Here is a 56,369-nt window from a genome sequence, read left to right as displayed (position 1 = left end):
CGAGTAATTGTTGGCCCAGGAGTTCCTTGCGCTCAAGCGGTAAGACTTTATCTCCATCCTGCCAGAAAAGGTGCAGTGCGTTGCTGTCGCTGTTAAATCCTTGTGTGGCCAGCGATACGTCGTTCGCGCAAATCAAATCGAGGTTTTTGCGGGTACGTTTTTGCCGGGCATATTCTTCCACATTATTCGTTTCTGCGGCAAACCCAACAACGTATGGACGGTGGCTTTTTAGTGCGGCGACACCGGCAACAATGTCCGGGTTTTTTACCATTTTTAGTGTTAATTCATCGCCTTGCTTTTTAATTTTAGCCTCGGCGATCGTCTCGGCACGATAGTCTGCGACGGCCGCACAGCCGATAAAAATCTGCTGGCTTTGCGCATGAGCCTGTACGGCGGCTTCCATCTCCAGCGCGGTAGTAACGTCAATTCGCTTCACAAACGCAGGGGTAGGCAGAGAGACCGGGCCGCTCACCAGCGTGACGTTCGCGCCACGCTTCGCAGCGGCGGCGGCAATCGCAAAGCCCATTTTACCGGAGCTGTGGTTGGTGATGTAGCGCACCGGATCCAGCGGCTCGCGCGTGGGGCCCGCGGTAATCATGATGTTGAGATGTTGCAGATCGTTGACAGGCGAAAAATGGGTTGCGGCCATATCAACAATCGTTAGCGGGTCAAGCATGCGACCCGGGCCAACATCGCCGCAGGCCTGGCTGCCGCTGTCCGGACCCCAGATAAGCAGGCCGCGTGAGGCCAGCGTCTCCAGATTGTGCTGGGTGGCCGCGTTACGGTACATCTGCTGGTTCATGGCAGGAACGACTGCAACAGGGGCAGGCGTGGCCAGACAAATGGTAGAGACCAGATCGTTTGCCATACCGGCCGCCACCCGGGCGATTAAATCAGCCGTGGCGGGGGCAAGGATAACCAGGTCAGCCCATTTACCCAGCTCAATATGGCCCATCGCGGCTTCGGCGGCCGGATCGAGCAGGCTGTCAGATACCGGGTATCCTGAAACGGCCTGCAGGCTCAGGGGAGTGATAAAGGCTTTACCGCCTTCGGTTATCGCGACCCGCACATCTGCCCCGCGCTCGCGCAGACGACGCACCAGCTCCGGCGCTTTGTAGGCAGCAATGCCGCCGCTCACGCCAAGAACGATTTTTTTACCGGCCAGGCTCATCATGATTCTTTCCTGTTGGGTTTCACCAGAGAGCAGGCATTTTATCACAATCCCCAAAGTGGGGTGATTTTGTCCTTCGACCACTTTGCGAGGCGCTACGCAAGAACGCAACGTGGCCGTCGAACGCCGGATTGGCGTGTGGCAGCATGCGGCTAAAAAAGGGAGAAAGAGCATGGAAGAAGAGGATGAGCAGCTGCTGCCGCGCGAAAAACTGCTGCGCTATGACGTCACCCTGTTAAAAGATGATGAACTGCTGGCGCTCTTTTTACGTACCGGAACGCCCGGAAAAACGGTATTTACGCTGGCAAAAGAGCTGATAGCACGTTTCGGTTCGCTGTACGGTTTACTGACCGCCGATCTGGCGCAGTTTACGCACGTTGAGGGGATCGGCGTGGCGAAATATGCCCAGTTGCGGGCCATTGCCGAACTTGCCCGCCGTTTTTACAATGTCCGCATGGAGAAGGACGATCCGATCCTGACGCCCGCGATGACGCGCGAATTCCTGCAAAGCCAGTTAACCGATATTGAACGCGAGATCTTTATGGTGATCTTTGTTGATAACAGAAATCGGGTGCTGAAACATAGCTGTCTCTTTGCGGGTACTTTGAGCCACGTTGAGGTGCATCCGCGTGAAATTGTGCGGGAAGCGATAAAAGTGAATGCAGCGGGCGTGATCCTCGCGCATAATCACCCCTCTGGCTGTGCAGAACCGAGCAGAGCGGACAAAGAAATCACCGAACGCATTATCAAATGCTGTCAATTCATGGACATTCGTGTGCTGGACCATCTGATAATTGGCCGCGGTGAGTACATTTCTTTCGCAGAACATGGCTGGATTTAGGCTATTTCTCGCGATCCATCGGGATCTTTGTCTGTTCGGGACTTGAGCACACCGCCGAGTCAGCGTATACTACGCCACCTTTGAGAATCTCGGGTTTGGCATTTGGGCCTGGCAATCGAGAGTTCACTTAGAACTATGCGATGACCGGGCTGTAAAGCCTGACGAGGCGCCGATACCCCATACGAAGCTCGAGCTAATTTGATTTTTGGAGAATAGACATGTCCCGAGTCTGCCAAGTTACTGGCAAGCGTCCGGTGACCGGTAACAACCGTTCCCACGCACTGAACGCGACTAAACGCCGTTTCCTGCCGAACCTGCACTCTCACCGTTTCTGGGTTGAGAGCGAGAAGCGTTTTGTCACCCTGCGCGTATCTGCTAAAGGTATGCGTGTAATCGATAAGAAAGGCATCGATACAGTTCTGTCCGAACTGCGTGCCCGTGGCGAAAAGTACTAAGTACTTAAAGAGGAAATAAATCATGGCTAAAGGTATTCGCGAGAAAATCAAGCTGGTTTCTTCTGCTGGTACAGGTCACTTCTACACCACCACGAAGAACAAACGTACTAAGCCGGAAAAACTGGAACTGAAAAAGTTCGATCCAGTTGTACGCCAGCACGTACTGTACAAAGAAGCTAAAATCAAATAATTTTAGTCTCCTTGTATCGAAAAACCCCGCAACTGCGGGGTTTTTTGCATTCTGTATCTCAACGGAGGAACCATGCCTGAATTACCTGAGGTAGAAACCAGTCGTCGCGGCATTGAGCCCCATCTGGTCGGCGCGACGATTCTTCACGCGGTGGTCCGCAACGGACGTCTGCGCTGGCCGGTGTCCGATGAGATCCATGCCCTGAGCGATCAACCCGTCCTTAGCGTGCAGCGCCGCGCGAAATACCTGCTGCTGGAACTGCCCGACGGCTGGATCATTATCCACCTGGGGATGTCCGGGAGCCTGCGCATTCTTACCGAAGAACTGCCTGCTGAAAAGCACGACCACGTCGATCTGGTGATGAGCAACGGCAAAGTGCTCCGTTACACTGACCCACGGCGCTTTGGCGCGTGGCTGTGGACGAAGGAGCTGGAAGGACATAACGTGCTGGCGCATCTGGGCCCGGAGCCGCTTTCAGACGCGTTTAACGCGGAATATCTTAAGGCGAAGTGCGCGAAGAAGAAAAGCCCGATTAAGCCCTGGCTAATGGATAACAAGCTGGTGGTCGGCGTGGGGAATATTTATGCCAGCGAATCGCTGTTTGCCGCCGGGATCCATCCCGATCGGCTGGCCTCTTCGCTGTCGGCGCAGGAGTGTGAGTTGCTGGTCCGGGTGATTAAAGCCGTATTACTTCGCTCGATTGAGCAGGGCGGGACAACGCTGAAGGACTTCCTGCAAAGTGACGGTAAGCCGGGCTATTTTGCCCAGGAGCTTCAGGTGTATGGCCGTAAGGGCGAACCGTGCAGAGTCTGCGGCACGCCAGTTATTGCCACGAAGCACGCCCAGCGCGCCACGTTCTACTGCCGTCAGTGCCAGAAGTAGAGCTACTTTAGCTTTTCCATCAACGCCTGGTGGACGTTAACCGGCAGGAAATGGGTAACGTCCCCGTGATGACGCGCCACCTCTTTCACCAGCGTGGAAGAGATAAACGACCACTCTTTGGAGGGCATCAGGAACACGCTCTCCAGCTCCGGCATCAGGTGGCGGTTCATGTGCGCCAGCTGCATTTCATACTCGAAGTCTGCCACCGCGCGTAAACCACGGATCAGAATGTTTGCCTGCTGAGCGCGGGCGAAGTTAGCCATCAGGTCGCTAAACCCGACCACCTCAACATTCGGCAGGTGCGAAATGGCATCGGTGGCGAGCTGTACGCGCTCGTTGAGGTCAAACATCGGCTTTTTGCTGGGACTGGCGGCTATGGCCAGGATCACCTTGTCGAACATGCATGCCGCACGGGTGATGATATCAAGATGACCGTTGGTGATCGGATCGAAGGTACCCGGATAAATCGCTTTTGTGCTCATGGCTCACGTTTTCTCTGAGTAGCCGCGGCAGAGCGCCCACAGCTCGGTGTATTTGTTGAAAGTATACTGGGCATTCACTACCGCGAGTAACCAGCCCTGCTTACCGTCCAGTACGCCGCCGCGCAGCAGCAGTGTTTTCAGGAACGCGCCCAGCGTGTGGGTAAAGATACCCGTCAGCGAGGCCTTCTTGCCGCGCTGGTGACGCTCCTGCGCCCATGCGGTGGCATAGTTGAGCTGTTTACGCTGGAAGCTGGCGAAATCGCGGCAGGTCAGGTGCAGCAAATCGCCCGTCAGGGGGATGATCCGGGCGTTGTCGCAGGCCAGTGATTCATGGACGAGATTGTCGTTGTACTGATAGCGCTCGCGCTCGTAGAGGCGCGTCACGCGGTCTGGATACCAGCCGCTGTGGCGCATAAATCGGCCAAGGAAGTAGTTGCGGCGGGCAATGCTGTATACGGCGCCAGGCTCAGGCGAAGAAAGCACTGCCTGAATGGCCTGCTGAAGTTCTGGCGTAATACGCTCGTCAGTATCGAGCATCAGAACATACTCACCGGTGGCATACCCCTGCGCGCGCTGGCGCTGGATGCCATAGCCTTGCCAGTCAGTGTCGATAAACACTTTTACCCCCGCTGCCCGGGCAACGTCCACCGTGTTGTCCGTACTTCCGGAGTCAAGAATGACTATCTCGTCAGCCCAGGCAACGGAGGCCAGGCAGTCCGGAAGCAGGTCGGCGGCGTTTTTGGCGATCATCACGACCGACAGACGCGTTGACATTAGTGGCTCCGCTGGGGCAGGTAAGGTTGCAGAAGCTGCAGCAGACGGGTCAGGGCACCCTGATTCTGGTGCAGCACTTCGACCGCATGGCGCCCGTACCACAGGCGATAATCTTCGTCAGTCAGAAGGGTCGATACCTCTTTGACTACTGAATCTGCATCGGTCACGGTAATCAAACCATCGGCCTGCTGTAATTTCGCGCAGATATCTTTGAAGTTAAACGTGTGCGGCCCCATCAGCACCGGAATGGCGTGGGCTGCTGGCTCCAGCGGGTTATGTCCGCCACGCTCGACCAGGCTGCCGCCGACAAACGCGAGGTCAGCAATGCCGTACAGCAGCATCAGCTCGCCCATCGTATCGCCAATCACCACCTGGGTGCTGCCGGAAGGGATCTCACCGCTGCTGCGCAACGTGAAGCTGAAACCGCCTTTCTGCACCATTTCACGGGCATCTTTGAAACGTTCCGGATGGCGGGGCACGAGGATCAGCAGTAAATCAGGGAAGCTTTCCAGCAGCTTGCGGTGAGCCTGCAGGATGATCTCTTCTTCACCGTCATGGGTACTGGTCGCAATCCAGACCTGACGACGCGGGGCCCACTGGCGACGCAGCGTGATCGCACGGGCAGCGAGCTCAGGGGTAACCGAAATATCAAATTTCAGGCTGCCCGTCACCGCGAGCTGGTTGCGTTTGAGGCCTAGAGAGACAAAGCGTGCCGCATCTTCTTCATTCTGCGCGGCGATCAGCGTGATCTTGCTCAGCAGGCGGCGCATAAATTTACCCAGCTTGCCGTAGCCTTTCGCCGAGCGCTCTGACAGGCGCGCGTTGGCAATCACCAGCGGAATTTTGCGGGCATGCAGGGCGGAAATCATGTTCGGCCACAGTTCGGTTTCCATCACAATCACCAGCTTCGGGCGCACGGTGTTGAGGAAACGATTCATGGCGCAGGGCAGATCGTAAGGAAGATAGACGTGATGGACGTCTTTGCCAAAAGCGGATAACGCGCGCTCCGAGCCGGTTGGCGTCATCGTCGTGACGGTAATTGGCAGCGACGGGTAGCGGTGACGCAGGGCGCGAACCAGCGGGATTGCCGCCAGCGTTTCACCGACAGAAACGGAATGCAGCAAAATACCGTCCGGAGCGACTTTATTGCGGCAGAAGCCATAGCGTTCAGCCCAGCGTTTACGATACGCAGGCGCTTTACGGCTACGAAGCAACAGCCTCAGCCACACCAGTGGCTGAATGATGTAGAGCAGAGCGGTATACAACAATTCCAAGCGATTATCCGTTTTTTTAGTTTCGGCGGGCAAATTCTAAGCATTTAGGCCAGGTAAAGCTATCTCTTATGCCAGATACCGTTTCAAACGGAAATAACGGCGACCCAGCCGCCAGCGCAGACGCGGACTTTTTGCACTTTTCCAGATGAGTTTCCAGATGCCTGTTTCGAAGAACTCTTTAATAATCATTGATTTCTTCTTCTCATCCTTCATGTTGTCGAAGGTGTGAATAATTCCCAGCCCCTCTTTGGCAATTTGCCAGTGGCAGGCAGGGATCCCTTTCACTTTATCCGGATAACGCTGATTAATGTCATCGAGCATCTGCAGGATTTTCATGTAGTGACGCGCAGAGCGTATCAGCGTGTCGTCATTGTCCGGCATATGGGACACCGATGCAGAGTGAATATAGTAGTCGTAATAGCGTTCACTGGTGTACTGAACCCGCTCTGCCGCGAGCAGCACTTCGGTGGTCCACGGGATATCCTGATGGCGCAGGCCGGGTTCGAAATGGAAACTGTGTTGACGGATAAAGTCGTGGCGATAAATGTTCAGCCAGGTGACGTGAAGGAATTTACGCGAATCCAGCGCCATTTTTAACCACGCTGGGCCAGCCATGACTCCTGTCGACGCCAGTTTGTCTTCCGGGAAGATCGGGCGTGAGGGTTTCTTGTTGTTCTCCCAGACGTAGTTCCCGTTACAGGTGGCGACATCCAGATCCTGCGTGACGGCCATATCCAGCAGGCGCTGGTACATGCCGGGTTTAAAGACATCATCAATATCCGGGAAAGAGAGATATTGCCCTGTCGCAACGGCCAGACCGGTATTACGCGCGATGGATACGCCCTGGTTTTGTTGTTCTATGACCTGAAGCTGCGGCAGTTTTTCTCGCCAGTTTTCGACGATCTCCATCGAGCGGTCAGTAGAGCCATCATTGACAATGATGACTTCCATGCTGTCGATGCGTTGATTCACAAGGCAGGTAAAGAACTGATCCAGGAAAGCTTCACCGTTATAAACGGCAACCACCACGCTCAACAATGGGGCTGAATTTTGCATAAGAAACCTGATTATTTTTGATTGTCGACCAGAGCAATATATTGCTGGCAAATGGCATTGATACCGAACGACGCGATGGTGGCATCGCCAACGACCGGCGGGGCGGTATAAATATCCGCCATCGTTTTTGCCAGTGACGCGTCATTTAACTCTGCCAGCCCGCGCGCTAAGGCTCCGGTAAGGATTTCGGCGGGACCACCTGGGCAATTTGTACTGACTGGTGGCGTCTGGCAGATAATGGCTTCAACCAGTACATTACCAAAACCTTCGCAGTCAGAACTTAACACTAAAAGGCGTGCCCCTTTAATCCAGGGATAGGGATTGGAATCGAACGGGCGGAAAACCGTTTTGTTTTCAATACCCAGCTCGGCAGCAAGCTGCTTGAGTTTTTGAATTTGAGCTTCAGATCCATTGCCCATCATGACCAGCGTTGTGTCAATTTTACTCAGGGCGAACGCACGTAAAAGGCGGTCGTGGCGTTTGTGCTCATGGAAGCGGCCAACATGAATGATGTAATCCTTTCCCTGCATCTCGAAGGGAGCATCTGCCAGACGCTGAATTTCAGGAATATCGAAAGGATTATGGATAACCGCTTTGCGTCGAAGATTGAGTGCCAGCGTCTCGGAAAGATCTTTCAACACGGCGCCTGAGACGGCGACAACGTTTCGGTTTTCGTAGGTATGACGAATTTTAAGATGTTTAAACCAGCGTGAAAGTCCGCTGCGATGGCGAAGATAGGAGAACGAGAACATGCCGTGCACGCAGAACCAGACTTTGTCTCGTTCCAGCGCGCGGCAGTGCGCCACAATGCGATCTGTTTTGTGCAAATGAGAGAAAACCACATCAAATTTGCCGCTGCGCTCAGCCCGCTCAATCGCCTGATCCAGCAATTGGGCACGGCGTGGGATCTCCGTCAGCTTTCGCCACGGTTTTTTACATGTGTCCTGAACAACCTGATAATCGATGCCTTCCGGGATGGCGTAATCGCACACTTTCCGCAGAGAGAAGAGCGAGACCTGATGTCCCATTTCTATCAATCCGCTGGAAAGTGTCAGAACCGTTTTTTCAGCTCCGCCACCGGGTAAACCATCAATAATCATTAGGATGCGCATTTTTAATCCAGTAATTTTTGATAAAGCGAAATAAGCTGACTTGACAGTTTTTCGGGAGTGGCGTCTTTGACACGTTCCCGTGCCGCGCGTCCCATATTGTTATTTTTTTCCAGTGAAGGGATGGTTGCTACCGCTTCCTTCAATGTACTGATATCAAGGGCATCACAATAAAATCCGTTCTGGCCTTGCTGAATAAATTCTGCTCCACCGCAACTCTCTGAAGTAATGACGGGCAAGCCACAGGCCATCGCTTCAAGAATGACGTTAGGAAAGGGATCATACAGCGTTGGCAACAGTAAACCATCGGATAGCTGATAAAAAGGCAGAGTTTCTTTTTGCACCCCCAGAAAACGGATTTGCCCCTCGCAGCCTAACGAACGGGCGAGGTCGCGATAACGACTTTCTGCTTTATCTTGTCCAACCACAATCAGCCACGCTGATGTTCCCGCGATAGCGCGTATGGCGCTGGCCAATCCTTTTCGTTCAAACCCTGAGCCGACAAAGCAGAACACAACGGCATCGGCTGGCAAACCAAATTGTTGGCGCAAAATCGCACGCTGTGCCTCCTGGGCCGGAATGAAGCGGCTGGAATCAATAGAATTATAAATCACATGAATTTTATTTGCGTCAATATCAAAGTCTTCAACGATTTCGCGTTTGATCATCTCCGCATTACAAATTACGGCTTTTAACTCAGGCGCCTGATACATTTCCCGTTCCGCACGCATCACGTAGCGGTGATAGCGGTCATACATCAGCATTTGCGCACGCCAGGCAGGTAAAATGCGCGCGCGCTGCAGCAGCCAGCGGCGATGGACCCCATCACCCGCGCGATAGATATCACAACCCGGGATGCGCTCATGGCTTTGAACAATATCAAACTGCTGTTGCTGCCACAGCGCGCGGGCGGCCTGTGCAAATCCGCGTTCACGACTGATGCGACCCCATTTTTGAGGGTTGCAAATGTGAATATGCCAGTCGTCTTGCTTCTCTCCCTGCCACTCACGCGTGATGACGTTGAGTTCAAGGTTCTGATTGCTCAGCGCGGTGAGGGCGCGCGAAACGAAGCGTTCGGCTCCGCCATCAGGGCGATACTTTTGGCGAACAATGGCCAGACGATGGTGTTTCATGACAGATATCTTCTTGCGGCGGAGACGACAGCATCAACGGGAATAGCGTCGAGATAGCGTTCTTTCGTCCTGGTATCAATGGCATCCGGATCGGGTAGCGGGCCGTAATCGCCGGCCCAGATCACTTCCCCTTTAACCTGCCACGGTGACCAGAACGTCAGTTTTGATGGACCAAACAATGCCACGCAGGGCGTTTGCAGCGCGGCGGCCATATGCATCGGCACGGAGTCGACACCAATAAACAGCGAGGCATGGTCGATAAGCGACGCCAGCTGACGCAGCGTCAACTGGCCCGCGAGCGAAACGACACCGGTCTTCGGTGCGGCAGCGAGAATGCGATCGATCATCGCCAGCTCTTTTTTATCCGGGCCCGCGGTGAGCACAACCGTATGACCATCCTGCTGCAGTGCAGTGATGGTTTGCGCCATTTTGTCTTCGCTCCAGCATTTAAAGAACCAGCGGGACGTCGGCTGGATCACGATATAGCGCTCGCCCACACCCGTCTGCGTCAGTCTTTGACGGGCATAATCCCAATCTTCTGTGGCGTAGGCCATGGTGACGGCAGGCTGCGGCGCGACCGGTAATGGCGTCAAAATGGAGAGATTCTGTTCGACCGTATGCAGGGATTTGTGGCCGTCGACAGAGACCAGATCGGTATGACAAAAACGCCAGAATGCACTTTTGCGCTTGTTAAACGCGAATCCGAGGCGAACGGGTGCACCGGTAAAACGGGTGACGATAGCGCTACGCCATTGATCGGCAAGGTTAATGACCAGATGATAATGCTGATTTCTTAACGCACACAGCAGCTGCCACTCTTTTTGAAGATGCTTCAGCGTGCCCAACTGCTTCCATTTACGATCGATTCCATAAATTGTACCGATCGCCGGATGCGCGGCGAGCATATCGCGCGTTTCTTCATACAGCAGGACATCAATCTGCGCCTGCGGCCATTTTTGACGTAACGAATCAATGACGGGAGTGGTCAGCAACATGTCGCCATGATGGCGGAGTTTGATAAGTAAAATGCGCAGATCAGGTGTGTCAGGTAAGTTATTCATCATTATCTTATTGGCGTTGTACTGATGGCAATTCTAATAGACCTGATAGCGACTTGCACTCTTTCTCCATAATCTCAGTAATTTCCCAGGAAGGGTTTACTCATGCTTTGGAGAGTGCGTAACATAGCGCTAACTTTCCTGTCTTGCGGACTCATTATGAACAAACCAGCGTTTATCATCACAATTGATACTGAGGGCGATAATCTCTGGCAAAATCACCGCGTCATTAAAACGGAAAACGCGCGCTATCTGGCTCGGTTCCAGACGCTTTGTGAGCGTTTCGGCTTTAAGCCCGTGTGGCTGACCAATTACGAGATGGCGATCGAGCCCGTTTTCATTGAATTCGCCAGGGATGCGATCGCCCGTGGTCAGGGCGAAGTGGGAATGCACCTCCACGCGTGGAATAGCCCACCGGAGCACGATCTCACGGGAGATGACTGGCGCTGGCAACCTTATCTGATTGAATTTTCAGATGAGGTGATGCGTGAAAAAGTGCTGTTCATGACCCGCCTGCTTGAAGAGACCTTCCAGACCAAAATGTTAAGCCACCGTGCCGGACGTTGGGCATTTGATAGCCGCTACGCAAAATTGCTCGTTGAACTGGGTTACCAGGTGGATTGCTCCGTGACGCCGCGGGTGAACTGGCGCAATGCGAAAGGCGCCCCGCAGGGTAATGGCGGAACGAATTATCAGCATTTCCCTGACCACGCCTATTTTATGGATTTAGATAATATTTCCCGGGCGGGCAATAGCCCATTACTCGAAGTGCCGATGAGCATTCAGTATAAACACCCGGCCTGGTTGAACACGATCAAACAGGGTTACGACAGGCTTCGCGGTAAATACCGCTCACCCTCTGTTAACTGGCTAAGACCGTCCGGTGGGAATGCGGCGCAGATGATTCAGGTCGCACAGCAATGCCTGTCTCAGGGAAGTGAGTACGTGGAGTTTATGCTTCATTCGTCGGAATTTATGCCTGGCGGAAGCCCCACATTTAAAGATGAGGCGGCGATCGAAGGGCTGTATCAGGATTTAGAAACGCTCTTTAGTTGGTTATCCGATAAGACGGTGGGGATGACGCTGGCGGAGTTTTATCAATACAAAAGAAAATAATGCCCGCGACGCGGGCATTATCACTTATTGATGTTGTCTGGTTTGCGAGAAAAGTGTGCTCAGCGCAAACACGGTGACAAAGAAGATTAAGGCTTCTGAACTCAACAGTATGACGTCCGTCAGGCCATAGAGTAATAAAAGGAGCATGGTCGTCAGCAGCAGGCCATTTCTGTTTTTAAGCGCGTAAGCTATCATCGATATATAGAAAAAGAATAATATCGCTAGCCCTGGGATCCCCTGCAGAGAATATTTTTCGATAAACTCATTGTGCAGATGTATCCTAAGAAATCCGAGTGCGGAGACCAGGTGGGGATGTCCCTCTTTAACATAATGCTGTGTCCAAACCTCGCGATCTTCAATTGACTGCCCTAGTGGGTGAGAAAGTCCGTTCTGAATACCGACTATCCACATGGAAAAACGCGCTCCGAGTGACGTGGCGTCGTAGCCTTTTTGGTATCTTTCCAGTTCCATCTGCGTTTGATCTATCTTTGGCGAGATCAAGGGTTTGTAACTAACAATAACAATACCCGCCACGATACATGAGAAAATTAGCATCGATTTAAGATGAATTCTTCTGAAGTGGTAAAGGGTGAGAACAATCGCCAGAAGCAAATATAGCCCCATTGCGGCGCGTGTTCCTGTAAAAAGGATAACAAACCAGGAAATTAAGATGGTGAGACCCGCGACAACATACAGTTTTCTGTTTTTTTGAAGATAAAGACTGTATACCAGCGCCAGTGACAGTACAGAGTAAACATAGGCCGAAACGGTAGGGCGATTTATGGCCATCTCAACACGATCCACACCCTGTGTCGCCTGCCACAAGCCATAACCGGTGGCCAGGACAAACCCCGCACTTACCGCAAACAGGAAATATTTCTGGAAAGAAGTTTTATCGACGTAACTTTTAAACCGGTCAAGGTAGAAAACGAGAATGCTTGCTAAAATCAGTTTCTTACTGGCACCAAGATAATCGCTATAAGCGTTTAAACCTTCGCTATGATATTCATACACCATATACCAGATAAGGTTGAACAACCCTACCAGCAAAATGGGTAATGCGATAGAAAAGGGACGCAGTGTGATTTTTTTATATTCGCAAGCTAAACCGATAATACTGGCATAAATTGCAATATAGAAAAATTCCCGTTGCTTACCTGAACTCAGCAGCGCCAGCGCAAGCGCAATAAGGCTCAAAACCAGCGTAAGCTGATAAAGCCGCAGTTTTACTTTTTCCATAATGCCTCAATGACCCTTTTTTTGTAGCTGAAACGTACATCTCTGGAGAAGAAGAAAGAGAAAGAATAAAGTTCTTTTACCCGCTGTTTAACCAGTTTGAGTTGCATCTCGGTCAGATGTTGCCGGTGGTTACTGTAGATATCAAACCAATGACAATTAATAAGATGTTTGAATAATATCGGGAATGCTTTTTCCATCTGTAAGGTGCATTCGATAAGCGTAGCGATTTTACTGGCATCGAGTCGGCTCGACAAACTGTCGCTACGTTTGATGTAATAATAGAGTCCCTGACGCTGATAAACTATTTTACTCGATTGCATCAGCATGCCGGGAAATACGGCGAAATCTTCATAGCAGACCATCGAAGGAATCGGGTTGCTTACGTACAATTTCCGATGAATGAATTGCCCGATGAGATGTGCCTGAAAATCTTTGTGTTGCAGGAACCGTTTTATTGCCTCATGTTGTGACAAAGCAACAGGAGCGAACCCCTGCCAGTCGGCGGTGATTTTTTTGGTGTCGCGAATTTCCAGCAGGCGCGTCAGGAGCATATCAGGGCGCTCTGTTTTGAGGAACGTCACGGCGTCCCTGATGCTGCCCGGTTTCAATCGGTCATCGCTATCCAGCATGGTGATGTATTCACCTGAGGCCAGCGAGAGGGCACTGTTTCGAACATGACCTACATTACGGTACTCAACGTATCGGGATTGCGCATTCGGAAACGCTGGCAGCCACGCCTCAATAATATCCTGTGTTGAGTCATTTGAACTGTCGTTAAAGATAATGACCTCTACATCATCGCCCGCGCCATCAATCGCGTTTTGCAGGCTTTCTAGCGTGGTGTGAAGCGTATCTTTGGCGTTATGCGCGGCAATAATGATGCTTAGAAAAGCCATAATAATCAGTTTCCCTGAGCATCAAAGGCAGAATTTGCTGTTGGCAGCCCGCAAATGAAATGTTTGAGTTCGTCCAGCGATTCGTCTGTTACCGCGAAGAGTTCTTCCCGGCTCTGTGAGAAGTAATATCGTGTTTCAAAAACATACGAGCATATATTGGCATCGTTGCCAATCAGCAACACGTTGCCAAGCGGACGCTGCTCGTAGTGGCAACACGGCCCGAACAGTAAGATGACCGGCACGTCCACCGCATCGGCGATGTAGACATTTCCTGAGTCAGACGCGATATAGCAGTCCATCTTAGAAATGGCCCACGGAAGCTCTTCCAGCGAGAGCTTGCCAATCAGATTAATAAAGTTGGGCAGTTCACCGTAGGCGCGGGTGATATCATCCATCCACGATTGTTCATTTGGGGCACCAAACACGTAAAACTCGCAGGGCAGGTCGGCGAGGTGATCGGCAATCCGTTTCCAGATGCCTGGTGGAACGGTTTTCGCTTTGTTCCCTGCGGCGATACTGATGCCAATGCGGATAACGCCCGGTTTATCGAGGATTGCCGGATAGGTCGCGGGTTTAAACAGTGGCTTTGTGGCGTGCTTGGGAGAGTCTTGCCAGCTCAGAGCGCGATCGGCCAGTTTCAGATAGTTCGTGACCGACAGCGTCTTTCTACCGTGTTCAACAGTCCCGTCCGCCGTTGCATAGAAAATACCGTGATACCATCTGCGCGTGTAAGTGCTTAAAAACTGTTTGTTTTTAGCATTACACACGGAGGCGAAAAAGAGGTTCACACTGTTAGGTTGCAGGAGATAGACATTGTCATAGCGGTTCATGATCCGGCAGGCAAAGACCAGCTTTCGCCACAGGTTACGCTTATGCTGCTCGATAAAAAAAATCTCGTCGATCGTCTCATCATGCTTCGCCAATGCACCCACGCTACGACTGACGAGCACGTCGCTTTTTTGCAGGTATGCCAGGAGGGGCGTTGCATTAACAAAATCGCCGATTTTTGCTGTCTGAATGACCAGGTTTTTACCTGTCTCTTTGCGGAACAGCTTCCGGATGAGTTTCACCGGAAAGAGTAAAATCAGCAGAAATACGTAACTCATGCGTTAGATATCCCTGTTGGAAAGCCAACGGCTGCCCTGTAAAAATGAAAAAATAGCATCTGCGCTGATATCCTTCGTTTGCTGGGTCGGGCTGACCATCTGATGCTGGTTTTTACCGTAACCCCCGATCAATCCAGGATCGGTCGGACCAAAAATCGTAATATTCGGACGATCCAGCGCCGCGGTTAAATGGCTTAAGCCAGTATCAACGGAAACAACAGCATTCGCCCCCGCCAGCTGCGCTGCAACCTGTGCCAGGGTTAGTTTCGGCAATACCTCGACGTGCGAAAAGCCTGCTGCCAGACGCTCTGCGCGCTGCCGCTCATGTTCGGCGCCCCACGGGAGTTTAATATGGATGCCGGTAGGTTGCATTAGTTCAATCAGGCTTCGCCAGTGCGTTTCCGGCCAGTGTTTATCATCACGCGTTGTGGCATGCAGGAAGACAAGATAAGGCTGAGCACCGGGATCTGTATTGCACAAAAAGTGCTGCGCGATGGCGTAGTCGCCCTGGGTTTCCGGTTTCGCATACCCCAGGCTTTTTGCAAACAGCTCGCGGGTACGTTCGACGGCATGCTGTTGCTTTGCGATGTGGTGGCGGCGGTTATAGAACAGGCTCGCCAGCGGTTCGCGGGCGGTGTGCCAGTCCATCCCGTGCTTTACACCGTGTGCCAGACGCGTCACCAGCGCAGCGCTTTTCACCAGCCCCTGGGCGTCGATGATGGCGTCGTAACGCTGTGCCTGCACCGCCTCACGGAAGGCTTTGCGTTCGGCTTTAATCGGCGCGGAGAACCACGCTTTGCGCCAGCGGCGAATCGCCACCGGGATCACGCGGTCAACCGCTTCATGCCAGGTGGGGATCTGCGCGAAGCCCTCCTCCACCACCCAGTCAAAACGAATGCCGGGAATGGCCCGCATGGCGTCCGTCAGTGACGGCAGCGTATGCAGAACATCGCCCATCGAAGAAGTTTTAACGATCAGTACCCGCATTCGTTATCCTTCTTCGCTCAACAGCAGCTCGTTAAGCTCTTCGAGAACGCGCGCTGGCGTAATGTCGATCAGGCTCTGATGGTAGCCTTCTGCGGCATCGCCTTTGCGCACTTTGTGGTAGCCGGTGATCAGGCGGATGACGCGCGCTTTATGAGAAAGCGGGGGCGTGAAGTCCGGGCTACTTGGGCCATACAGCGCCACCAGCGGGCGGTTGAGCGCGGCAGCGACGTGCATCAGGCCTGAATCGTTGGTGACCACCGCTTTACAGGCGGCAATCAGAATCACCGCCTGTTCAAGCTGCGTTTCTCCCGCCAGGTTGCGGCACCAGGCCTGCTGTTCATTACTGAGCGTCGCGAGAATTTCGTTGCCAGCCTCGTGGTCTTTTGCCGAACCGAACAGGACAATCTGGTAGCCTTCGTCAATCAGCTGTTTCGCCAGCTCCGCATAGTGATAGTGCGGCCAGCGTTTTGCCGGGCCGAACTCGGCGCCTGGGCAGAAGCCAATCATCGGACGTTCAGACGACAGACCAAACGCGTTACAGGTCTGGGATTTTTCACCGTCGTTAACCTGAAGCTGGGGCCAGAGCAGCGGCTGCGGAAGATCTTTCGCACTGCGCATCACGCCTTTGTCATAGGCCAGCGCCACATAGCGTTCCACCATCAGCGGCCAGGCTTCTTTATCCAGCACTCGCGCATCGTTCAGCAGACCGTAGCGCATTTCACCGCGCCAGCCGGTGCGATGTGGGATACCCGCAAAGAAGGGCACCAGGGCGGATTTGAAGGAGTTTGGCAGGACATACGCGCGATCGTAGCGCTTCTCGCGCAGGCTATGACCGAGCTTGCGGCGTTCGCCGATTTCCAGCGCCCCGTGGCCGAGCGGCATCGGGATGGCTTCATTGACTTCCGGCATACGCGACAACAGCGGACGGCACCACGCGGGTGCCATCACGTCGATTATCGCCTGGGGATAACGCGCCTTGAGCGTGCGATAGAGACTTTGCGACATCATCATGTCGCCCACCCATGACGGGCCGATCACCAGAATTCTCATACTTACGCGTCGCGGTTCAGCCAGGCCATATATTCCGTTACGCCTTCGGCAACGGTCTTGAACGGCTTGTCATAGCCTGCGGCGCGCAGGTTGGTCAGATCGGCCTGCGTGAACGCCTGATAACGGCCTTTCAGTTTTTCCGGGAACGGAATGTACTCGATGCTGCCTTTTTTGTGATACGCCAGCGTGGCGTCAGCCACCGCCTGGAAGGACTCCGCGCGGCCGGTACCAAGGTTGAAGATGCCGGATACGCCGTTTTCCCAGAACCACAGGTTTACGGCCGCAACGTCGCCCACGTAAACGAAGTCGCGCTTAAAGCCGTCGCTGCCTTCGAACAGTTTCGGGCTTTCGCCGTTATTCAGCTGGGTGTTCAGGTGAAACGCTACGCTTGCCATGCTGCCTTTGTGGCCTTCACGCGGTCCGTAGACGTTGAAGTAGCGGAAGCCGACGATCTGCGAGTTTGCTTCTGGCAGCACCTGACGCACGTACTCGTCGAACAGGAATTTAGAGTAACCGTAGACGTTCAGCGGCTGCTCATACTCGCGGGACTCGATGAAGTCCGAGGTGCGGCCGCCGTAGGTAGCTGCGGAGGAGGCGTACAGGAACGGAATTTCACGCTCCAGGCAGTAGTGCAGGATCTCTTTAGAGTACTGATAGTTGTTGTCCATCATGTACTTACCATCCCACTCGGTGGTGGAAGAACACGCACCTTCGTGGAAGATGGCTTCAATCTCGCCGAACTCTTCGCCTGCCATAATCTGGATAAGGAAGTCTTCTTTATCCATGTAGTCAGCGATGTTCAGATCCACCAGGTTGACGAACTTGGTGCCGTCTTTCAGGTTGTCAACCACCAGGATGTCGGTGATGCCTTTGTCATTGAGAGCCTTGACAATATTACTGCCGATAAAGCCCGCGCCGCCGGTAACGATGATCATAACTGTAACCTTTGAAGTGTGAAGCCCGGGGACAATCCCGGACGCTAATGTCTCTATCATATCATTAGTATGGCTGCCCTTCAGCCATTCACCTTCACAGCGCAGGGGTACGCGTGATTTATGCTGCAAAAACGACAAGAGATGACGTGTCATCTCGTCATGAACTATAGGTTTGGGTAATATGTCCCGAAATTTGCCGAGTCTGGAGAATTGCAATGCGTGGTGATTTTTACAAACAGTTAAAAAGCGACCTCGACACCGCACGTGCGGAAGGGTTGTTCAAGGAAGAGCGTATTATCACGTCTGCCCAGCAGGCGGACATCACCGTTGCCGACGGCAGCCATGTGATCAACTTTTGTGCGAACAACTACTTAGGTCTTGCGAATCATCCTGAGCTGATTGCCGCTGCAAAAAACGGCATGGACACCCACGGTTTCGGCATGGCCTCCGTACGCTTTATCTGCGGTACGCAGGACAGCCACAAGCAGCTTGAGCAAAAGCTGGCGAGCTTCCTCGGAATGGAAGACGCGATTCTGTACTCCTCCTGCTTCGACGCCAACGGCGGTCTGTTTGAGACCCTGCTCGGCGCAGAAGATGCGATTATCTCCGACGCCCTGAACCACGCCTCCATCATCGACGGCGTACGCCTGTGTAAAGCGAAGCGTTTCCGCTACGCCAACAACGACATGGTTGAGCTGGAAGCGCGCCTGAAAGAGGCTCGTGAAGCGGGTGCTCGCCACGTACTGATCGCCACCGACGGCGTGTTCTCCATGGACGGCGTGATCGCTAACCTGAAGGGCGTGTGCGACCTGGCGGACAAATATGACGCGCTGGTGATGGTCGATGACTCTCACGCGGTCGGCTTTGTCGGCGAAAACGGCCGCGGTTCTCACGAATACTGTGACGTGATGGGCCGCGTGGACATTATCACCGGTACGCTGGGCAAAGCGCTCGGCGGCGCGTCCGGCGGCTATACCGCCGCGCGTAAAGAGGTGGTTGAGTGGCTGCGCCAGCGCTCCCGCCCGTACCTGTTCTCCAACTCCCTGGCACCGGCCATTGTCTCTGCTTCTATCAAAGTGCTGGAGATGGTGGAGTCTGGCGCTGAGCTGCGCGACCGTCTGTGGTCTAACGCTCGTCTGTTCCGTGAAAAAATGAGCGCCGCAGGTTTCACCCTGGCCGGTGCTGACCACGCGATCATTCCGGTGATGCTGGGTGATGCGGTCGTGGCGCAGCAATTTGCCCGCGAGCTGCAGAAAGAAGGGATTTACGTCACCGGGTTCTTCTTCCCGGTGGTGCCAAAAGGTCAGGCGCGTATCCGCACCCAGATGTCTGCGGCGCATACGCCTGAACAAATTGAACGTGCGGTGGAAGCCTTTACCCGCATCGGCAAACAGCTGGGCGTCATTGCCTGAGGACGTGTGATGAAAGCGTTATCCAAACTGAAAGCGGAAGAAGGGATTTGGATGACCGACGTGCCGGAACCGGAAGTCGGTCATAACGATCTGCTGATCAAAATTCGTAAAACGGCTATCTGCGGTACTGACGTTCACATCTATAACTGGGACCAGTGGTCGCAGAAAACCATTCCGGTACCGATGGTTGTCGGTCACGAATATGTCGGCGAAGTGGTGGGTATCGGCCAGGAAGTAAAAGGCTTCAAAATTGGCGACCGCGTCTCTGGCGAAGGCCATATTACCTGCGGTCACTGCCGTAACTGCCGCGGCGGGCGTACTCACCTGTGTCGTAATACCATTGGCGTGGGCGTGAACCGTCCGGGCTGCTTCGCAGAATACCTGGTGATCCCGGCCTTTAACGCCTTCAAAATCCCGGACAATATCTCTGACGATCTGGCCTCCATCTTCGACCCGTTTGGCAACGCGGTGCACACGGCGCTCTCCTTCGACCTGGTTGGTGAAGACGTGCTGGTCTCCGGCGCGGGCCCAATCGGCATCATGGCCGCCGCCGTGGCGAAGCACGTGGGTGCGCGCAACGTTGTGATCACCGACGTGAACGAATACCGTCTGTCGCTGGCGCGCAAAATGGGCGTCACCCGCGCGGTAGATGTCTCGAAAGAGAGCCTGACCGACGTGATGGAAGAGCTGGGCATGACCGAAGGCTTTGACGTGGGTCTGGAGATGTCCGGTGCGCCACCGGCGTTCCGCACCATGCTCGACACCATGAACCACGGTGGCCGTATCGCGATGCTGGGGATCCCGCCGTCAGATATGTCTATCGACTGGAACAAAGTCATCTTCAAGGGGCTGTTCATCAAGGGCATCTATGGCCGCGAGATGTTCGAGACCTGGTACAAGATGGCGGCGCTGATTCAGTCCGGTCTGGATCTGTCCCCAATTATTACTCACCGTTTCTCCATCGATGAGTTCCAGCAGGGCTTCGACGCGATGCGTTCCGGCCAGTCAGGGAAAGTTATTCTGAGCTGGGATAAGTAATCAAAAAGGGGCCTGCGGCCCCTTTTTTCACTGATTCTTTTTCTCTTCGTCCGTCAGGTAACGCACCTTGCGGGTGTAGTCCTGTCCTTTGAACAGCAGTTTGTTATCCGGTGATTCAAGATACTTCTGCCATTCGGAGAGAGGGAAACCGCCGTGCGCGCCAATCACCTCTTTCGGTACAACGGCTTCCTGGCCGCCGATCTTCTTGGAGACCGGCCAGTTCATCCAGTCACCCAGGTTAACCGTTTTTAGATCCAGCATGTCCAGCAGCGCGGCGAGCGGCAGTTGATCGGTTGGCGGCTGCGTGTCGTCCATCAGCTCCCAGGTATCCTGGAACAGCGTCAGCCACAGCGGGCAGATACGGCGCCAGGTTTTTTTGGTTGCCGCAAGAAACGCGCCGTTAACGTGATCGACCAGATACGGGCGCACCGTCTCTTTGTAATATGCTGGTACTTTCTCCGCAGGCGCACCTTCCAGCTTGGCAATCATTTTGCCCTGACGGAAGCTGGAGTAGATGTGCATATCGGCCATGTTGATCTCGGGCATCTTGAGCAGGTTGAGATCGGAATCGATCATCAATACGCCTTCACCGCGCGCCTGCAGCGGGGCATTCAGCTTCACCAGACGGCTGAGGTAGATCTGCTTATAGCGGTAACCTTCCTCCCGTACCGGAAGGTTAAGCGTCACTACGCGGGTTTTAGGCGGCAGTACCCCAAAGGCGGATTCAGGCTGATCGCTGACGATGACGATCTCGCTCACCCCGGTGGCATAACGTTCCGCGAAGGTGGCAGAGAGTAATGCTTCTTCGACGAAATCTGCACCGGTACACGGGATCACAATAGAATCCACCGCAGCAAGTGCGCCCGTCACGGGCAGAGAGCGATAAGGAATGTTGTGTCGCCCGGTGATATGACGATAGCGAGCATTAAGAAATTTAAACATAGTTATCTCGTTTGGTTAGTGCGCGCCAAGCACGGCTTCGACACCGCTGACATAGTTTTCAATGGCATAGGTCTGACAGACGTTCTGGTATGCAGCCGCAGCCAGTCGAGCCCGCAGCTCCGCGTCTGCCCAGATATTGTCCAGATGCTGTGCAAGCTGTGAAACATCGCTCCAGGGGAAGAGTAGCCCTGTCGAATCATGGTCAATCAACTCCGCCGTGCCGGTCACCTGAGATCCAATCACGGGGATATTGAGAAGCATCGCTTCCAGCACCACGCGAGGCAGCCCTTCGCTTTTTGAGGCGAGAATAAAGGCGTCAAACGTAGCAAGGTAATCAAACGGGGTATTCTGAAAACCGGTGAAAATGACGTGGTGTTCAATTCCCCGCGCTCGGGCCTGTTCCGCTAAAGCGCGGCGTTCGCCACCTTCGCCAACCAGCACCATTTTCCATTTTGCCTGTGGATGCTTCTGGCTGAACTGTGCTAGCGCCTCCAGCGTGTGGTGGTTGGCTTTGCGAGGGATTAACGACCCGATACTGCCGAACACAAACGTGTCGTCATCGATGTTCAGGCGCTGGCGCATCGCGCATCGGTCAGGTAAAGGCTGGTGGATGTCGATGGCATTATTGACCGTCGTACACAGTTCGGGCCGGACGCCATGCTGAAGCAACACGCGTTCAACGCCATGCGAGACGGCGATGATTTTTGTAGCATGGGCATTAACCAGCTTCACCAGTGGTGGTGTCAAAACAGGTTCAATGCGGCAGTGCTGAATCAACCGTGCCTGCAGTTTTGCCGCCGCGAGATAGCCTTCCTCATTTGAACCTGGCTGGTTATTCATATAGAGCGTATCGAAACCGCCCTGCGCGAAAAGTGTTTCGATTTTGCTGACGTTAGGCCTGATGCGCCACATGATATCCACATGACGTGTCCATGCCTTGCGGGCACCGCGTGAGAAAAACAGCAGGCTACGTCCCGCTTCTTTCAACAATTTGGCCCAGACCGGCTGCTGATGTTGAGGGATCACGATGAGCGGGATGCCGATGCCGTTGAGCACCTGGCCAATTGTCTCACCTTCAGCACGACTATAATCACTGTAAAAACAACAGGTAATGTCGAATTTATCGCGATTGATCCGCTTCAGGAGCTCAAGCATACTGTTGGTGCCTCCCCCCCATTCTTTACCCGTATCCAGGAGGAGAATTTTACTTTTGTGCGGCATGTCTGAATCCGTGTGCTACCCTTCATCTGACTGCATTATAAAGAATCTGTTGAAATAAAATAGATTTTTCTATTTTATTGCGATTCAGGATTAGACAAAATTTCAAGCGTGCTTATTTGAAAAGTGTGATTCCGGACTTTAATCGTCTCTACTCATTTATATAGTATTTATAATATTAATTTAGGCTGCTATTGAGAGTGGAAAAATGTTTAAAATAACGGTCTGCTTATTAACATTTAATTCTGAAAGATTATTGCATGATGTTATCCCGCCTCTTTTAAAAATAGCGGATGAAATTGTCGTCATCGATTCAGGCAGTACGGACAAAACACGATATATTTGTGAAAGCTTTGGACTGCTACCCGTCTATAAAAAATTTGGCTGGCATGGCGAGCAGATGAACCATGCCGTATCCTTAGCCACTAACGACTGGGTTCTGTGCATCGACAGCGACGAAATTCTTGACCAGGAAACGGTTAATGCCGTTTTAACGTTAAAAGCAGGTGATGAGCCAGACCCCGGAATGGCATGGCGAATATGCCGCCACTGGTTTGTTCTGGGTGAAGAAGTCCGGACGATTTATCCTGTTTCATCCCCCGATTATCCTGTACGTCTCTTTAACCGCAAACAGTCCCGGTTTAATAACAGGCCGGTGGACGATCAGGTCGAAGGTTTTCTCCGTTGTGCATGTATTCCGGGCTATGTAAAACATGATACGTTTCCCACATTGCATGAGCTTTTTAATAAATTAAATTGTTATACAACCCGCCTGGTTCAACATCAAAAAATACGGCCCTCTATCGGACGAGGCGTGATCAGCGCCATCGGGGGTTTTTTCAAATGGTATCTGTTTAGCGGCGCCTGGCGTCAGGGCAAAGTGGGGGTGGCGACGGGACTGTATGCCACTGCCTACAGCTTTTTGAAGTATTTCAAATCCTGGTATCAGCATCAGGAGAAAAAAGAGTCCGTTGCTAACGAGCAGACGGACTCTCAGATTGCGAAATAAGCGTCAGGCTTTCTTACCCCATCCCTGCCACTGCTGCTGGACGTATTTCACCAGCGTGCTGTTACTGATGCTGTCTCCGATAACGGAGAAGAAGCGGGTCGCGTAGACCGGTTCAGGCGGCTGCTTCGGTACACAGCGCTTCACGCCGCGGAACGGATTACGCGGTGTAGTCGGGACGGGCTGCGCAGAATTCGGCGTAGAGGTATCCACCTGCGGTTCGTTCAGCAGATCGCTCGGGCGTACCAGCGTGATATCGGCAGGCAAGGTCGGCAGCATTTGTTGCAGGACGCGGACGGTCGACGGGTGCGGGTGACCGATGGCAATGGCCGAGCCATTACGGCGGGCCAGCTGTACCGCGCGATTGAACTGCACGCGAATATCAGCTTCGTTCTGGGTATCATCCAGGAACACCTTACGCTTAATCACCTTTACGCCCGTTCCCTGAGCGGCACGCATCGCCTGGCTGTTGCCGATGGTCATGCTGTCGAGGAAGTAGAGGTTATAACGCTCCAGCGCCTGCATCACTTTGAGCATCCCGTACAGGCTGGAGGTCATCGCACTGCCCATGTGATTGTTCAGCCCAACGGCATACGGCACTTTGTTGTAGGCGTCGCGGATGATGCGCTCGATCTCCTCGCTGCTCATATCCGGGCGCAGGGTATCTTTTTCCAGCGGCTGCTTGCTGAGCGGTGCCATGGGCAGGTGGATGAGAACCTGATGACCGCTGCTGTGGGCTTTGGTCGCCATCTCACGCGCGTGAGGGGCATTCGGAAGGACGGCGACAGAGATGGCCGACGGCATCGCCAGCACCTGATTTTCATAGTGTGGACGATAACCGAAGTCATCAATCACGATAGCGAGTTTACCTGCATATACCGGTGCAGCCAGCGCCAGCGCGCTGACGACGGAGAAAACGATTCGACGAAATTGAAGCAAAACTTATCTTCCCAACCACGGCTGTGGATTGACCGCCTGACCCTGACGACGAATTTCGAAATAGAGTGACGGGCGGCCCTGACCGCCACTGCTGCCCACAAGGGCGATGGGTTGGCCGGCGCGCACCTGTGTGCCGACACTGACCAGCGCGCTCTGGTTGTAGCCGTAAAGACTCATATCACCTTTACCGTGTTCGACCACCACCACCAGTCCGTAACCCTGCAGCCAGTCGGCCAGAATCACGCGGCCATCGGCAATGGCTTTCACTTCGCTACCTTCAGACGCACCGATAACGATCCCTTTCCAACGTAGCTCACCCTGCAGCTGTTCGCCATAGCGATGCAGAATTGAACCACGAACGGGCCAGAAAGCCTGGCCGCGAGGAGAGCCCAAACCGCCGGTACGCGACATCAGGGAACGTTCGCTTTCGCTTGGCTTGTAGGTGGTCCCTTTGCGGGACGCTTCCTGCTGCTTATCGCGAACGGCCTGCGCCTCGCGAGCCTCTTTTTCGGCGCGCGCTTTCGCCGCCGCTTCTGCACGGGCGATGCTGTTACGCAGTTTTGATTCGTTGGCGCGCATTTCGCTTAGCTGGCTTTGACCCTCCTGAATGGAGGATTCAAGGCCGGAAAGGGTTTTCTTACGCTCGTTGCGAGCCTGCTCAAGCTTCGCCTGCTGGGCCTGCTGATCGTAAAGCAGCGTCTGCTGCTGGCTCTGCTTTTCTTCCAGCTCGGCTTTTTGCGTGGAGACCTCTTCGCGCGTCTGCTTCAGCTGCGCGATCGTCTCCTGACGCGCCTGGTTGAGATAGCCAAAGTAGGCCTGCAGGCGCTGGCCGCGCTGGCTCTCTTCGCCGCTGAGGATCAGCTGGAGTCCGGTATGTTCACCCTGGCGGAATGCGGCATCAAGCTGTGCGGCAAGATTGCGCTCCTGCGCATCGCGCTGGCGCTCCAGTTTGGCAATTGACGCGTTCATCTCGTCGATTTGTTTATTCAACTGGGCGAGGGTGTTTTGCGTTTCTCGGAGTTTACGCGTGGCGGCGGAGATCGCCTCTTCCTGCTGCTTGAGCTGGGCGAGCAGGGCGGAACGCTGCTGCTGCTGCTGGCGTACCGCACGCTCTTTGGCGGCGATATCAGCCTGAATAGATTTCAGCTGGTCGCGGTCATCCGCATGGGCGGATGCGGCGCACAGCAATACGCCAGCGCTGAGTGCGCTGGCGTAAAACAGAGGTCTGACTGATAACCTAAGCGGCTTCACGACCCATGTGATTGAAAAAATCGCCTTTCCCCTCATGGGGAGCGATTATTCCACGATGAACAGCGGCTTACCAGTCATCTCTTCAGGGATCGGCATCCCCATCAGCGACAACATGGTTGGTGCGATGTCAGAAAGCTTGCCGCCTTCCACTGCTTTCAGTGATTTATCACCGACATAAATCAGCGGAACCGGCAGGTTGGTGTGGGCGGTGTGCGCCTGGCCGGTCGCCGGGTCGCGCATCTGTTCAGCGTTACCGTGATCCGCGGTGATCAGCAGCTGGCCGCCAACGGATTCAACCGCTTTCGCAACCTGCTCAACGCAGTGGTCCAGCGCTTCAACCGCTTTCACTGCCGCTTCCATCACCCCGGTATGACCGACCATGTCACCGTTCGGGTAGTTACAGATGATGGTGTCGTACTTACCGCTCTTGATGGCCGCAACCAGTTTTTCAGTCAATTCTGCAGAGCTCATCTCTGGCTGCAGATCGTAGGTGGCCACTTTCGGGGAGTTGATCAGAATGCGGTCTTCGCCTTTGAACGGCTCTTCAACGCCGCCGTTAAAGAAGAAGGTGACGTGCGCGTATTTTTCCGTTTCGGAAATACGCAGCTGCGTTTTGTCGTTCTTCGCCATCCACTCGCCGAAGGTATTGGCCAGCGAGGCGGGTGGATACGCGCATGGGGCTTTGATGTCTGCCGCGTATTCGGTCAACTGGATGAAGTCGAGTTTCACCACTTTCTTACGGGCAAAACCGTCGAAGTCGCTGTTGACGAACGCACGGGTGATTTCGCGCGCGCGGTCAGCGCGGAAGTTCATGAAGATCAGCGCATCGCCGTCTTCCATGGCGGCATCAGCCTGGCCTTCAGCACGGATCACGGACGCTTTCACGAATTCGTCATTTTCATCACGTGCATAAGCCGCTTCCAGGGCCTCAACGGCGGTCGCGAACTGGAATTCCCCTTTTGCCAGGGTCAGCAGGTCATAGGCCTGTTCAACGCGATCCCAGCGGTTGTCGCGGTCCATAGCGTAGTAACGGCCAATGATGGACGCTACGCGGCCTTTGCCCAGCGCGGCGAATTTCTCTTCGAAGGCTTGCAGAGAGCCTTTTGCGCTGCGTGGTGGCGTATCGCGACCGTCCAGGAAGGCGTGCAGATAGATTTTTTCCGCACCGCGCTCAGCGGCCAGTTCAACCATCGCCATGATGTGATCTTCGTGGCTGTGCACGCCGCCTGCAGAGAGCAGGCCCATGATGTGAACGGCCTTGCCAGCGGCAACGGCTTTATCAACCGCGCCAGACAGCGTTGGGTTGGAGAAGAAGGTGCGTTCTTTGATTTCAACGTCCAGACGCGTCAGGTCCTGATACACAATACGCCCGGCGCCCAGGTTAACGTGACCGACTTCGGAGTTGCCCATCTGGCGGTCCGGCAGGCCCACTTCCAGGCCAGACGCGTCAATCAGCGTATGCGGACGTTTTGCCCACAGGGCATCCATGACCGGAGTTTTGGCGTTGAAAATAGCGTTATCCTGGCTGTCTTCACGGTAGCCATAGCCATCCAGAATCACCAGTACCATAGGTTTTTTAGAAACCGACATTGCGACAACCTCATGCTCAAGAGTCAAAATTTGCGTAATTTTACTACAGCTGAATCGATCAAATAGCCGCAGAAGATCAAAGAAAGCGCAGGGGCAAGGTGCTGACCAGACCATTTTGAGGCATTTTTTAGGTGGCATGCCGCAGAAAATGGATTAGGTTAGGGTCGCTGGCTGTATTTGCCAGAACGCACAGGTATACTCCTGTCCTGGTTTTTTTTATCACTTAGTCGGGAGTAGTTACCCTCCATGCAAGAAATTATGCAATTCGTTAGCCGCCATCCGGTTCTGAGCATCGCGTGGATTGGCCTGCTGGCTGCTGTGCTGTTCACCACATTTAAGAGCCTGACGTCTAAGATTAAGGTTATCACCCGTGGTGAAGCGACGCGTCTGATTAACAAAGAAGATGCCGTCGTTGTCGATCTGCGTCAGCGTGACGATTTCCGCAAAGGTCACATTGCGGGCGCAATCAACCTGTTGCCAGCTGAAATCAAAGCGAACAACGTCGGTGAGCTTGAAAAACACAAAGCCCAGCCGATTATCGTTGTGGATGCGACCGGCATGCAGGCACAGGAATCTGCCAGCGCGCTTCATAAAGCAGGCTTCGAAAACGTAACGGTGCTGAAAGAAGGTATTTCCGGCTGGAGCGGGGAAAATCTTCCTTTGGTGCGCGGTAAATAAGGAGTTCAGTCATGGCCCATATTGAGATCTATACCAAAGCGACGTGCCCGTTCTGCCATCGTGCGAAAGCGCTGCTGAACAGCAAAGGCGTCACGTTCCAGGAACTGCCGATCGACGGTGACGCGATTAAACGCGAAGAGATGATCCAACGTAGTGGTCGTACGACGGTTCCACAGATTTTTATTGATGCGCAGCACATTGGCGGCTGTGATGACTTGTATGCGCTCGACGCCCGTGGTGGACTCGATCCGCTGCTGAGCTAAGAGACTTTAGGACAATTAAAAAGGGTATTTCCATGTCAGAACAAAACAACACCGAAATGACTTTCCAGATCCAGCGTATCTACACCAAGGATGTCTCTTTCGAAGCGCCAAATGCGCCACACGTTTTCCAGAAAGATTGGCAGCCAGAGGTTAAACTTGATCTGGATACCGCATCTACCCAACTGGCAGATGACGTGTATGAAGTCGTGCTGCGTGTGACCGTTACCGCGTCTCTGGGCGAAGAAACTGCATTCCTGTGTGAAGTACAGCAGGGCGGCATCTTCTCTATCGGCGGTATCGAAGGCAACCAGATGGCGCATTGCCTGGGTGCGTACTGCCCGAACATTCTGTTCCCGTATGCGCGTGAATGCATCACCAGCCTGGTTTCTCGCGGTACATTCCCGCAACTGAACCTTGCGCCAGTTAACTTTGATGCGCTGTTCATGAACTATCTGCAGCAGCAGGCTGGCGAAGGTGCTGAACAACATCAGGATGCCTGATGAGCACTGTTAATGCGTCAATGACTGTGATCGGTGCCGGTTCATACGGCACCGCTCTTGCTATCACGCTGGCAAGAAATGGTCACGACGTGGTCCTGTGGGGCCACGACCCAAAACATATCGCTACGCTGCAGCGCGATCGTTGCAACGTCGCGTTTCTCCCGGACGTTCCGTTCCCTGACTCCCTGCACCTTGAAAGCGACCTTGCGACCGCGCTGGCGGCCAGCCGCAACATTCTGATTGTGGTTCCGAGCCATGTCTTTGGCGACGTACTGCGTCAGATTAAGCCGCTGATGCGCCCGGATGCGCGCATTGTCTGGGCGACAAAAGGACTGGAGGCCGAAACCGGACGCCTGCTGCAGGACGTTGCCCGCGAAGCGCTGGGTGATGAGATCCCGCTGGCGGTCATCTCCGGCCCGACCTTTGCCAAAGAGCTGGCTGCTGGCCTGCCGACGGCGATTTCGCTGGCTTCCACCGACCAGGCCTTCTCCGACGATCTCCAGCAATTGCTGCACTGCGGCAAGAGCTTCCGCGTCTACAGCAACCCCGATTTTATCGGCGTGCAGCTGGGCGGGGCGGTGAAGAACGTGATTGCGATTGGCGCCGGGATGTCAGACGGCATTGGTTTTGGTGCCAATGCGCGTACGGCGCTGATCACCCGCGGGCTGACCGAAATGTCCCGCCTGGGCGAAGCGCTGGGTGCCGATCCGGCCACCTTTATGGGGATGGCAGGCCTGGGCGACCTGGTGCTGACCTGTACCGACAACCAGTCTCGTAACCGCCGCTTTGGCATGATGCTCGGACAGGGCAGCGATGTAAAAGGCGCGCAGGAGAAGATTGGTCAGGTGGTTGAAGGCTACCGCAATACCAAAGAAGTCCGCGAGTTGGCACACCGTTTCGGTGTCGAAATGCCAATAACCGAGGAAATTTATCAGGTATTGTATTGCGGAAAAAATGCGCGCGAGGCAGCATTGACCTTATTAGGTCGTGCGCGCAAGGACGAGCGCAGCAGTAATTAGTCGGAACCGTTGTCATCTGAATGACCCAGCCAGCGCAGAACTGGCTGGTCATTAACTATCGTCTGGAGTAAGCAATGCCGTGTGAAGAACTGGATATCGTCTGGAACAATATTAAAGCCGAAGCCCGGGCGCTGGCCGACTGTGAGCCTATGCTGGCCAGTTTCTACCACGCAACGCTACTCAAGCACGAAAACCTCGGCAGCGCGCTCAGCTATATGCTCGCCAACAAGCTGGCGTCCTCGATCATGCCTGCTATCGCCATTCGTGAAGTGGTGGAAGAGGCTTACGCCGCAGACCCGGAAATGATCGCTTCTGCCGCCTGTGATATCCAGGCCGTGCGCACGCGTGACCCGGCGGTCGATAAATATTCTACGCCGCTGCTGTACCTGAAAGGCTTTCACGCTCTACAGGCTTATCGTATCGGCCACTGGCTGTGGAATGAAGGCCGCCGTGCGCTGGCGATCTTCCTGCAAAACCAGGTTTCCGTGACGTTCCAGGTCGATATTCACCCGGCTGCGAAAATTGGCCGTGGGATCATGCTCGACCACGCCACCGGGATTGTCGTCGGGGAAACGGCGGTGATTGAAGATGACGTCTCGATCCTGCAGTCGGTTACCCTGGGCGGTACCGGGAAAACCAGCGGCGATCGCCATCCGAAAATTCGTGAAGGGGTGATGATTGGCGCGGGCGCCAAAATCCTCGGCAATATCGAAGTCGGGCGCGGCGCGAAGATCGGTGCAGGCTCCGTGGTGCTCCAGCCTGTGCCACCGCATACCACTGCCGCTGGCGTACCGGCGCGCATCGTCGGTAAACCAGACAGCGATAAGCCGTCCATGGACATGGATCAGCACTTCAACGGCATTCACCATACGTTTGAGTATGGTGACGGCATCTGAGATTTTGCCCGGCGGCGCTGCGCTTGCCGGGCCTACCTTAGAATAGCGCCAGGATAACCCAGCTGGCGCCATGCTTCATACACCACTACCGACACCGCATTCGACAGGTTCATGCTGCGGCTGTCCGGCATCATCGGAATACGGATTTTCTGCTCGGCGGGCAGGGCATCCAGGATCGTGGCCGGCAGGCCGCGGGTTTCCGGGCCAAACATCAGATAGTCACCTGCCTGATAGCTTACGGCGCTATGCGCTGGCGTGCCTTTGGTGGTCAGGGCGAACATGCGCTGCGGCTGCTCGGCTTCCAGAAACGCGGCGTAATCATGGTGGCGAATAACGGCGGTAAATTCATGATAATCCAGCCCTGCGCGACGCAGACGTTTGTCGTCCCACGTAAAGCCCATCGGCTCAATGATATGCAGACGAAAACCGGTGTTGGCACACAGGCGGATGATATTGCCGGTATTTGGCGGAATTTCTGGTTCGAATAAAACGATGTTAAGCATGCTGCCCCCTTAATTGCGGGGGCAGAATAGCAGAAAAGAGAGGAACTACGCGACGCCGGGTTCCTGCGAGCGGCTGTACAGCATTTTGTAGACGGTTGCCGCAGCGGCCACCAGGGCGGGCACGCTGAGGATCATTAAAATACTGTCTGCCTGCCACTGCATCGAAAGAAGCTGGGCGCTGGTCATGGTTCCCGCCACGCCGCCAAAGCGGCCGATCCCCTGCATCCAGGCGATGCCCGTCGCGCGGCACTCGGTGGGGTAAAAGGTGGCGGCCAGAGTCTGCATGCCCGACTGCGCGCCGTTCATCGCGATCCCCATCAGGAAAATCAACCCGCCAAACAGGGCGATATGGTTATGCTCAATGCCGAGCAAAAGAATAAGGCCCATCGTTAGCACGAAACCACACGCAACCACCCTGTGCGCTTCCCAGCGGTCCATCATCCAGCCCGCAAGCAGAATGCCGGCGGTGCCGCCGAAGGTGAACAGCGAGGTGAGCCAGGCGGATTCCGCCAGCGCATAACCCATCCCCTGCATCAGCGTTGGCATCCAGCTCAGCAGGACGTAGTAGATGACCAGCCCCATAAAATAGGTCACCCACAGCATCAGGGTGCCGGGCAGCCAGGGCATGGAAAACAGCTGCGACACGCTCCCTTTTTTAGACGCGATTTTCTCCTCCGCCAGGAAAAAGCCCGTGACGCTCTCCAGCGTGCCGCGGGCGAACCGGCTGGCAATGCGGCGGACCTGCATGACGTCTTTCCCGCGCTGCACCAGAAACTTCACGGACTCCGGTAAAAACAGCCCCAACAGCAGCGTTAAAATCAGCGGCGCAATTGCGCCGGTCAGCAGCACGCTTCGCCAGCCGTGGTGGGGGATAAGCCAGGATGAGATCGCGCCACCGCCCGCCGCACCCAGAGGGAAGCCGCAGTACATGGTATTAATCGCCATGGCGCGGCAGCGCTGGGGGGCGAACTCTGAGATCAGCGTAATGGCGTTCGGCATGGCGGCGCCAAGCCCCAGGCCCGTCAGAAAGCGCCACAGCGTCAGGGTATTCAGACTTTGCGCCCAGGCCGTGCCCAGGCTTGCCAGGCCGAAGAACAGACACGAAAAGACCAGCACGCGCTTGCGCCCCATCCGGTCCGATACCGGACCTGCGATCAGCGCGCCCAACGACAGCCCCAGCAGCGCTGCGCTCAGCACCGGCCCCAGATCCTGTTTGTGTATCCCCCATTCTGCCGACAGCGTAGGCGCAATGTAACCCATCGCTGCCGTATCAAAGCCATCGATCGCCAGAACCAGAAAGCCCAGCACAATGAGCAGCCAGTGAAATCCTGAAAAGCGACTTTCATCGATCACCTGCTGAATATCCACCTTACCTGAATACGCCATACGCTCCACTCCGATCTGATGTTGTTTTTGTGTTCTTGTATTTGCTTGTCTATACAATTGCGGATGGCGGGTGGATGTCAAATTTTCTTATCTAATATGTTATCTGGATGTTATTTTTCGCATAAAAAAGCGCCCGAGGGGGAAATCGGGCGCATGAGAAAGGGGGGTTAACCGGAGAAGGTCAGGCCGCGTTTCCCTGAGTAAGGGGAGCCAGCGCTGCCGGTAATTTGCTTAACTCCTGCACCAGGGAATCCTTACTGATTTCGCTAATGGTTTTCGCACCGGTCAGCGTCATCGCCACCTTCATCTCTTTTTCGATCAGGTTAAGCAGATTTGCCACGCCTGCCTGGCCCGCCGTCGCCAGGGCGTACAGATACACGCGTCCCAGCAGCACGCTGTCAGCACCCAGCGCAATCATGCGCACCACGTCCAGCCCGTTGCGGATGCCGCTGTCGGCCAGGATGGCGATATCGCCTTTCACCGCATCGGCAATGGCCGGCAGGGCGCGTGCGGAAGAGAGCACCCCGTCAAGCTGGCGTCCGCCGTGGTTTGAGACCACAATCCCGTCTGCGCCAAAGCGTACCGCATCGCGGGCATCTTCCGGGTCGAGGATCCCCTTGATCACCATCGGGCCGTCCCAGAACTCGCGGATCCACTCCAGGTCTTTCCACGAGATCGACGGATCGAAGTTGTTCGCCAGCCAGCCGATGTAATCCTCCAGCCCGGTCGGTTTACCCAGATACGCCGAGATATTCCCCAGATCGTGTGGACGACCGTTCAGGCCGACGTCCCACGCCCACTGTGGATGCGTTACCGCCTGCCAGTAGCGGCGGAGCGCCGCATTCGGGCCGCTCATGCCGGAGTGGGCATCACGATAGCGTGCGCCGGGGGTCGGCATATCGACGGTAAAGACCAGCGTGGAGCAGCCCGCCGCTTTGGCGCGCTCGAGCGCGTTACGCATAAAGCCGCGATCGCGCAGGACGTACAGCTGGAACCACATAGGGCGCTTGATGGTCGGGGCGACCTCTTCAATCGGACAAACCGAGACGGTAGAGAGGGTAAACGGAATGCCTTTGGCATCCGCCGCCGCGGCCGCCTGCACTTCGCCACGGCGGGCATACATCCCGCATAAGCCTACAGGCGCGAGCGCCACCGGCATGGAGAGCGTTTCGTTGAACAGTTTTGTCTCAAGGCTCAGGTCAGACATATTCTTCAGCACGCGCTGGCGCAGAGCCACCTCCGACAGATCTTCCACGTTGCGGCGCAGGGTGTATTCGGCATACGCCCCGCCGTCGATGTAGTGGAACAGGAACGGCGGCAAAATGCGCTGCGCCGCGGCGCGATAGTCACTGGCTGCTGAAATAATCATGCTTTGTTCTCCCTGGAAATATCACTGTCGCCAGGCAGACGGGTAATACGCGCCTGTCGGGCCTGGTCTTCATCGAATCGTTTAATGGTGGTGTGCACGAAACCGAGATGCGCCATCATCGCTTTGCGTGCGGCCTCGGCATCACCGGCCAGAATGGCGTTGAGCACCGCCTCGTGCTGTTCGGTCAGCTGGGCAAACACTGGCGGAACCAGATACATGCGCTGGCGGCTCTGCTTCACGGAGGATTGCAGCAGGTCGAAGAACCCGCGCATGGTCTGGAGCAGCACCACGTTGTGCGACGCCTCGGCAATCGCCAGGTGAAAACGGACGTCCGCCTGGGAGGCGATATCCGGGTCGCTGCTTTGCGTGGCCTCAAAGCAGGCGATGAGTTTCTCTTTGTCGGCGTCGGTTGCCCGCATGGCAGCGTGCCAGGCGGTACTGGTTTCGATGGCGTGACGCGCTTCAAGGATGTCGAAGCTGTAGTCCGGATCGTTCTCCATCAGCGTCTTCAGCGGCTGAACGATGTTTTGCTCGGACCAGTCGTCATGCTGCCAGCGCACAAAGGTGCCGCCGCCGCGACGGCTCACCAGTACCCCTTCACTGACCAGCGTCGCCAGCGCCTCACGCAGTGAATTGCGCGACACGCCAAGCTGGGCGGCAAGCTGGCGTTCGGCGGGCAACTTCATGCCCGCTTCCAGCTGTTGTTCTTCAATCAGCGCCCGCACGCGAGAGGCAATCTCGTCGGACAGGCGTCTGGGCATCACTATCATGGGATCATCCAGGTTAAGACATAGGCCTGCAGGGTGGTGATCACCCCCACCATGCAGGTGAATATCAGGCTGTGTTTCACGGTAAAGCGGAACAGGTCCGACTCTTTACCGACCAGTCCCACCGCCGCACAGGCAATGGCGATGGATTGTGGCGAGATCATTTTCCCGGTCACGCCCCCGGTGGTATTCGCGGCCACCAGCAGGACGTCCGATACGCCAATCTGCTGGGCTGCCGTTGCCTGCAGTGCGGCAAACAGGGCGTTCGACGAGGTATCGGAACCGGTCAGGAACACCCCCAGCCAGCCGAGGAACGGCGAGAAGAAGGTGAAGGCGTGGCTGGTATGGGCCAGCGCCAGTGCCAGCGTCGATGACAGGCCGGAATAGTTCGAGATAAACGCGAACGCCAGCACCATGCCGATGGAGTAGATCGGCAGCATCAGCTCTTTAATGGTCGCCGCAAAAGTCTGCACCGCAGCCGCAGGCTTCATGCGCAGCCATACCACGGAAAGGATAGCGGCAAACAGGATGGCGGTCCCGGTGGCGGAGAACCAGTCGAATTTATAGACCGCGGCATACGGCGTGGCGGCGTGCACCACCGGCGGCATACGGGCGACCATCTTGTCGAGGAACGGCACGGAAATATTAATCACCATGTCGTACAGCGCCCCGCCCGGGGCGAACAGGGCTTTAAACGGCGGGATGCTCCATAGCGTCACGGTGGCGGTCAGGAACAGGAACGGCGACCAGGCGCGGATTACCTGGCCTGCGGTATAGCCTGTACGGGCCAGGGTTTGATCGACCTGCGAGGCGCCCATGTCGGCAAAGCGGAAAATACGCACCGGCTGCCAGCGTTTCAGGAACAGCGTCAGACAGACCAGCGAGACCAGCGAAGAGATGATGTCCGGCAGCTCCGGGCCGAGGAAGTTCGAACTGAGGTACTGAGCGATAGCGAACGAACCGCCCGCCACCATCACCGCAGGCCAGGTCTCCTTCACGCCGCGCCAGCCGTCCATAATCGCCATGATCCAGAACAGGACGATGATGGTCAGGAACGGCAGTTGGCGGCCGACCATCTGGCCAATCTCAAAGCTGTCCAGGCCGGTCACCTGACCCGCAACCAGAATCGGAATACCCATCGCGCCAAACGCCACCGGCGCGGTGTTCACAATCAGGCACAGGCCCGCGGCATACAGCGGGTTAAAGCCCAGACCCACCAGCAGCGCGGCGGTGATCGCCACCGGTGCGCCAAAGCCTGCCGCACCTTCCAGAAACGCCCCGAAGGAGAAGCCGACAATCAGCATCTGCAGGCGCTGGTCCGGCGTAATGGAGAGAATCGACGAGCGGATAATGTCGAACTGTCCGGTTTTCACCGAGATTTTATAGACAAAGACCGCGGCGATGATGATCCACGCAATCGGCCACAGGCCGTAGAAGAAACCGTAGACGACGGAGGCTAGCGCGCGATCGACCGGCATTTTGTAGAAGAACAGCGCCACCATCAGGGCGATAGCAACGGTATACGTCGCGGCGAGGTAGCCCTTCAGCTTGAGCTTAATCAGCGCAAAGAAGAAGAACAGGATCGGAAGCGATGCGATCAGGCTCGACAGCCAGATATTACCGGCCGGGTCGTAGTTTTGTTGCCAGAGGCTCATGCAGGTCTCCTGGGGACCAGACAGCCTGCGCTGTGGGTGAGTCTCCGCTCATCTCTGCATCACAGTCTGTGTAAAAGTGGTCCTGCCAATGTTGTGTTGTAGGGTTAATGACAATGAATGGTTAACCAGATGTTATGAGCTAGCAATGGTTTTGTGAGCGGAAATAATGGAATTGTGAACCAGGAGAGAAAGAAAAGGGGGATTGGTTGGGCCAATTTGAGGCGGGGGTGGGGCCTGATGCCCTCACCCCGACCCTCTCCCACGGGGAGAGGGAGAAAACCGCACCGTACAGTCCCCTCGCCCCTTTGGGGAGAGGGTTAGGGTGAGGGGGATAAGTATCAGAACGCCGTCTTACAAAAGCCCGTCATCTCTTTCAGGCCCATTTCGCGGCCAAGCTCGGTCATCGGGTGTACCACCACCAGACCACGGACGCTTTTCTTCAGCTTGCCCATGTCGGCCTGCTCTTTTTTGGTGATCGCACGACGGTGCGGCATGTTCATCAGCTTCTGCGCTTCTTTGCTCAGCTTCTGGCCTTTCACTTCGCGCAGGCGCTCGATTTCTGTTTCCAGCGTGGCGACCTCTTTTTCCAGCTCGGCGTACTTCTCGGCGGAATCGACCAGTGACAGGCCCGCCATCTGGTGACGGATCAGATCCAGGCGGTCGCTCAGGCGTTTAATTTCGTTCTTTTCGACTTCTTTCATGACAAATAACTCTGAAAACGGGGAATTTACAGGGAAGGATACACCAATGTGAGCAGGCTTACTTCTGAAACGCTTTTTTTAAGCTGATTCGTGAAATCAGCTCAGTCAGGGAGAGAACCATCGTGGAACGGACAACCTGTTGATAACGCAGCTTTTGCATCGCGTAGAGCTCAGGGTCGCTGTTATCAAAATGGGGAGCAGGGGGCAGAGCGGTGACGCAGTGCAGCTCGCCGAAGGGCCCCAGGATCTCATCATCGGTAAAGGTGTACTCATTACCGTCATGATTGAGTTCTTCGCGCAGCGCCATTAACAGCTCCGCATCTTCATACTCTTGCCGGTTAAGTACGCCAAGACCATAAATCAGCTTCAGACGCACGGATAAATCGCCCAGCGGTCCGTCTCCGTCCAGTAACGGTTCTACAGCATATTTTACCGCGTAGTCGTCTTTGCGAAACACCTGAAGCACCAGGATATTCACCGCCTCGGTTAACAGCTCGACGGCGGCAATCAGGAAACTTCGTACGGTTTTGCCAGCATTCAGACGCTCAAGCACACGATTTTCAAAGGCCTGGGTTTGTTCCATTATTGCCTGCATATCTGACAATCTGTTATCTGGGCGCAGGCTAACCTGCGCCTCACTGTGCATCATTTGGTTGCGTTGTATGCGTTAACCGCCTCCACAACCACGTCGCTGTTGGCGTCCAGACCGGAAATCTGCGCCAGCGCAGCCTGTGCGCCTTTGGTATCAATCAGCTGAGCCAGTTCCTGCGCCTGCGGGTCCTGCTCGCTGCGGTAGTGCATTGCGGCGGCAATCCCTTTCACCAGGTTGGCGTGCGGCAGGCCGTATTCCAGCGTGCCCAGCAGCGGCTTAATCAGACGATCGCCCGCGCTCAGTTTGCGCAGAGGCTGACGGCCCACGCGCTCAACGTCATCTTTCAGATACGGGTTTTCAAAGCGACCGAGGATTTTCTGGATGTATGCTGCGTGTTTCTCAGCATCAAAACCGTAGCGTTTGATCAGCACCGCGCCGCTCTCTTCCATTGCCCCTTTTACCACCGCGCGGATCTTCTCATCGAGGATCGCGTCACGAATGGTCTGATGACCGGCCAATTTTCCGAGGTACGCGGTTATAGCATGCCCGGTGTTCAGCGTGAAGAGTTTGCGTTCGACAAATGCCATCAGGTTATCGGTTAATTCCATTCCCGGAATAGTCGGCAGGGCGCCTTTAAACTGGGTTTTATCAACGATCCACTCGCTGAAGGTTTCCACGGTCACTTCCAGCGGATCGTGGGTGGCGGATTCGGACGGCGGAACGATGCGATCCACAGCGGAATCCACAAAGCCGACGTGCGCTTCAACCCAGGCTTTATCTTCGTCTGCTACAGCGTTAAGAACGTGGCCTTTCAGCTGCGTGGTGCCGCGCACCATGTTTTCACAGGCGATGATGTTCAGCGGGGTGTCGATGCCCTGCGCTTTACGTTTTGCCAGGCCTTTCGCGACCGCAGGAGCGATGCGCTCAAGGACGACCGGACCTACGGCAGTGGTGACCAGATCGACGCTGGCGATAAGGTCGATAACGTCTTCACCGATGCTGCTGACCGCGTTGACGCCCGATACCGTCTCGACCTGCTCGTTTTCACCGACCACATGGACCTGATAGCTATGACGGGCATTCAGGGCATCCAGGACAACCTGATTCACATCGGCGAATGTCAGCGTAATGCCCGCGTCTGCCAGCAGTTTACCGATAAAACCACGACCGATATTACCTGCGCCAAAATGTAATGCTTTCATAGTGTTAACCTTCATCAATGTTTTTACCCGAGAGGGCTGGGGTGAGGAACGTTTTCCCCTCACCCTAGCCCTCTCCCCGGGGGGGAGAGGGAGGAGTACCGTTATTTGTTAAGCAGAGCCAGAACTTCGTCAACGCTTTCAGTCTGTGCCAGACGCTCGATGACGGACTCATCATCCAGCGCGTTGGTCAGGCTGGTAATCACCTGAATGTGCTCGTTGTTGCGAGCGGCGATACCAATCACCAGACGGGCGATGTCGTCTTCTTCTTCACCGAAGCGCACGCCCTGCGGATACTGACAGAATACGACGCCGGTTTTCAGGACGCGATCTTTCGCTTCAACCGTACCGTGCGGCACCGCGATGGATTCGCCCAGGTAGGTTGGCGTCAGTTTTTCGCGTTCCAGCATCGCGTCAACATATTCAGGCTGAACGTAGCCGCCTTTCACCAGCTGCTCACCGGCAAAGCGAATCGCGTCTTCTTTGGTTGCCGCGGTACGACCGAGGAAGATATTTTCCGCACCCAGCTTAAACAGATGGGCATTACTCTCGTCAAAGCTGTCCTGCAGGCTGGAGCGCACTTTCACTTCGTTATCTTCGTGACGCTGCGCGGCAACCAGACGTTCGGTCAGGCTGGTGTACAGGCCGCTGTCGAGGAAGTTGGTCAGCGAGATGTGCTGTGCCTGTGGCACCTGGCGCATGGCGCGTTCGGTCAGGTCGCGGTGCGTGATGACCAGGTCAACATCCGGCGGCAGGCTGTTAATAGCGCTGTTGGTCACGGAGATGTTGGTCAGGCCCGCATCCTGCACTTTCTTACGCAGCACGCCTGCACCCATTGCGCTGGAACCCATACCGGCGTCGCAGGCAACGATGATTTTACGCACGTGGCTCAGGTCGTTAGAGACATCACCTGCTGCCAGTGGCGTCGCGCCTTTGGATTCGGCTTTCATGTCGTGCATACGGCGGGTTGCCGCTTCAATGTCATCATCTTCTTTCACTTTGCTGGTTTTCAGCAGGATTGAAGAGACCACGAAGGAGACGGCCATTGCCGCAAAGATCGCCGCGATGTTTGCGAAGTAAGCCCCTTTTGGCGTCATCGCCAGTACCGCCAGGATAGACCCCGGAGAAGCTGGAGAAACCAGACCACCGCCCAGCACGCTCAGGGTGAACACACCGGTCATACCGCCGAGGATAACGGCCAGGATCAGACGTGGGTTCATCAGCACGTACGGGAAGTAAATTTCGTGGATACCACCCAGGAAGTGGATGATCGCCGCACCGCCAGCAGACTGTTTTGCGCTGCCACGGCCAAAGAAGATGTACGCCAGCAGAACACCCATACCTGGACCTGGGTTGGCTTCAATCAGGAAGAAGATAGACTTGCCGAGATCGTGAGACTGCTGAATACCCAGCGGCGAGAAGATGCCGTGGTTGATGGCGTTGTTCAGGAACAGGATTTTCGCCGGTTCAACAAAGATAGACGCCAGCGGCAGCATGTCGTGCGCAACCATGAAGTTAACGCCTGCCGCCAGAATTTTAGACAGCACTTCAACCGCAGGACCAATGCCGAGGAACGCCAGAATGGCGAGGATCATCCCGATGATGCCCGCAGAGAAGTTGTTCACCAGCATTTCGAAGCCGGATTTGATCTTACCATCAACCCAGACGTCGAATTTCTTAATCGCCCAGCCGCCCAGAGGACCGGCAATCATCGCCCCGAGGAACATCGGCATATCCGCACCGACGATAACACCCATGGTGGTGATAGCACCCACGACACCACCACGGTCACCGCCCACCAGACGACCCCCGGTGAAACCGATGAGCAGCGGCAGGAGATAGGTAATCATTGGGCCAACAAGTTTCGCCAGCGTTTCGTTAGGCAACCACCCTGTCGGAATGAACAATGCGGTGATGATACCCCACGCGATAAACGCGCCGATATTTGGCATCACCATGTTGCTGAGGAAACGACCAAAGCTTTGAACTTTGATCTTGAAATCGGATGACATAAAACACCCCTTCTTCTGTTTACGCTTAGGCTTGCGGCCCGAGGTTTATTGTTAATGAGGCGGCAGAGGTAGCCGGACCCTGTTCTGATGCTGTGAAATCTGGCACTGAATCGTTCAACTGTCCAGACAGCGAAAATTTGTGTGACACATGTCACGTAAATGTAGGGGGTGTGGACATCAATGAGGTGATCTTAATCACAAAACAGGTGTGCAAAAAAAATACGATGGCGAGAAATACGGCAAAAACCACCCCTTTTCGTGATGTTTGTCACATTTTTATTTCATGTGTTTGTTTCTGGATTGTGACTGATTTCACAAAATATTTTTATGCGGATTTCTCCGGCTGTGATCGGCGGCAAACTCTGATTCGCGATTCAGCGCCAGGATGATATTGCACGACACGATAAGCTAAAAAACCACTTTTGATGTGTGGTATGGCGAAAAGTTAAAAGGTGGATTACGCTCATATTGTAAGGTTAAGTCTATTATTATTCAGGATATATTTTGACACGCTTATAAACTTGCATGGAGATATTATAAAAATACATACTTCCCGGCCCTGGGAATAATGAGCACAACCCCGTGTTTATAAAAATTAATTAGGTTGCGTACCGTTTTATTAATTTAATGAGTTGACGTTGTTTAAGTGAGGAGAATATGTTTCTCAACTATTTTGCGCTGGGCGTATTGATTTTTGTATTTCTGGTTCTGTTTTACGGAATCATCGCCATTCATGACATCCCTTACAATATGGCCAAAAAGCGTAACCATCCGCATGCCGATGCAATTCATACGGCAGGGTGGATTAGCCTGTTTACGCTCCATGCCATCTGGCCGTTCCTGTGGATTTGGGCCACCCTGTACCGCGAAGATCGTGGCTGGGGTATGCAAAACCACATTACAAAGCCTGATGAGGTCCCGGGCATGGATGCGCTCGCCAAACGCGTGGCGGAACTCGAACAAAAGCTGGCCGCGGTAAAGCCTGCTGCTGATAAGAACACGCTGGAGCGCTAATCATGGATCTGTTGATTATTTTGACCTACGTGGCATTTGCCTGGGCCATCTTTAAAATATTCCGAATTCCGGTCAACCAGTGGACGCTTGCCACCGCAACATTAGGCGGCGTATTTATTGTTGCCGGACTTATTCTGTTAATGAACTATAACCACCCGTATACCTTTACGGCGCAAAAAGCGGTTATTTCTATTCCAATCACGCCGCAGGTGACCGGTGTGGTCAGCGAAGTGACCGATAAAAATAACCAGCTAATTAAAAAAGGCGAAGTGTTATTTAAACTGGATCCTGGCCGCTACCAGGCGCGCGTCGACAGACTTCAGGCCGACCTGGTAACCGCGACGCACAATATCGATAATCTGAAAGCGCAGCTGGCGGAAGCCGTTGCCAATACCACGCGCGTCTCCGCTGAACGCGATCGCCTCTATAAAGATTATCAGCGCTACCTGAAAGGCAGCCAGGCGAAGGTGAATCCGTTCTCTGAAAGCGATATCGACAACGCGCGGCAGAACTATCTCGCGCAGGATGCGCTGGTGAAAGGCTCCGTGGCTGAACAGGTGCAGATCCAAAGCCAGTTAGACAGCATGGTGAACGGTGAACAGTCGCAGATTGCCTCCTTGCGCGCCCAGCTTGCCGAAGCCAAATACAATCTGGATCAGACCGTGGTGCGTGCGCCAAGCAATGGTTACATCACCCAGGTGCTGATCCGTCCGGGGACCTATGCCGCCGCGCTGCCTTTGCGTCCGGTGATGGTCTTTATCCCTGAACAGAAGCGTCAGATTGTGGCCCAGTTCCGCCAGAACTCGCTGCTGCGTCTGAAGCCGGGCGATGAAGCGGAAGTGGTGTTTAACGCGCTGCCGGGTCAGGTGTTCTCCGGGAAGCTTACCGCGATTCTGCCGGTTGTGCCGGGGGGGACCTATCAGGCGCAGGGCGCGCTGCAGTCGCTGACGGTCACTCCGGGTAGTGATGGTGTGCAGGCCATCATTGAGCTGAATCCTAACGCGGAGGTCGATGCGCTGCCAGACGGTATTTTTGCCCAGGTGGCGGTCTATTCGGACCACTTCGCCCACGTCTCGGTCATGCGTAAAGTGCTGCTCCGTATGACCAGCTGGATGCACTACCTCTACCTCGATCACTAATCCTTCCAGGCAGGAATGCGACATGCAGACCTGCCCTTTTTTCATCGCTTGATCCATACTGACTTTTTTCCGGCATCAAGGATCAGGCAATGAAACTCATCGGTAGCTACACCAGTCCCTTCGTGCGAAAGATCTCGATTCTCCTGCTGGAGAAGGGGATTGAATTTGAATTCATTAATGAACAGCCCTACAACGCGGAAAACGGCGTTGCGCAGTACAACCCGCTGGGGAAAGTCCCGGCGCTGGTGACGGACGAGGGCGAATACTGGTTCGATTCCCCGATAATTGCCGAGTATATCGAGCTGCTGGGCGTTGCCCCGGCCATGCTGCCGGCTGACCCAAAAGCGGCGCTGGCAGTGAAGCAAATCGAAGCCCTGGCCGATGGCATTATGGATGCGGCGTTAACCTCCGTACGGGAACAGGCCAGACCCGCCGCCCAGCAGTCGGAAACGGAACTGTTACGCCAGCGGGAAAAAATCAGCCGCAGCCTGGACAGGTGCGAGCAGCTTATCCGGGAGGGTAAGATTCACCCCGACAGCCTGAACCTGGGGACCATCGCCATCGCCTGCGCCATCGGCTATCTCAACTTCCGCCGCGTCTCCCCGGGCTGGTGCGTCGACCGTCCGCTGCTGGTGAAACTGGCAGACATGCTGTTTAGCCGCGAGAGCTTTGCCCGTACCGAACCGCCAAAGGCTTGACGCGGGTTATATCCGTCATACTTCAAGCTGCATGTGCGTTGGCTTTCCTCGTTCACCCCAGTCACGTACTCATGTACGCTCCTGGGGATTCACTGCGTCGCCGCCTTCATGCAACTTGAATTATTTAGGGTATATAACACTTCGGCGTCGGAGGCGGTACAATCCCTCCACATGTTAACTCCCTCTCCCGTCGGGAGGGGGGAAGATATTTACTCGCCAGGCGCTTTCATGACTACTCATCATTCGCTGTACAGCCAGATCCCCGCTATCGACCGTCTTCTTCGCGAGCCCCGCATTCATGATGTTGTTGAGCGCTTCGGCCATACCGCGACGGTGGAGATGTTACGCCTGCTTCAGGATGAAGCCCGATGCGCTATTCAGTCAGAAAACGCCTTGCCTGACTGGTGCACGGCGTGGGAGCAGGAAGTTGAACGCCGGCTGGATGGAAAGGCACAAAGCGCGTTACGCCCGGTGATTAACCTGACCGGTACCGTGTTGCATACCAACCTGGGCCGCGCGCAGCAGGCGGAAGAGGCTGTCGAGGCGGTTGTGCAGGCCATGCGAACGCCCGTGACGCTGGAGTACGATCTGGACGGCGCCGGACGCGGGCACCGCGACCGGGCGCTGGCGGAGCTGCTGTGCCAGCTGACCGGCGCGGAAGATGCCTGCATTGTGAATAACAACGCCGCCGCGGTGCTGCTGATGCTGGCGGCCACCGCCAGCGGAAAAGAGGTGGTGGTGTCCCGCGGCGAGCTGGTGGAGATCGGCGGGGCGTTTCGCATTCCGGACGTGATGCGCCAGGCGGGCTGCACGTTACATGAAGTGGGTACCACCAATCGCACCCATGCGAAAGATTATCGCGCGGCGGTGAATGAAAATACCGCCCTGCTGATGAAGGTCCACACCAGCAATTACCATATTGAAGGCTTCACCAAAACGGTTGACGAGGCGGAGCTAGCGGAAATCGGGCGTGAGCTGGATATCCCGGTGATTGCCGATCTCGGCAGCGGCTCGCTGGTGGATCTGAGCCTGTACGGGCTACCAAAAGAGCCGATGCCGCAGGAGATGATTGCCGCGGGCGTGAGCCTGGTCAGCTTTTCTGGCGACAAGCTGCTGGGCGGGCCGCAGGCCGGGATTATCGTCGGCAAGCGCGAGCTGATTGCGCAGCTGCAGCAGCATCCGCTCAAGCGCGCCCTGCGCGCCGATAAAATGACGCTTGCCGCGCTGGAGGCGACGCTGCGGCTCTATCTCCACCCGGAGAAACTGGCCGACCGCCTGCCCACGCTGCGCCTGTTAAGCCGCGATGCCGCCTCGATTCGCGCCCAGGCCGAACTGCTGCTGCCGCGCATCGCCCCACACTACCCCAATTTTGACGTTCGCATTGAGCCCTGCCAGTCGCAGATTGGCAGCGGGTCGCTGCCGGTGGACCGGCTGCCGAGTGAAGCGCTCACGTTCACCCCGCGTGACGGGCGCGGTAGCCACCTTGACGCCCTGTCGTCGCGCTGGCGTGGCCTGCCTGCGCCGGTTATCGGGCGGATTTACGACGGCCGAATGTGGCTGGATCTGCGCTGCCTTGAAGATGAAGAGCGATTTCTGGAGATGTTGTTGAAATGATTATTGCCACTGCCGGTCACGTCGACCACGGAAAAACCACGTTGCTGCAGGCGATTACTGGCATTAACGCCGACCGCCTGCCGGAAGAGAAAAAGCGCGGCATGACCATCGATCTGGGTTATGCCTACTGGCCCCAGCCTGATGGCCGCGTGCTGGGTTTTATAGATGTTCCGGGGCATGAAAAGTTTCTGTCCAACATGCTGGCGGGAGTGGGGGGCATCGATCATGCCCTGCTGGTGGTGGCCTGCGATGATGGTGTCATGGCGCAAACCCGTGAGCACCTGGCGATCCTACAGCTGACCGGCAACCCGCAGCTGACCGTGGCGCTGACCAAAGCCGATCGCGTGGATGACGCACGCGTCAGCGAGGTGCGCGAAACGGTCCAGGCGACCCTGCAGGAGTATGGTTTTGCCGACGCATCGCTTTTTGTCACCGTGGCGACAGAAGGGCGGGGTATCGATGAACTTCGCCACCACTTACAGCAGCTTTCGTCGCGCGATCACGCCAGCCATCACCGCTTCCGTCTGGCGATTGATCGGGCGTTTACCGTCAAAGGCGCGGGTCTGGTGGTTACCGGTACGGCGCTGAGTGGTGAAGTCAGCGTGGGAGATTCGCTCTGGCTGACGGGCGTGAACAAACCGATGCGCGTGCGCGGGCTGCACGCGCAAAACCAGCCCGCAGAGCGTGCTCATGCCGGACAGCGTATCGCGCTGAACATTGCCGGGGATGCGGAAAAAGAGCAGCTTAATCGCGGAGACTGGCTGCTGGCCGATGCCCCGCCGGAACCGTCTGAACGCGTGATTGTCTCCCTGCAGACACACATGCCGCTGACCCAGTGGCAGCCGCTGCATATTCACCACGCGGCCAGCCATATCACCGGGCGCGTGTCGCTGCTGGAAAACGACCTTGCCGAACTGGTATTCGATTCCCCGCTCTGGCTTGCAGACAACGATCGTCTGGTACTGCGTGATATTTCCGCGCGGGAAACGCTGGCCGGGGCGCGGGTCGTCGCGCTGAATCCACCGCGACGCGGCAAGCGTAAACCTGAATATCTGCAGTGGCTGGCCGCGCTGGCGCTGGCCAGCGATGATAACGCCGCGCTGCGGGTACATCTCGATCGCGGCGCGGTAAGTCTGCGTGATTTTGCATGGGCACGCCAGCTGAGCGAGGAAGGCCTAATCCAGCTGACCCGGCAGCCGGGCTTTATTCAGGCTGGAAACAGTCTGCTTAATGCCCCGGTTGCGGCACACTGGCAGCGTAAGATACTGAATACGCTGGCGACGTACCATGAACAGCATCAGGACGAGCCAGGCCCGGGCCGTGAGCGTCTGCGACGCATGGCGTTGCCGATGGAAGACGACGCGCTGGTGCTGCTGCTGATTGAAAACATGCGCGAAAGCGGGGTGATTAAAAGCCACCACGGCTGGCTGCATCTGCCGGATCACAAGGCCGGGTTCACCGCAGAGCAAGAGGCGATATGGCAAAAAGTCGCCACGCTGTTTGGTGATGAGCCGTGGTGGGTTCGCGATCTGGCCAGGGAAACCAACACCGATGAGCAGGTGATGCGTCAGGTATTGCGCCATGCGGCGCAGCAGGGACTGATAGTCGCGATCGTGAAAGATCGTTATTACCGTAACGATCGCATTGTGGCGTTTGCTAACCTCATCCGCGAGCTGGATCAGGCGCGCGGTTCGACCTGCGCGGCCGATTTCCGCGACCGGCTGAACGTGGGCCGCAAGCTGGCGATTCAGATCCTGGAATACTTCAACCGCATCGGCTTTACCCGCCGTCGCGGTAACGATCATTTATTGCGAGATTCGTTGTTATTTCCTGAAACTCCGTGACCTCCGTCGTAAACACCGTTACCGGCTGGCGAGAAAATCGCCAGCCGGAACTACCCTTGTTGTACACCAACAGCAAGGAGACGGTCATGACAAACAATCCTCCCTCATCGCGTATCCAGCCCGGCGAGTATGGTTTTCCCCTCAAGCTGAAGCCCCGTTATGACAACTTTATTGGCGGCGACTGGGTCGCTCCCGTCGACGGCGAATACTATTCCAACCTGACCCCGGTTACCGGCCAGCCGCTGTGCGAGATTGCCAGCTCCGGTAAGCGTGATATCGACCTGGCGCTGGATGCGGCGCACAAAGCGAAAGAGAAATGGGCTCATACCTCCGTTCAGGACCGCGCGGCCATTTTGTTCAAAATCGCCGACCGGATGGAGCTGAATCTTGAGCTGCTGGCGACGGCGGAAACCTGGGATAACGGCAAGCCTATCCGGGAAACTATGGCGGCTGACGTGCCGCTGGCCATCGACCACTTCCGCTATTTTGCCTCCTGTATTCGCGCTCAGGAGGGTGGAATAAGCGAGGTAGACAGCGACACCGTGGCGTATCACTTCCACGAGCCGCTGGGCGTCGTCGGGCAAATTATTCCGTGGAACTTCCCGCTACTGATGGCGAGCTGGAAAATGGCGCCCGCACTGGCGGCCGGGAACTGTATTGTGCTGAAACCGGCGCGTCTGACGCCGCTCTCGGTGCTGCTGCTGATGGAAATCGTTGGCGATCTTCTGCCGCCGGGCGTGATTAACGTGGTCAACGGTGCTGGCGGTGAGATAGGGGAATATCTGGCGACCTCGAAACGGATCGCTAAAGTGGCGTTTACCGGGTCGACGGAAGTGGGCCAGCAGATCATGCAGTATGCTACGCAAAACATCATTCCGGTGACCCTGGAGCTGGGCGGGAAATCCCCGAACATCTTCTTCGCGGACGTGATGGAGGAAGAGGATGCCTTCTTCGATAAAGCCCTGGAAGGGTTTGCGCTGTTTGCGTTTAACCAGGGCGAAGTCTGCACCTGCCCAAGCCGCGCGCTGGTGCAGGAGTCCATCTATGAGCGCTTTATGGAGCGGGCCATTCGCCGCGTTGAGTCTATCCGCAGCGGTAATCCGCTCGATAACGTCACGCAGATGGGCGCGCAGGTCTCGCACGGACAGCTGGAGACTATCCTCAACTATATCGACATCGGCAAGAAAGAAGGGGCGGATATTCTGACCGGCGGACGCCGTAAAGTGCTGGGAGGAGATCTGCAGGAAGGGTATTACCTTGAGCCAACGATCCTGTTCGGTCAGAACAACATGCGCGTCTTCCAGGAGGAAATTTTCGGACCGGTGCTGGCCGTGACCACCTTTAAAACGATGGAGGAGGCGCTGGAGATTGCCAACGACACGCCGTATGGCCTGGGGGCAGGCGTCTGGAGCCGCAACGGTAATCTGGCCTATAAAATGGGCCGCGGCATTCAGGCCGGGCGCGTCTGGACCAACTGCTACCACGCCTATCCGGCGCACGCGGCCTTTGGCGGTTATAAGCAGTCGGGCATCGGGCGTGAAACCCACAAGATGATGCTGGAGCATTACCAGCAGACGAAATGTTTGCTGGTCAGCTACTCCGATAAACCGCTGGGGCTGTTCTAATCGCCCAGCTCAGGCCGTCCATGGGCGGCCTGAGCAATTTGCTGGCGCAGGCAGTTCAGAATGCCGTCCAGGACGTATTGCACACGCCAGGGCTGGTATTCACGTTTGCGGAAGATGGCTGTCAGATCGAGCCACCACTCCTCCTGATGCGGGAAGCAGGGGACCAGCATCCCCTGCGTTAATTCTTTCTTCAGACTCTCTTTGGGTGCAAAAACAATCCCAAGATTATTTCTTGCCAGCTCCAGGGCCGTCTGCGTATTGTCGCAAATATAATTACCGGTCACCCGGTAGTCGTGCACGTTATCACTGCCGTGCACGCGGAAACGCCAGATGTTCGCATCATCGACCAGCATGGAATCAATAAGAATGCAGGAGTGATTAATTAAATCTTCAGGTCCCGTTAAGGGATGTTTATTTAAATACTCTACGGTTGCGAATGCCGTAACGGAATATTTTGTCAACACGCTGGCGACCAGACTTTCGTCTTTCGGTTGCGCATAGGTAATTAAAATATCGCAGTCATCAGGAAAGGAAACGCCTTCTGAAAATTCATTCCGGTCCAGATTGTAGGTTTTCAGGGAGATGCGAATGTCACCGATGTCTTCTATCTGATGGATCACGTGGCGCGCGAGATAGGTCACGATACCTGTGGGGGCATAGATTGTGACCTTTCCGCGCTTTTCATGCTTATAATCAGCAATGAAATTAACGAGTTGACTGTTCTTATCCAGCGTGGCATTAACGTAAGGGAGTAACGCTTCACCAAACTGGGTCAGGGCCAGCTGGCGCGTGGTGCGCTCAAACACCTTCAGTCCAACCCGCGTTTCAAAATCAGACAGATATTTACTGACGTTGGCCTGCGCCATGCCCAGCAGGGCCGCGGCATCACCAATGCTGTGGGTGGCTGCGATGACGGATATAATTTTTAATTCGCGTGGCTTTAGCTGTAATTTATTCATCATGCGCACCCATCTATATGATTTTATATATAATATTATATAAACCGCAGCGTTGCATTGGCAAATTTGTAACCATTATTATGCGCCTCGCTTGTTTGGCATTTTAATGGATTACATGTAATGACTATTAAATACAATTTACTCATCGCTGCCACGTTATTTGCAACATCCTCAGCAATGGCCGGTGACTTTTCACTTGGAGCGGGGGCTGTATTTAATGAGTCTCCTTACAAAGGCTATAATGAAAATACTACCGCAGTACCGTTAATTAGCTATGAAGGCGATCGTTTCTATGTTCGTCAGACCACTGGCGGATGGATCCTGTGGAAAGACGCAAAAAATGAATTCAGTCTGACCGCGTCGTGGATGCCACTGCATTTCGATCCTGATGACAACGACGACCATCAGATGAAACAGCTTGATGAGCGTAAAGCGTCTGCCTTCCTCGGTGGCGCGTACTACCGCCATGAGAGCTGGGGTTCGCTAAAAGTGGCGGTCTCTGGTGATGCCATGGATGAAAGCGGTGGCGTGATCGGCGAGGTATCTTACTTCCGTCCAATCAGGATGGAGCGCCTGACCCTGACGCCTTCTGTTGGTGTGTTCTACAGCGACGAAAGCTATAACGACTACTACTATGGCGTATCCGGCAGCGAGTCTCGCCGCTCAGGACTGGATCAATACACCGCTGGTGACAGCTGGGCGCCATACGTTGGCCTGGCGGCTAAATATCAGTTAACCCAGAAGCTGTACCTCAACGCCAGCGCGGTCTACACCGTGTTGCCTGACGACGTGAAGAACAGCCCGATGATCGACCGCGACGACAGCTTCGCGCTGATGACCGGCCTGACCTGGCGTTTCTGATGCGGTAAAGCCTGTTTACTCCCTCTCCCGTGGGAGAGGGTTGGGGTGAGGGCAACAGGCCGCAAATATTCAGCCTTCATCCACCCAGATCCTCATTTCCCCTTCTCCCCGGTTAGCCCAGCTAAACCAGGGAATAAAGGTCAGCGTCTGGGGCTGACGTTGTACCGGCGAGCGATCGTACTGCCACAGCGCATCCGTGTCTTTCACGTGACACCCAATCCCCTCTGCCTGTATTAGCATCTTGTGCGCGAAAATCCCTTTCCCTTCAAAGACCCTGAACTCGCTGTTTTCAGGCAGAGAAAGGTGATGCAGATTGGCGCCGTTATCGGCCTCTTCCAGGCAATAAACCAGAGGTCCGCGCTGTAGGGCGACTTTCCCCGCCTGCTGGCGGACCTGTGGGTTGCCATACACACGGCGAACCGGCATAGGTAACGTTAGCGTAATGACGTCACCCTCCTGCCAGCTGCGGGTGAGATAAAGGTATCCACGGGAGATCTCGCCCGTTACCGCTTCTCCATTTAATAAAACGTCAGGCGCGGCACACCAGTCTGGCAGCCTCAGGGCTAGCGTATGCGTGACGGGAACAGGCGAGGTAATGTCGATTTTTACCTGTTCATGCCACGGATAGTTACCGCTAATTCGCAGCGCCAGGGTTTCGTCGCCAACCGGTATGGCGACATCGTTGCCCACGTAAAGGTTAATAAAAAGCGCATCCTGGCGAACGGTATAAATGTAGTGCCCCAGCGACGTCAGCACGCGGGCGATATTCGGCGGGCAGCAGGCGCAGCCAAACCAGCGCTGGCGGACGGGTTTCACGTGATCGTAGATATGGTTGAACGCCAGGGTTTTCGGATGGACTTCCAGCGGGTTCACATAGAAGAAATGTTTTCCGTCCAGCGCCATTCCGCCCAGTACCGTGTTGTATAGCGCACGCTCCATCACGTCGGCGTAGTGGCCGTCGGCCTCCATTTCCAGCATCCGGCGGGCAAACATCATCAGGCCGATGGAGGCACAGCTTTCGGCGTACACCGTATCGTTGGGCAGATCGTAATCGCTGCTGAATGCCTCGCCGCTGCTTTGCGACCCAATCCCGCCGGTAATATACAGCTGGCGCTGCGCCATATTTTTCCACAGCCGCAGACAGTCCTGCCGTTTACCCTCGTCATGGCTCAGGCGCGCCAGATGCGCCATGCCCGCCATCAGATAGACAAAACGCACCGCGTGTCCAGTGGCCGTTTGTTGTTCCGAAAGCGGCTGATGCGCCTGGCTGTAGGCTTTGTCTTTGACCATCCAGGCCGGGCCATAGGTATTCCAGTACGACGTTCTGCCGCGCTTCTCGTATTCGAGATCGTAGAAGTGAGGCTGAACGCCGCGTTGCTCGATGAAATATTTCACCAGAGTGAGATAGCGAGGCTCCTGCGTGATGTCGTAAAGCCGCATCAGCGCCAGCTCGATTTCCGGATGGCCCGGATAACCGTGTAGCTGGTTCTCGCCGGGGCCAAACACGCCGTCGATATGGTCTGCCAGCCTGCACACCACCTCCAGCAGACGGCGTTTTCCGGTGCCCTGAAAATACGCTACGCCCGCTTCTATCATATGTCCGGCACAGTACAGCTCGTGACACTCGGCCAGATTCGTCCAGCGTTCGCCCGGCGCCTTTACCGTGAAGTACGTATTGAGATAACCGTCTTCACACTGCGCCGCTGCAACCAACTCAATCACCTCGTCGGCGGTTTTTTCCAGTTCAGCATCCGGTTTCTGGCACAGCGACCACGCCACGGCTTCCAGCCATTTCGCCACGTCGCTGTCCTGAAATACCATGCCGTAGAATGCACCCTGCTCCAGACCCGCCGCAATGCGGAAGTTGGTGATGGCGTGGCTGGGTTCGGCTTCCGTCACGCGGTCGTTTAGCGCATCCCACTGGTAGGGGATCACCACCTCACGTACCAGACGTTGATACTGCCCGAGAAACGGGTCGTTAATTTTCAGTTTATGCAGATCGGCTTCCATTATGGACATCGTGTTCTCCTCAGGAGGGTACGTGACGCTGGCGCAGGTCGGTAGCAATGCGCGACATCATAGGGTTGTTGAGTCTGCACCAGCGGATAGAGACGGCCAGCAGCAGATGGAAAAGGGCGGGGAGCAGCGTCTCCATGGCGGTGATGCCCTGCAGCGAAGCAGGCGTCTGGTTGCCCGCACCGGGCTGGTAGGCCACGGCGATAAACACCAGGCTGATGATCCCGGCGCTGGAGGCCCACGCGAGCTTGATGAAAAACAGGTTGAAGGCGAAGTTCATGCCCGACGAACGCACCCCGGTTTTCCACTCGCCATAGTCGTCGGCAAAGGCCATCAGCGAGAAGTGCAGCGGCAGGGTAAATCCGAGAATGACGCCGTTGCTTAAAACGACGATTAGCCACAGCGTCTGGTGCGCCGGGCCGCCAGGCAGGAACCACATACCCACTGCAAGCGCGGCGAGCACCAGGTTGGTGTAGTAGTAGAGTTTGACGGTATCAATACGGCGCGACAGCGGGCTGACGATGACCGCCCCCAGAATGGCGGCAAAAGTCACCATGGTGAAAAACAGCGAGGTATAGGCGGTGCTGCCCTGCAGCACGTATGTGATGAAGTACATATACCCGCCGCCGCGAATGTTGAAAACGTTGATCAGCAGGAACGACATCACCAGCATCAGCAGCAGCTGATCGTTTTTACGCAGACCGGCCAGATGCTCGCGCAGGGTGAATTTACCCATCAGCGCCAGCGGGACGCGCTCGCGTACCCAGAAGAAGCAGCTCAGGAACATCACCACGGCGATGGCGCACAGGACGCCGACGCCAAGCTGATAACCTTTCGCGGCATCTCCCTGGCCCAACTCCGCGACCAGCCACGGCAGGCCCACGGAGACCAAAAAGCCCGCCACGCCGCACAGCACGAAGCGCCAGGACTGGCAGGAGATCACCTCGTTGTGGCGAGTGGTCATGGTGTTAATCAGCGCACAGTAGGGAACGTTGATGGCGGTATAGCCGACGGACAACAGCAGATAGGTCCCGAATGCCCAGGCGATTTTCACGCCCATGCTGGCTTCCGGAACGGTGAAGGTCAGCACGCCGATAATGCCGATCGGGAAGGCGACCCACAGCTGCCACGGACGAAAGCGACCCCATCGGCTTTGCGTGCGGTCGGCAATAATGCCCATTACCGGATCGGAAATGGCGTCAAATACACGTAGGGCAATAAACAGCGTGCCAACAAGCGCAGGGGTCAGGCCAAAGACATCAGTATAGAAAAAGGTCAGAAAATTCATGATCAGGCAGGTAATCACCGTCCCGCCCGCGTCGCCCAGGCCGTAGCCAATTTTTTCGCGCACGGACAAGCGGCCCTCTGTTGCCCCTTGTGTCACGTCTGATTCTGTAATCGGTGTGGAAGTCATGAAGTAACTCCTCGGTAATCGAATTTATTATCGTATTTGTGCAAGGTACGCATTTATTCTGCACCGAACGGAAAGGCCAACAAGGGAAGGGAAAAGTATAAAAAGATGACGATTCCGACCTGATGATAAAAATGTGATTCCGATCGGACAGTTATTCGAATATTGATTAATAATCAAAGCGTAAGTTGAATATCAACGGCAATAAAAGCGGAATGGTGAATATCCATGCTTGAATTATCCATAGCGCTTCCGATTAAGGTCCAAAATGGCGGGTTATTTATCTCCCGGGGCGTAGGCCGCCACCCTGCGCGAAAATTAACGTCGTGGGAGATTATTTTTGTCGAAAAAGGGACATTAACGATTCAGGAAGAAAACACGTTATTTGAGGTAAAAGCAGGAGAGAGTTTGCTGCTTTGGCCAGACCGTCGCCATGTGGGCGTGGGCGACTTTCCGGCCGATCTTAAATTTTACTGGCTGCATTTTGAGGTTGAGCATCATCCGCACCGGTTGCCCAATCTGGCAATCGAACAACACTGCCGCGTGAGGGATGCACAGTATGTAATTTCTCTTTTTCGCCAGTTCCTGAGCGAGCAGGAGAAATTACAGCGAAGCGTGGCGCTGGAAATCATTTTATTACTGATTTTGCAGCAAATTTCTATTTCATCAGGCTATGAAGATAACGCAGATGAAGCCGGTGCGGCAATGGCGTGGAAGGCGAAACAGCTTATTCGCACGCAGTTTCATTTACCGCTTTCTACCTCGCAGCTGGCAAAAGCGTTGCACTGCAATGCCGATTATCTCGGACGTGTGTTTCGCCGGACGTTCCATTTAACCCTGACGGAGGCGATACATCGCCAGCGCGTCAGGGCGGCGGAAAAGCTGTTGCTGGATGGTTCTGCCTCGCTTACCGAAGTGGCAACCCGCTGCGGCTTTAATGACGTGGGCTATTTTCGGCAGATCTTTTCGAAGCACACCGGGCTAACACCCGCCGTCTGGAAACGGCGGTACTGTAAAGAGCATATCAATTCCGGATGATCACTGCCCGTAATAGGCATTCACCCCGTGCTTGCGCAGATAATGCTTGTCGAGCAACTCCTGCTGCATAACCGGAAGCTGTGGCGCGAGCTGGCGAGAGAACAGGCCCATATAGGCGCACTCTTCCAGCACGACGGCATTGTGGACCGCATCGGCAGCGTCTTTACCCCAGGCAAACGGGCCGTGGGAGTGGACCAGCACCGCCGGGACCTGCATCGGGCTGAGATCGCGCTCCTCGAAGGTTTTAATGATCACTTCACCCGTCTGGTATTCGTATTCTCCGGCAATCTCTGCCGCGGTCATCAGGCGCGTGCAGGGGATCGCCCCGTAGAAATAGTCCGCGTGCGTTGTGCCCCAGGCGGGTAAATCCTGTCCTGCCTGGGACCAGATAGTGGCATGTCGCGAATGAGTATGCACGATGCCGCCAATCTCCGGGTAACGGCGGTACAGCGCAAGATGGGTGGGCGTGTCTGAAGAGGGTTTTTTATTTCCCTCGACCACTTCGCCGGTAGCGATATTCACCACCACCATATCCTCCGCCGTCATCACGTCGTATTCCACGCCGGAGGGCTTAATCACCATCATGCCGCTTTCACGGTCAATCGCGCTGACGTTGCCCCAGGTGAACGTCACCAGCTGGTGGGCGGGCAGCGCCAGGTTTGCTGCCAGTACCTCGGCTTTGAGTTGTTCTAGCATGTCATGCCTCCTTCCTGCATACGGGCTTCAATCCAGCGGCGCGCCTGGATAATCTCCAGCACCGGCTCTTTTGCTTTTTCGGTCCACATTTCAATCAGAAACGCGCCGCGATAGTTCAGTTGATTCAGCGTGTTAAAGACGCCAACGAAATCGACGCAGCCTTCGCCAAACGGCACGTCGCGGAACTTTCCGGGGCTTTGCGCGGTGACGGGCTGGGTGTCTTTCAGGTGAATAGCCGCAATGCGGTCAATGCCCAGCGTCAGCTCGGCGGTGACGTCGTTGCCCCACGCGCTCAGGTTGCCAACGTCCGGATAAACGCTGAACCACGGTGAGGCGAGCATGTCGTCCCACTTTTTCCATTTGCTGATGGAGTTCATAAACGCGGTATCCATGATTTCCACCGCCAGCATCACCTGCGCGGCGGCGGCCTGCTCTACCGCCCACGCCAGCCCGTCGGCAAAGCGCTGCTGCGTGCCTTCGTCGTGCTCTTCGTAGTACACGTCATAACCCGCAAGCTGGATGGTGCGAATGCCTAAGTCACGCGCCAGCCTGATGGCCTTGGTCATGATCTCACGGGCGCGTTCGCGCACGGTTTCATCGCGGCTACCAAACGGGAAGCGACGGTGGGCAGACAAGCACATGGACGGGATAGACACCCCGGTTTCCAGCATCGCTTCAACCAGAGAGGCACGCTGCGTGGTGCTCCAGTCGAGGCGCGATAATCGCTCGTCGGTTTCATCGACAGACATCTCGACAAAATCGAA

General features: G+C 55.3%; 54 protein-coding genes (2 of these 54 running past the window's edge). 21 read left to right on the top strand and 33 right to left on the bottom strand.

What is annotated here, in order from left to right; all coding sequences use genetic code 11:
* Positions 1-1,171, bottom strand: the 5' portion of a protein-coding gene (gene coaBC / locus P349_RS03590; protein ID WP_152540096.1) for a bifunctional phosphopantothenoylcysteine decarboxylase/phosphopantothenate--cysteine ligase CoaBC. Its footprint begins 41 nt before the window's first position; only the first 1,171 of its 1,212 coding nucleotides appear in the window; the start codon lies at positions 1,169-1,171; the stop codon falls past the left edge of the window.
* A 172-nt stretch (positions 1,172-1,343) separates the two neighbouring features.
* Here coaBC and radC point away from each other — a divergent pair, with 172 nt between their 5' ends.
* From radC to mutM, 4 genes are all read left to right on the top strand, one after another.
* Positions 1,344-2,012 carry a RadC family protein gene (gene radC / locus P349_RS03595; RefSeq protein WP_024906628.1) on the top strand — a complete coding sequence of 223 codons (669 nt, stop codon included), beginning with the start codon at positions 1,344-1,346 and terminating at the stop codon, positions 2,010-2,012.
* 218 nt (positions 2,013-2,230) lie between these two features.
* Positions 2,231-2,467, top strand: coding sequence for a 50S ribosomal protein L28 (gene rpmB / locus P349_RS03600; RefSeq protein WP_002436699.1), 237 nt, complete (start codon positions 2,231-2,233; stop codon positions 2,465-2,467).
* Positions 2,468-2,489: 22 nt separating this feature from the next.
* A complete protein-coding gene (gene rpmG / locus P349_RS03605; RefSeq protein ID WP_003024094.1) occupies positions 2,490-2,657 on the top strand; it encodes a 50S ribosomal protein L33 in 168 nt (55 codons plus the stop codon).
* A gap of 72 nt (positions 2,658-2,729) precedes the next feature.
* Positions 2,730-3,539 carry a bifunctional DNA-formamidopyrimidine glycosylase/DNA-(apurinic or apyrimidinic site) lyase gene (mutM, locus tag P349_RS03610; protein WP_032643723.1) on the top strand — a complete coding sequence of 270 codons (810 nt, stop codon included), beginning with the start codon at positions 2,730-2,732 and terminating at the stop codon, positions 3,537-3,539.
* A 2-nt stretch (positions 3,540-3,541) separates the two neighbouring features.
* On the opposite strand, the gene coaD is transcribed toward mutM, so the two are convergent.
* From coaD to rfaQ, 7 genes are all read right to left on the bottom strand, one after another.
* Entirely contained in the window at positions 3,542-4,021 is a 480-nt protein-coding gene (gene coaD / locus P349_RS03615) for a pantetheine-phosphate adenylyltransferase (protein WP_024906627.1), read from the bottom strand.
* Positions 4,022-4,024: 3 nt separating this feature from the next.
* Entirely contained in the window at positions 4,025-4,795 is a 771-nt protein-coding gene (locus P349_RS03620) for a glycosyltransferase family 2 protein (protein WP_032650712.1), read from the bottom strand.
* Positions 4,795-6,069 (bottom strand): lipid IV(A) 3-deoxy-D-manno-octulosonic acid transferase, encoded by a 1,275-nt coding sequence (gene waaA, locus P349_RS03625; RefSeq protein ID WP_024906625.1) that lies wholly within the window; start codon positions 6,067-6,069, stop codon positions 4,795-4,797. Before waaA ends, P349_RS03620 begins: the two co-directional genes overlap by 1 nt.
* 66 nt (positions 6,070-6,135) lie before the next feature.
* On the bottom strand, positions 6,136-7,125 hold the full coding sequence (locus P349_RS03630; protein ID WP_032650714.1) for a glycosyltransferase: 990 nt from the start codon (positions 7,123-7,125) through the stop codon (positions 6,136-6,138).
* Positions 7,126-7,136: 11 nt separating this feature from the next.
* Positions 7,137-8,237 carry a glycosyltransferase gene (locus P349_RS03635; protein ID WP_032650717.1) on the bottom strand — a complete coding sequence of 367 codons (1,101 nt, stop codon included), beginning with the start codon at positions 8,235-8,237 and terminating at the stop codon, positions 7,137-7,139.
* A 2-nt stretch (positions 8,238-8,239) separates the two neighbouring features.
* Complete coding sequence (locus tag P349_RS03640) at positions 8,240-9,367, bottom strand: glycosyltransferase family 4 protein (protein ID WP_032650719.1); 1,128 nt, start codon at positions 9,365-9,367, stop codon at positions 8,240-8,242.
* Positions 9,364-10,434: a putative lipopolysaccharide heptosyltransferase III gene (rfaQ, locus tag P349_RS03645; RefSeq protein ID WP_081758225.1), complete on the bottom strand. Its 1,071-nt coding sequence runs from the start codon at positions 10,432-10,434 to the stop codon at positions 9,364-9,366. Before rfaQ ends, P349_RS03640 begins: the two co-directional genes overlap by 4 nt.
* Positions 10,435-10,584: 150 nt before the next feature.
* On the opposite strand from rfaQ, the gene P349_RS03650 reads away from it, so the two are divergent.
* Positions 10,585-11,541, top strand: coding sequence for a polysaccharide deacetylase family protein (locus P349_RS03650; RefSeq protein ID WP_032650723.1), 957 nt, complete (start codon positions 10,585-10,587; stop codon positions 11,539-11,541).
* 24 nt (positions 11,542-11,565) lie between these two features.
* Here P349_RS03650 and P349_RS03655 read toward each other — a convergent pair whose 3' ends face one another.
* From P349_RS03655 to rfaD, 6 genes are read right to left on the bottom strand one after another with little or no spacing between them, the layout of a single operon-like run.
* A complete protein-coding gene (locus tag P349_RS03655) occupies positions 11,566-12,780 on the bottom strand; it encodes an O-antigen ligase family protein (RefSeq protein WP_032650724.1) in 1,215 nt (404 codons plus the stop codon).
* The gene (locus P349_RS03660) at positions 12,768-13,676 is read right to left on the bottom strand and encodes a glycosyltransferase family 2 protein (protein ID WP_032650726.1); all 909 of its coding nucleotides are present in this window, start codon (positions 13,674-13,676) and stop codon (positions 12,768-12,770) included. Before P349_RS03660 ends, P349_RS03655 begins: the two co-directional genes overlap by 13 nt.
* 5 nt (positions 13,677-13,681) lie before the next feature.
* Positions 13,682-14,782 (bottom strand): glycosyltransferase family 9 protein, encoded by a 1,101-nt coding sequence (locus P349_RS03665; protein WP_032650729.1) that lies wholly within the window; start codon positions 14,780-14,782, stop codon positions 13,682-13,684.
* A 3-nt stretch (positions 14,783-14,785) separates the two neighbouring features.
* Entirely contained in the window at positions 14,786-15,769 is a 984-nt protein-coding gene (rfaC, locus tag P349_RS03670) for a lipopolysaccharide heptosyltransferase RfaC (protein WP_032650731.1), read from the bottom strand.
* 3 nt (positions 15,770-15,772) lie between these two features.
* Positions 15,773-16,819: an ADP-heptose--LPS heptosyltransferase RfaF gene (gene rfaF / locus P349_RS03675; RefSeq protein ID WP_032650733.1), complete on the bottom strand. Its 1,047-nt coding sequence runs from the start codon at positions 16,817-16,819 to the stop codon at positions 15,773-15,775.
* Positions 16,820-16,821: 2 nt separating this feature from the next.
* Positions 16,822-17,754 carry an ADP-glyceromanno-heptose 6-epimerase gene (rfaD, locus tag P349_RS03680; protein WP_024906618.1) on the bottom strand — a complete coding sequence of 311 codons (933 nt, stop codon included), beginning with the start codon at positions 17,752-17,754 and terminating at the stop codon, positions 16,822-16,824.
* A gap of 215 nt (positions 17,755-17,969) precedes the next feature.
* Between rfaD and kbl the strand changes: the two genes are divergently transcribed.
* Together kbl and tdh are read left to right on the top strand one after the other, a co-directional pair.
* Positions 17,970-19,166 carry a glycine C-acetyltransferase gene (gene kbl, locus P349_RS03685; protein WP_032650736.1) on the top strand — a complete coding sequence of 399 codons (1,197 nt, stop codon included), beginning with the start codon at positions 17,970-17,972 and terminating at the stop codon, positions 19,164-19,166.
* Positions 19,167-19,175: 9 nt separating this feature from the next.
* A complete protein-coding gene (gene tdh / locus P349_RS03690) occupies positions 19,176-20,204 on the top strand; it encodes an L-threonine 3-dehydrogenase (protein WP_032650737.1) in 1,029 nt (342 codons plus the stop codon).
* Positions 20,205-20,231: 27 nt separating this feature from the next.
* On the opposite strand, the gene P349_RS03695 is transcribed toward tdh, so the two are convergent.
* Positions 20,232-21,146 carry a hypothetical protein gene (locus tag P349_RS03695; RefSeq protein WP_032650738.1) on the bottom strand — a complete coding sequence of 305 codons (915 nt, stop codon included), beginning with the start codon at positions 21,144-21,146 and terminating at the stop codon, positions 20,232-20,234.
* Positions 21,147-21,161: 15 nt separating this feature from the next.
* Complete coding sequence (locus P349_RS03700) at positions 21,162-22,367, bottom strand: glycosyltransferase (protein ID WP_032650739.1); 1,206 nt, start codon at positions 22,365-22,367, stop codon at positions 21,162-21,164.
* A gap of 205 nt (positions 22,368-22,572) precedes the next feature.
* Here P349_RS03700 and P349_RS03705 point away from each other — a divergent pair, with 205 nt between their 5' ends.
* Positions 22,573-23,373, top strand: a complete 801-nt coding sequence (locus P349_RS03705) for a glycosyltransferase family 2 protein (RefSeq protein ID WP_032650741.1) — start codon at positions 22,573-22,575, stop codon at positions 23,371-23,373.
* Positions 23,374-23,376: 3 nt separating this feature from the next.
* Here the strand turns inward: P349_RS03705 and P349_RS03710 are convergent, their stop codons facing one another.
* Genes P349_RS03710 through gpmM form a run of 3 tightly spaced genes read right to left on the bottom strand, consistent with a single transcriptional unit; the run spans position 23,377 to position 27,150 of the window.
* Positions 23,377-24,309 (bottom strand): divergent polysaccharide deacetylase family protein, encoded by a 933-nt coding sequence (locus P349_RS03710; RefSeq protein WP_032650743.1) that lies wholly within the window; start codon positions 24,307-24,309, stop codon positions 23,377-23,379.
* A 3-nt stretch (positions 24,310-24,312) separates the two neighbouring features.
* Entirely contained in the window at positions 24,313-25,572 is a 1,260-nt protein-coding gene (gene envC / locus P349_RS03715; RefSeq protein ID WP_229231479.1) for a murein hydrolase activator EnvC, read from the bottom strand.
* A 33-nt stretch (positions 25,573-25,605) separates the two neighbouring features.
* A complete protein-coding gene (gpmM, locus tag P349_RS03720; protein ID WP_032650745.1) occupies positions 25,606-27,150 on the bottom strand; it encodes a 2,3-bisphosphoglycerate-independent phosphoglycerate mutase in 1,545 nt (514 codons plus the stop codon).
* A gap of 246 nt (positions 27,151-27,396) precedes the next feature.
* On the opposite strand from gpmM, the gene P349_RS03725 reads away from it, so the two are divergent.
* The 5 genes from P349_RS03725 (at position 27,397) to cysE (ending at position 30,506) form a co-directional block, all read left to right on the top strand.
* The gene (locus tag P349_RS03725; protein ID WP_023309913.1) at positions 27,397-27,828 is read left to right on the top strand and encodes a rhodanese-like domain-containing protein; all 432 of its coding nucleotides are present in this window, start codon (positions 27,397-27,399) and stop codon (positions 27,826-27,828) included.
* 11 nt (positions 27,829-27,839) lie between these two features.
* Entirely contained in the window at positions 27,840-28,091 is a 252-nt protein-coding gene (gene grxC, locus P349_RS03730; RefSeq protein WP_008502715.1) for a glutaredoxin 3, read from the top strand.
* A gap of 32 nt (positions 28,092-28,123) precedes the next feature.
* Positions 28,124-28,591, top strand: coding sequence for a protein-export chaperone SecB (gene secB, locus P349_RS03735; protein ID WP_003860835.1), 468 nt, complete (start codon positions 28,124-28,126; stop codon positions 28,589-28,591).
* Complete coding sequence (gene gpsA / locus P349_RS03740; RefSeq protein WP_032650747.1) at positions 28,591-29,610, top strand: NAD(P)H-dependent glycerol-3-phosphate dehydrogenase; 1,020 nt, start codon at positions 28,591-28,593, stop codon at positions 29,608-29,610. The genes secB and gpsA overlap by 1 nt, the downstream gene beginning before the upstream one ends.
* 74 nt (positions 29,611-29,684) lie before the next feature.
* Positions 29,685-30,506 carry a serine O-acetyltransferase gene (gene cysE / locus P349_RS03745; RefSeq protein WP_008502718.1) on the top strand — a complete coding sequence of 274 codons (822 nt, stop codon included), beginning with the start codon at positions 29,685-29,687 and terminating at the stop codon, positions 30,504-30,506.
* A gap of 32 nt (positions 30,507-30,538) precedes the next feature.
* Here the strand turns inward: cysE and trmL are convergent, their stop codons facing one another.
* From trmL to P349_RS03790, 9 genes are all read right to left on the bottom strand, one after another.
* Positions 30,539-31,009 (bottom strand): tRNA (uridine(34)/cytosine(34)/5-carboxymethylaminomethyluridine(34)-2'-O)-methyltransferase TrmL, encoded by a 471-nt coding sequence (gene trmL / locus P349_RS03750; RefSeq protein ID WP_032650750.1) that lies wholly within the window; start codon positions 31,007-31,009, stop codon positions 30,539-30,541.
* Positions 31,010-31,054: 45 nt separating this feature from the next.
* On the bottom strand, positions 31,055-32,395 hold the full coding sequence (locus P349_RS03755) for an MFS transporter (protein ID WP_032650753.1): 1,341 nt from the start codon (positions 32,393-32,395) through the stop codon (positions 31,055-31,057).
* 181 nt (positions 32,396-32,576) lie between these two features.
* A complete protein-coding gene (gene lldD, locus P349_RS03760) occupies positions 32,577-33,764 on the bottom strand; it encodes an FMN-dependent L-lactate dehydrogenase LldD (protein ID WP_032650756.1) in 1,188 nt (395 codons plus the stop codon).
* The gene (lldR, locus tag P349_RS03765) at positions 33,761-34,534 is read right to left on the bottom strand and encodes a transcriptional regulator LldR (protein ID WP_023294814.1); all 774 of its coding nucleotides are present in this window, start codon (positions 34,532-34,534) and stop codon (positions 33,761-33,763) included. Before lldR ends, lldD begins: the two co-directional genes overlap by 4 nt.
* The gene (gene lldP / locus P349_RS03770) at positions 34,531-36,186 is read right to left on the bottom strand and encodes an L-lactate permease (protein WP_032650757.1); all 1,656 of its coding nucleotides are present in this window, start codon (positions 36,184-36,186) and stop codon (positions 34,531-34,533) included. Before lldP ends, lldR begins: the two co-directional genes overlap by 4 nt.
* 338 nt (positions 36,187-36,524) lie before the next feature.
* Positions 36,525-36,887, bottom strand: a complete 363-nt coding sequence (locus tag P349_RS03775; protein ID WP_024906604.1) for a YibL family ribosome-associated protein — start codon at positions 36,885-36,887, stop codon at positions 36,525-36,527.
* Positions 36,888-36,945: 58 nt separating this feature from the next.
* Entirely contained in the window at positions 36,946-37,536 is a 591-nt protein-coding gene (gene mtlR / locus P349_RS03780; RefSeq protein WP_032645094.1) for a mannitol operon repressor MtlR, read from the bottom strand.
* A complete protein-coding gene (gene mtlD / locus P349_RS03785) occupies positions 37,533-38,696 on the bottom strand; it encodes a mannitol-1-phosphate 5-dehydrogenase (protein ID WP_080690903.1) in 1,164 nt (387 codons plus the stop codon). The genes mtlR and mtlD overlap by 4 nt, the downstream gene beginning before the upstream one ends.
* A gap of 86 nt (positions 38,697-38,782) precedes the next feature.
* Positions 38,783-40,690 (bottom strand): PTS mannitol transporter subunit IICBA, encoded by a 1,908-nt coding sequence (locus P349_RS03790; RefSeq protein WP_032650759.1) that lies wholly within the window; start codon positions 40,688-40,690, stop codon positions 38,783-38,785.
* Positions 40,691-41,347: 657 nt separating this feature from the next.
* On the opposite strand from P349_RS03790, the gene P349_RS03795 reads away from it, so the two are divergent.
* From P349_RS03795 to aldB, 6 genes are all read left to right on the top strand, one after another.
* Positions 41,348-41,704: a DUF3302 domain-containing protein gene (locus tag P349_RS03795; protein WP_024906600.1), complete on the top strand. Its 357-nt coding sequence runs from the start codon at positions 41,348-41,350 to the stop codon at positions 41,702-41,704.
* A gap of 2 nt (positions 41,705-41,706) precedes the next feature.
* Positions 41,707-42,843, top strand: a complete 1,137-nt coding sequence (locus tag P349_RS03800) for an HlyD family secretion protein (protein WP_024906599.1) — start codon at positions 41,707-41,709, stop codon at positions 42,841-42,843.
* An 89-nt stretch (positions 42,844-42,932) separates the two neighbouring features.
* The gene (locus tag P349_RS03805; RefSeq protein WP_032650761.1) at positions 42,933-43,541 is read left to right on the top strand and encodes a glutathione S-transferase; all 609 of its coding nucleotides are present in this window, start codon (positions 42,933-42,935) and stop codon (positions 43,539-43,541) included.
* 228 nt (positions 43,542-43,769) lie between these two features.
* Positions 43,770-45,155 (top strand): L-seryl-tRNA(Sec) selenium transferase, encoded by a 1,386-nt coding sequence (gene selA, locus P349_RS03810; protein ID WP_032650763.1) that lies wholly within the window; start codon positions 43,770-43,772, stop codon positions 45,153-45,155.
* Entirely contained in the window at positions 45,152-46,999 is a 1,848-nt protein-coding gene (gene selB, locus P349_RS03815; protein WP_032650765.1) for a selenocysteine-specific translation elongation factor, read from the top strand. Before selA ends, selB begins: the two co-directional genes overlap by 4 nt.
* 86 nt (positions 47,000-47,085) lie before the next feature.
* A complete protein-coding gene (gene aldB / locus P349_RS03820) occupies positions 47,086-48,624 on the top strand; it encodes an aldehyde dehydrogenase AldB (protein WP_032650767.1) in 1,539 nt (512 codons plus the stop codon).
* On the opposite strand, the gene P349_RS03825 is transcribed toward aldB, so the two are convergent.
* Positions 48,621-49,586 (bottom strand): LysR family transcriptional regulator, encoded by a 966-nt coding sequence (locus tag P349_RS03825; protein WP_071995331.1) that lies wholly within the window; start codon positions 49,584-49,586, stop codon positions 48,621-48,623. The genes aldB and P349_RS03825 overlap by 4 nt on opposite strands.
* A gap of 117 nt (positions 49,587-49,703) precedes the next feature.
* Here P349_RS03825 and P349_RS03830 point away from each other — a divergent pair, with 117 nt between their 5' ends.
* Positions 49,704-50,444, top strand: coding sequence for a MipA/OmpV family protein (locus P349_RS03830; RefSeq protein ID WP_032650771.1), 741 nt, complete (start codon positions 49,704-49,706; stop codon positions 50,442-50,444).
* A 69-nt stretch (positions 50,445-50,513) separates the two neighbouring features.
* On the opposite strand, the gene P349_RS03835 is transcribed toward P349_RS03830, so the two are convergent.
* Positions 50,514-52,463, bottom strand: coding sequence for a glycoside hydrolase family 127 protein (locus P349_RS03835; RefSeq protein WP_032650773.1), 1,950 nt, complete (start codon positions 52,461-52,463; stop codon positions 50,514-50,516).
* A gap of 10 nt (positions 52,464-52,473) precedes the next feature.
* Positions 52,474-53,874 carry an MFS transporter gene (locus P349_RS03840; RefSeq protein WP_032650775.1) on the bottom strand — a complete coding sequence of 467 codons (1,401 nt, stop codon included), beginning with the start codon at positions 53,872-53,874 and terminating at the stop codon, positions 52,474-52,476.
* Positions 53,875-54,099: 225 nt separating this feature from the next.
* Here P349_RS03840 and P349_RS03845 point away from each other — a divergent pair, with 225 nt between their 5' ends.
* Positions 54,100-54,909, top strand: a complete 810-nt coding sequence (locus P349_RS03845; RefSeq protein ID WP_032650777.1) for an AraC family transcriptional regulator — start codon at positions 54,100-54,102, stop codon at positions 54,907-54,909.
* Here P349_RS03845 and araD read toward each other — a convergent pair whose 3' ends face one another.
* A complete protein-coding gene (araD, locus tag P349_RS03850) occupies positions 54,910-55,605 on the bottom strand; it encodes an L-ribulose-5-phosphate 4-epimerase (protein WP_032650779.1) in 696 nt (231 codons plus the stop codon). It abuts the gene before it with no gap.
* A protein-coding gene (locus P349_RS03855) for an L-ribulose-5-phosphate 3-epimerase (protein ID WP_032650781.1) crosses the window boundary here: on the bottom strand, positions 55,599-56,369 show its 3' portion. Its footprint extends 90 nt past the window's final position; the window shows 771 of its 861 coding nt (coding positions 91-861); the start codon falls outside the window, past its right edge — the gene reads right to left on this strand; the stop codon is at positions 55,599-55,601. The genes araD and P349_RS03855 overlap by 7 nt, the downstream gene beginning before the upstream one ends.

It is taken from the genome of Enterobacter sp. DC4, from assembly GCF_000568095.1.
GTDB classification, from domain to species: Bacteria; Pseudomonadota; Gammaproteobacteria; order Enterobacterales; family Enterobacteriaceae; genus Enterobacter; species Enterobacter pseudoroggenkampii.
This window is presented reverse-complemented; position numbering and strand designations above follow the sequence as displayed.

What these genes read in the sequence shown, in the direction of transcription:
- P349_RS03635 (WP_032650717.1), bottom strand. Translation starts at nt 8,237, where the DNA reads ATGCGCATCCTAATGATTATTGATGGTTTACCCGGTGGCGGAGCTGAA.
- gpmM (WP_032650745.1), bottom strand. Translation starts at nt 27,150, where the DNA reads ATGTCGGTTTCTAAAAAACCTATGGTACTGGTGATTCTGGATGGCTAT.
- lldD (WP_032650756.1), bottom strand. Translation starts at nt 33,764, where the DNA reads ATGATTATTTCAGCAGCCAGTGACTATCGCGCCGCGGCGCAGCGCATT.
- rfaF (WP_032650733.1), bottom strand. Translation starts at nt 16,819, where the DNA reads ATGAGAATTCTGGTGATCGGCCCGTCATGGGTGGGCGACATGATGATG.
- rfaD (WP_024906618.1), bottom strand. Translation starts at nt 17,754, where the DNA reads ATGATCATCGTTACCGGCGGCGCGGGCTTTATCGGCAGTAATATTGTC.
- mtlR (WP_032645094.1), bottom strand. Translation starts at nt 37,536, where the DNA reads ATGATGCACAGTGAGGCGCAGGTTAGCCTGCGCCCAGATAACAGATTG.
- P349_RS03805 (WP_032650761.1), top strand. Translation starts at nt 42,933, where the DNA reads ATGAAACTCATCGGTAGCTACACCAGTCCCTTCGTGCGAAAGATCTCG.
- P349_RS03830 (WP_032650771.1), top strand. Translation starts at nt 49,704, where the DNA reads ATGACTATTAAATACAATTTACTCATCGCTGCCACGTTATTTGCAACA.
- rpmB (WP_002436699.1), top strand. Translation starts at nt 2,231, where the DNA reads ATGTCCCGAGTCTGCCAAGTTACTGGCAAGCGTCCGGTGACCGGTAAC.
- P349_RS03705 (WP_032650741.1), top strand. Translation starts at nt 22,573, where the DNA reads ATGTTTAAAATAACGGTCTGCTTATTAACATTTAATTCTGAAAGATTA.
- P349_RS03795 (WP_024906600.1), top strand. Translation starts at nt 41,348, where the DNA reads ATGTTTCTCAACTATTTTGCGCTGGGCGTATTGATTTTTGTATTTCTG.
- P349_RS03755 (WP_032650753.1), bottom strand. Translation starts at nt 32,395, where the DNA reads ATGGCGTATTCAGGTAAGGTGGATATTCAGCAGGTGATCGATGAAAGT.
- P349_RS03695 (WP_032650738.1), bottom strand. Translation starts at nt 21,146, where the DNA reads ATGTTTAAATTTCTTAATGCTCGCTATCGTCATATCACCGGGCGACAC.
- P349_RS03620 (WP_032650712.1), bottom strand. Translation starts at nt 4,795, where the DNA reads ATGTCAACGCGTCTGTCGGTCGTGATGATCGCCAAAAACGCCGCCGAC.
- P349_RS03790 (WP_032650759.1), bottom strand. Translation starts at nt 40,690, where the DNA reads ATGTCATCCGATTTCAAGATCAAAGTTCAAAGCTTTGGTCGTTTCCTC.
- lldP (WP_032650757.1), bottom strand. Translation starts at nt 36,186, where the DNA reads ATGAGCCTCTGGCAACAAAACTACGACCCGGCCGGTAATATCTGGCTG.
- P349_RS03825 (WP_071995331.1), bottom strand. Translation starts at nt 49,586, where the DNA reads ATGATGAATAAATTACAGCTAAAGCCACGCGAATTAAAAATTATATCC.
- secB (WP_003860835.1), top strand. Translation starts at nt 28,124, where the DNA reads ATGTCAGAACAAAACAACACCGAAATGACTTTCCAGATCCAGCGTATC.
- trmL (WP_032650750.1), bottom strand. Translation starts at nt 31,009, where the DNA reads ATGCTTAACATCGTTTTATTCGAACCAGAAATTCCGCCAAATACCGGC.
- P349_RS03665 (WP_032650729.1), bottom strand. Translation starts at nt 14,782, where the DNA reads ATGAGTTACGTATTTCTGCTGATTTTACTCTTTCCGGTGAAACTCATC.
- P349_RS03640 (WP_032650719.1), bottom strand. Translation starts at nt 9,367, where the DNA reads ATGAAACACCATCGTCTGGCCATTGTTCGCCAAAAGTATCGCCCTGAT.
- P349_RS03655 (WP_032650724.1), bottom strand. Translation starts at nt 12,780, where the DNA reads ATGGAAAAAGTAAAACTGCGGCTTTATCAGCTTACGCTGGTTTTGAGC.
- P349_RS03630 (WP_032650714.1), bottom strand. Translation starts at nt 7,125, where the DNA reads ATGCAAAATTCAGCCCCATTGTTGAGCGTGGTGGTTGCCGTTTATAAC.
- mtlD (WP_080690903.1), bottom strand. Translation starts at nt 38,696, where the DNA reads ATGAAGGTTAACACTATGAAAGCATTACATTTTGGCGCAGGTAATATC.
- P349_RS03775 (WP_024906604.1), bottom strand. Translation starts at nt 36,887, where the DNA reads ATGAAAGAAGTCGAAAAGAACGAAATTAAACGCCTGAGCGACCGCCTG.
- tdh (WP_032650737.1), top strand. Translation starts at nt 19,176, where the DNA reads ATGAAAGCGTTATCCAAACTGAAAGCGGAAGAAGGGATTTGGATGACC.
- P349_RS03700 (WP_032650739.1), bottom strand. Translation starts at nt 22,367, where the DNA reads ATGCCGCACAAAAGTAAAATTCTCCTCCTGGATACGGGTAAAGAATGG.
- P349_RS03800 (WP_024906599.1), top strand. Translation starts at nt 41,707, where the DNA reads ATGGATCTGTTGATTATTTTGACCTACGTGGCATTTGCCTGGGCCATC.
- coaD (WP_024906627.1), bottom strand. Translation starts at nt 4,021, where the DNA reads ATGAGCACAAAAGCGATTTATCCGGGTACCTTCGATCCGATCACCAAC.
- mutM (WP_032643723.1), top strand. Translation starts at nt 2,730, where the DNA reads ATGCCTGAATTACCTGAGGTAGAAACCAGTCGTCGCGGCATTGAGCCC.
- P349_RS03835 (WP_032650773.1), bottom strand. Translation starts at nt 52,463, where the DNA reads ATGTCCATAATGGAAGCCGATCTGCATAAACTGAAAATTAACGACCCG.
- araD (WP_032650779.1), bottom strand. Translation starts at nt 55,605, where the DNA reads ATGCTAGAACAACTCAAAGCCGAGGTACTGGCAGCAAACCTGGCGCTG.
- cysE (WP_008502718.1), top strand. Translation starts at nt 29,685, where the DNA reads ATGCCGTGTGAAGAACTGGATATCGTCTGGAACAATATTAAAGCCGAA.
- kbl (WP_032650736.1), top strand. Translation starts at nt 17,970, where the DNA reads ATGCGTGGTGATTTTTACAAACAGTTAAAAAGCGACCTCGACACCGCA.
- lldR (WP_023294814.1), bottom strand. Translation starts at nt 34,534, where the DNA reads ATGATAGTGATGCCCAGACGCCTGTCCGACGAGATTGCCTCTCGCGTG.
- radC (WP_024906628.1), top strand. Translation starts at nt 1,344, where the DNA reads ATGGAAGAAGAGGATGAGCAGCTGCTGCCGCGCGAAAAACTGCTGCGC.
- P349_RS03725 (WP_023309913.1), top strand. Translation starts at nt 27,397, where the DNA reads ATGCAAGAAATTATGCAATTCGTTAGCCGCCATCCGGTTCTGAGCATC.
- aldB (WP_032650767.1), top strand. Translation starts at nt 47,086, where the DNA reads ATGACAAACAATCCTCCCTCATCGCGTATCCAGCCCGGCGAGTATGGT.
- P349_RS03845 (WP_032650777.1), top strand. Translation starts at nt 54,100, where the DNA reads ATGCTTGAATTATCCATAGCGCTTCCGATTAAGGTCCAAAATGGCGGG.
- P349_RS03660 (WP_032650726.1), bottom strand. Translation starts at nt 13,676, where the DNA reads ATGGCTTTTCTAAGCATCATTATTGCCGCGCATAACGCCAAAGATACG.
- grxC (WP_008502715.1), top strand. Translation starts at nt 27,840, where the DNA reads ATGGCCCATATTGAGATCTATACCAAAGCGACGTGCCCGTTCTGCCAT.
- P349_RS03650 (WP_032650723.1), top strand. Translation starts at nt 10,585, where the DNA reads ATGAACAAACCAGCGTTTATCATCACAATTGATACTGAGGGCGATAAT.
- rfaC (WP_032650731.1), bottom strand. Translation starts at nt 15,769, where the DNA reads ATGCGGGTACTGATCGTTAAAACTTCTTCGATGGGCGATGTTCTGCAT.
- rpmG (WP_003024094.1), top strand. Translation starts at nt 2,490, where the DNA reads ATGGCTAAAGGTATTCGCGAGAAAATCAAGCTGGTTTCTTCTGCTGGT.
- selB (WP_032650765.1), top strand. Translation starts at nt 45,152, where the DNA reads ATGATTATTGCCACTGCCGGTCACGTCGACCACGGAAAAACCACGTTG.
- gpsA (WP_032650747.1), top strand. Translation starts at nt 28,591, where the DNA reads ATGAGCACTGTTAATGCGTCAATGACTGTGATCGGTGCCGGTTCATAC.
- selA (WP_032650763.1), top strand. Translation starts at nt 43,770, where the DNA reads ATGACTACTCATCATTCGCTGTACAGCCAGATCCCCGCTATCGACCGT.
- P349_RS03840 (WP_032650775.1), bottom strand. Translation starts at nt 53,874, where the DNA reads ATGACTTCCACACCGATTACAGAATCAGACGTGACACAAGGGGCAACA.